Origin of the sequence: Shewanella algicola (genome assembly GCF_014648035.1) — a bacterium.
Taxonomy (GTDB): domain Bacteria; phylum Pseudomonadota; class Gammaproteobacteria; order Enterobacterales; family Shewanellaceae; genus Shewanella; species Shewanella algicola.
The window spans coordinates 1-57,671 of sequence record NZ_BMQI01000015.1 but is presented as its reverse complement, the minus strand read 5'-3'; the positions used below and the strand labels follow the sequence as shown (position 1 = coordinate 57,671).

Below are 57,671 nucleotides of genomic sequence, written 5' to 3'. Positions count from 1 at the left end.
CAGAAAAAGGCATTCCTTTAACGTATCAAATCGCGTTTATCCGCGCTAAAAGGGGCTAACAGTATGTTGTATTTTGTCACCGGAACCGACACCGATAGCGGTAAAACCTTAATCTCCGCCGCATTGTTAGCAAAAGCAACGGGGCATAAATGCGGGTTTAAACCCATTGCTTCAGGTTGTGACGTGACCGAAGATGGCTTGCGCAATAGTGATGCGCTGATGTTAATGGCGCAATCTAATATGGGGCTCGCTTATCAAGAGATTAACCCAATCAGTTTTGAGCCCGCAATTGCGCCTCATATAGCCGCATCGCAGGTCAATACCGCGTTAAGTGCGCAAGGCGTGTTTGATTCAATGCTCAATCCGGCAATGGTCAATGCCGACTTTGCTTTGATTGAAGGGGCTGGTGGCTGGCGTTTACCGTTAGGTAATGGCGAGTACCTATCTGATACGGTTAAATTATTACAGACTACGCTTCAACAAGAGACATCCACTTATGGCAATAGTGTTCAATTAACTCATGCTGTAACGAAAAACACGACACTTGAAGTCATTCTGGTGGTGGGGATGAAACTTGGCTGCTTAAATCATGCGTTGTTAACGCAAGAAGCGCTACTAGCCGATGGGGTGAGTATTGCAGGTTGGGTAGCAAATCAGGTGGATGCCGACATGGCGTTTATTGACGACAACTTGCAAAGTTTGCAGCAGATGATGCAAGCGCCATTATTAGGTTATGTGCCACACCTTGCTAATCCGAGCGCCGAAAATGCAGCAAGATATCTGCAATTACCTCAATAATGAATAAATTAATAAAAAGCTCAGCGCTGTTTTCATCATAATGATTGATTATACCCAATCAACTTGAAGCTCCGTGTTTCAGAGCTTCACCGTGTTTTCAATACTAGGCGGTAATGCGGTAATGTAGGTACCTTATAAGTTAACGTAACAACGTAGTGGAATCTCGGTGAGACTCCCAAAGGGCAAGTTTTACACGCGTTTATGCTGCGTTATTTATTTTGGAAAGGGAATAACCATTACCCGCAATCAATGCCTTGTCTAAACGCGTGTAAATTCTTGCTGAAATCGTGCATCTTCAGGTTGTTTGGGTATACAACGCTGAGCTTTTTAGCGTTCAATAAGACCTTTATCGTTTAACTTGAGATTGGCATGACACGATTACGGCCAAGGCGTTTTGCCTCATACAATAACTTGTCAGTCGCTTCAATTAATTGACCCACATTTTGTTTGGGTTTCCACTCTGCGACACCAAATGAAGCCGTAATCGAGTCAATCACTTTGTCGCTACGACGGTCTTTCACACTGAGTTTTTCCAGTGCTCTACGGATCCCTTCTGCTAGCTGTCTTGCTACTCTCAGTTGGCTACTTGGCACAATAATCGCAAACTCTTCACCACCGAAACGATACAGCTTAATTCCATCGCGACACGCTTCCTGGATTCTTTTTGCAACCGTTTTTAAGACTAAGTCTCCCAGTTGATGACCAAAGGTATCGTTAAAGTTTTTAAAGTGATCTATATCGATGATAATCAAGCATGTGCCTGTTGGCGATAAATCAATTTGTGCTTCAATATCGTGATTAAATGCGCGTCGATTCAATACATTGGTTAAGGCATCAAATAGCATGTCTTTTTCAGATTCAGCTAATCGTGTTTTTAATGTGTCAATTTCAGATTGAGCTTTTTGCAATTGCTCAGTAAAGCTTTCTGTACTTGAACGAATGCTAGAGGACTCTTTTACAATACTTCTAACAACACCAATAACTTGCTCAAGCGAAAACCCTTTGGTTTCCAAATCACTTAATTTTTTAAAGTCTTTGTCTATTTGAGTTTGAAATGTTTCAGTGTCTAAATTGGTGTCTCTGAGAGATTGTGACAATTCACATACCATGGCATCCAAATTTTTACGCATGTCACGTACATCAAGTTCAACAGGATCGGCCACATGTTTTCGATATAACAATTCACTGGTAACAGGAGAGCATGTTTGATTTTGTTTTATTGCGGTATCGAGTTCTTGATTTAATAATGGGTTTTGCTCGCCAACGTATGCATACCAAAGCGCGTAATTGGTTGGTGTAGTTGGGATTTTATACTTGAGCATTAACGGAACCGCTCTTTTTAGATTAGCAGCAGCGGTTTGCAATAACGTGTTAGACATTAAGTGCCTCGTGAGCAGGGCTATGAACAGACATTAAAGTGATGGGGTATAATAAAGCGTATAGTAGGACATTATCATTTAACGGATCACAAAAAAAGCATCCTAGATGCTTATTAGTGCTAAAGCTGGATGCTTAGAACGCGTAAGAGACCGCAAACATAGGGCCTGTGAAACTGTAGGTAATATTGTAATCAAAGGTTCTTAATTCGGTGTCGTTAAGTTTACGTTTTTTTTCAATGGTAATGTCGACATCATAATAATTATAAGCAAACTTTAGTGACCAATTTTCACAAAATTTAGCTTGTACCCCCAAACGTACGTCAAGCAATGAACCGTCTACATCATCATATTCAATGGCAAAATATTGTGTATGGGCATAAAGCTCCCACCCAGAATATAACTCATAGGTAGCATACATCCCAATATTGGGAAGTGGGGCGGTAAAGCTGTCATCAACGATCTCAGGAGTGTCTATAACATTATTGCATAAGCTGGTTAAGTCGGTGCCAGGAATACATGTACCAATCGTGCCTTTAAATGAGGTTTCGATGAACATGGTGTGTAATCCAACAGAAAACCCTACAGAATAATTGGTTCCTTGCCATACATCATAGCCATAGCCAATCCGTAAAATATCGATGTTTAATTCGGTATTTAATTTGGCTCCTACCTCTATGAGATAGTCTTTGCCATCAATATCTTCAAGAATAAAATCTTGGCTGATGGAGTTGTTATCCGCTTGGCGATCTAACGATTTCCAATCAAGGTATAGATTATGGCGTTGGTTAAAGGCGTATTTGAATTCAAAATAAGGTAAGTATTGTTCTTCTGCGAGTAAAAACTCATCTTCAAAATCAATGGGGAAGGTGCCACCGTTTTTAGGGTTGGTGACAATAATGTTTGAATCGGAGTTAGCATAAAATACACCTATATCGAAGGTGTATGTATCGATTTGTGTTGATGCATGGTTATTGTGGTCACTGGCTGCATATGCAGTCGGAGTAAAAAACACCAAAATAACAAAATAAAAAAAAGGTCTAATCATTGAAACTCCGCATTTAATTTTTGTATCACAAGATATGCGTCTTCATATGATGCTGCTACCGTGTTTGAGACTGAATGTATCTATTTGCAACGATAGCCAAGGCGTAGGCCATCAAATTGTGTTGTCATAAACATCAAGCAAAATAAACATGGTAATCTGTTCAGCCAATATACTAGCACTTTGTAACCAAATGTGAAGTAATTGTGTCTAGATATTGCGTTAAATCATAGTTTGTCACAATAGTTTGACCTTAACGGCTTAAAAGTAACTTTTTGCGACTAAACTCAGGAGTAGTGAGGGTGACAGGGTATTGACGGATTGAGTTTTATAGACGATTTTATGACAAAAACAAAAAAGTAGAGCTAAAAGCACTCTACTTTTTAATATGGAATGTTAATTTTATGTTGCCGCTGGTAAACGGTTGTTTTAGACAATGAAACTCGATTTATTCAGATTCGTCGTTGTCGACTGAATCGTCCTCAACATCGTCAAATTCAATTTCAACCTTTGGACTTGTCGGGGTATGGATAGTCCCGACTACAGCATAAAAGGGTTTACCTTTGGCTAGGCGACAATATTTAACCCATAACAACTCCAACGGCGTTGATGGTGTCATTTTTCCTTGTAAAACCTGTACAAATTGGTCTTCATCTACATTACAAGGCAGCTGAGTACCGTCAGCTAAATTTTTCATTGCTTGACCGTGTTGTTCAAGCAGGTCGGCTTCCTTACTAGTAAAATCACCGCAGCGCTTAAATCCTTTTGGGAAATTAGCGTCATCATAGAAGCGTTTAGTAGAGCGGAAACTGTCGCTTGATCCATTGGCGTGAGCTTCAATAGCTTGTTTCGCATTAACAAATGATTGCTGAGACATGGCTAATACCTTCTAGATTATGAGATATAAAGATTTTCAACTGGAGTATTGGCTAGTATTATCATTTTTTAAATCAAAATATTTTGCCCTTAATGGTGAACAATTTTTATGGATACGGATTTATTAAAAACTTTTTTAGAAGTCTCCCGTACGCGCCACTTTGGCAAAGCGGCAGAAAATCTCTATCTCACCCGTAGCGCGGTTAGTTTTCGCATAAAGCAGCTAGAAGGTATTTTGGGCGTTGAGCTATTTGAAAGGTTACGCAACAATATTCAACCTACTCCCGCAGGTGAAAGGATGTTAGGTCATGCTGAGGCAGTACTGAATGCGTGGGAGAGGGCAAAACAAGATATTACTTTAAATCAACAGCACAGTACTCAGTTGACTATTACAGCAGGTCACAACATTTGGGATGCGTATTTACAACCTTATCTACAGCCGCTGCATTTAGGGCTTGATGGCGTGTCATTAAGGACCGAAGTCTTATCTGAGTCTGTGATGACCAGGCAATTGATTGAACGCAGTTTAGATATTGCTATTACCTTTGATCCGCCAAAACTAGACGAAATTGAGTTAGTTAAATTGGCGCAAATTAGGTTGTTTTTAGTCAGCAAGCAAAAAGGGCTTAACATAGAACAAGCATCAAACCAGGCTTACATTAAAGTCGATTGGGGCACGGCGTTTAACATTACCCATGCCCAAGCATTTACCATGTTGCCTGTGCCAATATTGCATACTAGTTCAGCAAGAATGGCGTTGGATTTTTTGCTCAATAATGGGGGATGTGCTTTTTTACCTGAAGTATTGATTGAAGAATACATTGCTAATGGCACATTACATTATGTCGACAATGCAGGGGTAATCACGCGTAATGTGTATGGCGCATATTGGGCCGAGAATGAGAGGCTTGCCAATGTAGAACAAGCCATAGCCATTTTATCAGCAGGATTTGCCAACGCCGTTGATTAACACCTTGTGGCAGTGTGGACGAAAATGGCAATTAAATCGCATTCATCACCAGCGGCACCAGCACAGTTCTCTAAGTGATTGCAAACAGTAATAGGCTAGTAAATCATACTGCCGCAGGGCGATGTCTTTAGCTTGGCCACTTAACGGGTTTATTTTAACGCCTACTCGGTCAATGACAGCCTCAATTGCGGAGTTGATCAGTTCAACGATTAACACAATCATCAATGTCATGACCATTAATAACCGTTCTGTCGTGCCGACATTCATCAGTAATGCAATGGGCAACATTAACAAGGCTAAAACGGCTTCTTGTCTAAATGCCGCTTCATTTTTTTAGGCGGTTTTTAAGCCTTTTATTGAGAACCCGGTGGCTCGGATCACGCGTTTAAGACCATGATTATTTATTGGTTTCATGAAAATTATTTATCTGTATTAATGACAAGCTGATCGTAACATTCACCTTTTGACTTGAAGTTATTTTATACCATTGCGCGTTAGTAAATGATCTCTCAGCGAGAGTTTAAAAGGGCTTAAACAAGGCGTATGACTGAATGAATAGTTGTTCTCTTTCGAAGTCATGCAACGCAGTGTAAGCCCTTTTAAAACTCGCCTGAAAGGAATGTCTCAGCCGCTTTTGCTCTGCATTCTCGCTATTTGAAAGGGAACAACCATTACTACATAGCGACGCCTTAATCAAAAAACGCTGGACGCATTCTGAGTGGTCACTTATTAATGCACAATGGTATTGGTCGGAATGCACGAGTAGTGACCTTGTACTAGGCTTATCTTTGCCATGAGGCACAAGCTATTGCCAAGGATTGACTATGTTACGTTTACCCTGTGTTGTTTTTTTACTTATTTTCACGCTCTGCAGTTTTCCCTGTGTTAGTGAGCGCCTAACGATCCCCGAAATACAACTCGCCAGTCAGTATTCTGATGAATTGATAGTCGCTGATTATTTAGTCAGTGAAAAGCTCGATGGCGTAAGAGGCTATTGGGACGGTCAACAAATGCTGACTCGTAGTGGTCGTAAAATCGATTTACCAGAATGGTTTACTCAACATTTTCCGCGTTATGCCCTAGACGGTGAATTGTGGATGGACCAGGGTTTATTTGAACAAATTTCGGCACTCGTTCGCACCAAACATACTGAAGATGATGAATGGCAGCAGGTGAAATACATGTTGTTCGATTTACCTTCACACAAAGGGACGTTTGAGGCTCGTTATCATGCCATGCAACAACTTGTTGCACAGGTAAACGTAAAGCAGTTACAGGTGATTAAGCAACAAACGATAACCAGTACCGAGGCATTATTTGCCGAGCGAGATAAGGTGGTTGCCGCCGGCGGTGAGGGGCTAATGTTACATTATCGACAAGCGTTTTATACGGTAGGGCGAAGCCCACATATTGTAAAACTTAAGCCTAAATATGATGCTGAGGCGGTGGTTATTGGCCATAGTGCCGGTAAAGGCAAATATCATGGTATGGTGGGGGCGTTAACGGTAAAAAATCAACAAGGGATTATTTTTAAGATTGGCAGTGGTTTAACCGATAAACAAAGACAGGATCCGCCAGTCATTGGCGCTATTATCACTTATCAATATTTGGGGTATACCCAGAAAGGCACGCCACGATTTGCGACATTTTTACGTGAGCGCCCGCCGCAATAAATTTAGGTCGCGATTAACTCAAACAACAATTCGTTTAACATCTCATAACAGGTAAGCGACATGATTGATAATGCATATTTAGCTAAGGTTTCTTCGGTATTATTTGTGTGTATGGGCAATATTTGCCGCTCACCTACGGCTGAGGCCGTATTTAAACAACAAGTTAAGTTGCATGGGTTGTCGTTAAGGGTCGATTCAGCTGGCACTATTGCTTACCACAAAGGTAATCCGCCAGACAGTCGTAGTGTTGCTGCAGGTACCAAGCGAGGCTTAGATTTTTCAGGAATGAAAGCAAGACAAGTGCGAGAAGAAGATTACGAACAGTTTGATCTTATATTGGCAGCTGATAACGATAATGTGCACGATTTACGTGAGCGCTGCCCAGCCCAATATCGTTATAAAATACACTTAATACTCGATTTTACACCTGGTGATGTGACAGAAGTACCCGATCCATATTATGGCGGAGAACGAGGATTTGAACAGGTGATTGATTTGCTTGAAACCAGTCTTGCTGCATTAGCAACCCAACTGGTTTCAGCCAGAGTCGGTTAATCATTGAACTTTGCTTAGCGAAATGATTAACCTTGAATGGGTTAGTCGTTGTGACGTTTACCAGAGCGTTTGAGTTTTTCCTGGGCGATTTTTTGTTGTTTAAGCGCTTCTTTTTCTGCAAGTAGCCGCGCGACTTCAACTTTTTCAATTTCTGCCATTTCTGGGGTTTCTAGGCTTAATAAGCCAATGCGTCCTGAGCGATAATCGTGTAACAACAACTCTGATACTTTGTGGTAATCAATACGACCACCAGGACGAAGTGCACCACGAGAGCCTGCGATAGCTTCAAGCAAACCAATGTCGGTGTAGGGTAATGAACTCAGCTTATAACGTTCAAGCATGGCTTCTGGATAGGCTTTTAAAAAGTATTCAGCGGCAAACATTGCAACATCTTCATATTCCATTGCGGTGTCTTTAATGGCGCCAGTAACGGCTAGGCGGTAGCTACTGGCTTCGTTGTCTACTTTTGGCCACAAAATACCTGGGGTGTCTGAAAGTACAATACCATTACGTAAATTAATCCGTTGTTGGGTTTTAGTCACCGCCGGTTCGTTGCCGGTCTTGGCAATGGTGCGTCCAGCAAGGGTGTTGATGATGGTCGATTTACCCACGTTCGGGATCCCCATAATCATGGTGCGAATGTCTTTTTCCATCACATCACGATGAGGCACTAACTTACGGCAAATATCAGGAATGCTTTTGACCATGCCTGGCTGTAAGGTGGTAATTGCAGAAGCCTTGACGCCTTGCTCACGTTCAAGGTACTCAATCCAACGCTCAGTAACCGCAGGATCGGCTAAATCAGATTTATTCAGTAATTTAATACAAGGTTTATCGCCACGAAGTTGTGACACCATAGGGTTTTCACTGCTGTAGGGAATGCGCGCATCGAGCACTTCAATAACCAAATCGACCTGAGGCATTGCCTCTTCAATCTCTTTGCGTGCTTTATGCATGTGTCCTGGATACCACTGAATTGCCATGATGTTGCCTTATAACCGAATGCCTATTCGATTGATTAACTGAATAAACAATCGAATGTGATCAAAAGCGCTATTGTACCTTGTTAGTTTACTAAAAGCATAAAAAAAGCGCCCTAAGGCGCTTATCAAAAGCTAATGGGTTAGATAACACCTAACTCACGTAGTCTTTCCATCAAGTAGCTGTCAGCGGTATAACGTTCAGACAAGACCACGTCAGGATTAGGATGTAAAAATAATGGCAATGAGATACGCGACTTGGTTTTGTCGGTACCTTCAGGATTAATAACCCGATGAGAGGTTGATGGGAAATAACCGCCTGAGGCTTCCTGGAGCATATCCCCGATATTGATAATAATGCTGCCGAAATCACTTGGCACATCAATCCATTCACCTGTTTTAGTTTTTACTTGTAAGCCAGGTTCATTGGCGGCCGGCAATAAGGTGATTAAGTTAATATCTTCATGAGCAGCTGCGCGAATAGCACCCATTTCTTCATCACCCTTCATTGGTGGGTAATGCAAAATACGCAGTAAGGTTTTTTCACTTTGAGCAATCATATCTGGCAGCGGAATTGAATATTTTGCTGCTACGTCTGCTGGTGTGTATTGCTCAATCCAGCTTAGTAGTTCTGAGGCTAATGCATTAGCGTGCTCATAATACGCTAGGATATTCGCGTGCAGAGAGTCAGGAATTCGGCCCCAAGGATACACATGATAATATTCTTTGATATCTTTGACTGTGTTGCCTTTGGCGGTTTCTGATACCGATGCTGGGAAAAAGCCATCATGAGTTTCAGCTTTAAACAAAAAGTCATGCTTTTTTTCAGATTGAAAGAACGCGTACCATTCTTGGTAAATGTTTTCGACAAGTTGTTTCTGGATAGGGTGGTTAGATAATACCCCAAACCCCGTTTCTCGCAGTGACTCGACAAAACGTTCAGCACTATCAGGTGCTAAGTAATCAATTGTATTTAGTTTCATTATATATTTCTTATTAGTGTGTTGACCCGCGCTAATGGTAACCTTAGTCACACTTTGTCGCAATTATTTGCGCGTGTTCAAATGATGTGGGATGAACTTGTGTCATCTATTACGCGTATTGTTTATTTATGAGGCAAAAAATCAGTGAGATTAGTAATGAATAACTTAACCGAATTTGAAAAATACGTGATTGAGCAAAAAGGCACCGAGCGACCATTTAGTGGTGAGTATGTCGACTACGATGCTCAAGGGGTGTATTGCTGTAAAAAGTGTCTTGCACCTTTATATAAAAGTGAACATAAATTTAATGCGCATTGCGGTTGGCCGGCGTTTGACGATGAAATCGCAGGCGCGGTAAAACGAACTCCCGATGCTGACGGACGCCGAGTTGAGATTACCTGCCATCAATGCGGTGGCCATTTAGGCCATGTGTTTGAAGGAGAGATGTTAACGGACAAAAACATCCGTCACTGTGTTAATTCAGTCTCTATGGTGTTTAAACCCGTGGATGAATTAAACCAAGTTGTTAGTCAAACTCGCACCCAGCAAGCCACTTTTGGGGCTGGATGTTTTTGGTGTGTTGAAGCTATTTTTGCTCAGCTAAACGGTGTGTTGAGTGTTCAGTCTGGTTATTGTGGCGGTGATGCCAGTGATGCTAATTACGATGCTGTATGCTCTGGTAAAACGGCTCATGCCGAAGTTGTACATATCACATTTGACCCGAACATCATAAATTACGAGACATTATTAACGGTACTGTTTGAAAGCCACGATCCGACCACATTAAACCAGCAAGGCAATGACAAAGGGCCACAATATCGTTCAGTAATTTTTGCTCACAATAGTCAGCAAGTCGATGCGGCAAATACGTTTATTGATGACTTAACTGCCCAGCGTATTTGGCCTAATCCGATCGTGACTCAAATAACAGCCTTTGATACTTTTTATGCTGCTGAAAGTTATCATGATGATTACTTCGCTAAACATGGTGAGCAGCCTTATTGTCAGTTAGTGGTTAAACCCAAGTTTGACAAAGTGATGGCGAAGTTTGCAGATAAACGTAAGTAACCTGATCTCGGGATAATAAACGCCTTTCAAACAGTCCTTTACCCTGCTAACTGCGTTGATTCGGCTTACAATAGGCTAGCTATTGTAAGTGTCAATTAGCCTTATTAGCTAACAAATGACAAGCTTGAAAGTGAGTTGGGTTAACTGTTGATTTTAAATAACATCAGTTCATCCCTTATCCCAAGTTCAGGTTAAGTAGTAGTACTTGTCATTAGATGACAAAAAAGGGGCGATTGAATATCAATTGCCCCTTTTTTTATTCAGCGATAATGTTCTGCGTGTGACATCTGCGAAAACAACCTTTAAAAAACCCACAAAAAAGCCATGCTAAGCATGGCTTTTAAAATCAACAAGTGTAATCACTTTTAGTGATATTACTTACCTGGGCGAGCCATACCTGATGATGCACTGTTAGACATCACTGATTTTGGCGCACTGGTTTCAGCTTGTGCTTCATAAGCTCTACCTTGCGGTACTGCTTGTTGTTCACGAACTTCTACTGTTGGTTTAGTCATATCAGACGACACCATTGAACCAAAACGACTGGTTTTAGCAGGCGATTTTGGCGCAGTTTCAACGGGGGTTGTAGTATCAGCTTTCGCTTCAACTTCAACCGAGGCCTCAACAACTGTTTCAGTTTTCACTTGGCGTGCTATTGGTGCAGGCTTTGCCATTGGCGCAGAAGCATTAGATGCAGACTTGTCACGAGCCTCTGACTCAGCAGCAACCGGTTCTGCAGCTTTAGGTGCTTCAACTGCGGTTTCTACAACAGGCTCTGCAGCCTTAGGTGCTTCAACTGCGGTTTCTACAACAGGCTCTGCAGCCTTAGGTGCTTCAACTGCGGTTTCTACAACAGGCTCTGCAGCCTTTGGTGCTTCAACTGCGGTTTCTACAACAGGCTCTGCAGCTTTAGGAGCTTCAACTGCTGTTTCTACAACCGGCTCTGCAGCTTTAGGAGTTTCAACTGCTGTTTCTACAACCGGCTCTGCAGCTTTAGGAGCTTCAACTGCTTGAGTGTCAGCTTTTGCTTCTGACATGTCTTCAGCATTAGCGTCAGGAGCATTGTCTTTAGACTGCTCAGCATTGAGCTGTTTCTCTAACTCATCAACAGAAGTAAATACCGCCTGTTGAGTTGTGTCATTATCATCTCGGCGACGACGTTGACCAGCAGCACGTAGGTGACGTGGGCTGCGACGACTACGACGTTGACCTTCACGGCCTTCGCCTTTTGCGTCATCAGATTCGCTGTCGCTGCTTTCTGTTGAATCGTCATTGACGGCTTCTTGTGCGGTAACGACTGTGTTAGCTGTTTCAGTGGTATCTTTAACCGAATCGTTTAGCGCAGAGGTTGTTTGCTCAGCGTTATCCGATTTGGTTTGTGTTTCCACTTTGACTTCTGCAGTCTCTACAGCGGCAGCATCTTCTGTGACGTCTTTAACGGCTTTTTCAGCCGTGTCTGTCGCTTCAGAGTTTGTAGTTGGCTTAGTCTGTTTGTCTGCTTGCTCACTTCTGTCTTTACGTGGCTGGCGACGACCGCGTGCAGGTCTTGTATCTACTTTTTCTTCAGTGGCTTTAGGTTCAGCTGTTTTAACTTCAGGTGCATCAACTATTGCTGGTTTATCAGTTGCAGTGTTATTGGCTTCGTCTGCGTTAGCCGCTTTAGCGGTAACAACTTCACTTTGCTCGTTTTCAATACGTACTTTGCGACGCATGTTGCGACGTTGACGACGCTCACGAGCGGCTTCTTGCTTAGGAGACTTCTCAGTGCTTGCCTTGGCCTCTGCAGCTTTTGGCTTATTGGTCTGCTGTAGCGCTTTGTCCGTTTTCTCATTACGCGGCTTGTTTTTAGCGTTGTCGTCTTGTGCATTGTTTTTGCTGTTACGATCGTTACGCTTATTACGAGTACGTAGCTCATTAGCGTCTTTCGCTTTATCGCTGTCATTACGTTGACGACGGTTGTCGTTGCGGCTTGAGTTGCGATTGCTGTTTTCGTTGCGGCTGTCATTACGACGAGGACGACGATTATTCGTTTGTGATGCACCTTTTGCTGGCGCAGCAGGCTTCGTCTCTTTCGCTTCGCTGTCATTAGTTGAAAAGAATGCACTAATTGCCGACGCGATTCGAGCAAAAAATCCTGGTTGAGACGGCGTTGCCGCAACAGCTGCTTTAGCTGCAGGAGCCTGAGTTGGGGCCGCTTCAACAGGTGTTGCTTTTTGTGGCGCTGCAAAGCCTTTTAATGCTGGCTCTGGAGAGGCTGCACGTTCAAGTTTGCGTGGTTCGTATAATGTTGATGACGGCTTTTCAACACGCTTGTAGCTAGATTCGCTCACTTCATCATCGTTCTTACGACGAACAACACGGTAATCTGGCGTTTGCATGTGTGCATCTGGAATGATGTACACTTCAACTTCATGACGCTCTTCAGTAATACGGATTGCTTTACGTTTTTCGTTTAACAAGAATGCCGCCACATCAACCGGCACAATGGCTTCGATTTGAGTGGTATTTTCTTTAATGGCTTCTTCTTCCATTAAACGTAAAATAGATAACGCTAGCGATTCGGTACTACGGATCGTGCCCTGACCATGACAGCGTGGGCATAAATGCGCTGCAGATTCTTCTAATGAAGGACGTAGGCGTTGACGTGACATTTCCATTAGGCCAAAACGAGATATACGGCCTAATTGCACACGTGCACGGTCATGATGTACGGCATCACGCATACGGTTTTCAACTTCACGTTGATGACGAACAGGCGTCATGTCGATAAAGTCGATAACCACTAAACCACCTAAATCGCGTAGACGTAATTGACGGGCAATTTCATCAGCAGCTTCAAGGTTGGTGTTTAATGCGGTTTCTTCAATGTCGCCGCCTTTAGTGGCGCGCGCTGAGTTAATATCAATTGATGTCAGAGCTTCAGTAGGGTCAATAACGATTGAGCCACCAGAAGGTAAGCGCACTTCACGTTGGAACGCAGATTCAATTTGCGACTCAATTTGGAAGTGAGTAAATAAAGGCACTTCTGATTCATATTGCTTAACACGCTCTACGAAATCAGGGCGAACTAAACCTATGTGCAGTTTAGCTTCTTCGTATATACGTGGGTGATCGATAAGGATTTCGCCAACATCGCGACGTAAATAATCACGAATTGCACGAACAATGACGTTACTTTCTTGATGAATTAAGAATGGCGCAGCTTTACTTTGTGCGGCTTCTTGAATGGCATCCCAGTGGTGCTGTAGAACTTTTAAGTCCCATTTTAATTCGGTAGATTCTTTACCTACACCTGCGGTACGCACAATTAAGCCCATGCCATTTGGCACTTCAAGCTCAGACATCGCTTCTTTTAATTCGGTACGCTCATCACCTTCAATACGACGAGAAATACCGCCAGCACGTGGGTTATTCGGCATAAGGACTAAGTAAGAACCCGCTAAACTGATAAAGGTTGTTAGTGCAGCACCTTTGTTACCACGCTCTTCTTTATCGATTTGCACGATAACTTCTTGACCTTCCTGCACCACTTCTTTGATGTTAGGACGACCTTGGAAAGAATAACCTTTAGGGAAGTATTCGCGGGCAATTTCTTTCAGCGGTAAGAAACCATGGCGGTCTGCGCCATAATCAACAAACGCCGCTTCAAGTGAGGGTTCTACACGAGTGATTTTACCTTTATAGATATTTGATTTTTTCTGTTCGTGACCAGGACTTTCGATATCTAGATCATACAGTTGTTGCCCATCTACTAGGGCAACACGCAACTCTTCTGATTGAGTTGCATTAATTAACATACGTTTCATGATGACGTGATTCTTCTAAATGAGGTCATCAAACAACACGATCTTTTTGCATTACGGGCCTGAATTAATCGGTATAACCTCACGGTTAGATCCAGGCAATTAGGTGCTCATTGCTGTAAAACGCAGTCGCTGCGTGTCGCATCCTATTTATGGCTTATTTTCTAATATCTACAAAAACAAGGAATTCGTTGAATTACAACCAACCCCATAAATTATGGTATTTAATCCGTTAATGCCCAAGTCGAATCGGTTTGTTTGATAACAAGCTAAAATATTGTTCGAATTTGGGGCGATTTACTGCAGTTAAATTGAAATCTTTACTGAAAACTTACGGTTTAATTGTCGAAACGTTTCTTGTCGTTTTTTATTTAAATACAATTTGCAAATCAATGGTTTGCTACCGATAAAGCTCATTTTTTTAATTGCAGTTTTTTCGCATTTGGTGAAAGTTGTGAACACTTTATCCACTGTTTACTCTCAACCTGAGCGCAAATATAGCAACAAACGCTATTTTCATCAATCAAAAGCCCATATTCTTTCGTGTATTTATTTCAAGTCTACTATGGCAATAGCCAATCATTTGCAAGATAAGGTACACTATTGCGGTTACTACTATATGGCGCATCATGAATACTCAAACCACCCCCCAAGTTGAATACGTAACTATCGACGAAGATCATTTTGAACAACGCATCGATAATTTTTTGCTGACTAAATTAAAAGGCGTACCGAAAAGCATGATCTATCGGATTGTGCGTAAGGGAGAAGTGCGTGTTAATAAAAAGCGCATTAAGCCAGAATACAAATTACAGATTGGTGACATCGTGCGTGTTCCGCCGGTGCGCATCGCCGAGAAAGACCATCGCACTGCACCGTCGGCAAATTTATCTCGAGTATCGCAACTTGAAGATCGAATTATCCACGAAGACAATCATTTAATCGTTATGAACAAACCGGCAGGTATTGCTGTGCATGGCGGCAGTGGTGTGGACTATGGCGTAATTGAAGGTTTACGCTCACTGCGGCCGCAACAAAAGTTTTTAGAGCTAGTTCACCGCTTAGATAAAGATACATCAGGTGTGTTACTTGTTGCTAAAAAACGCAGTGCATTAAAGCATTTACACGAGCAACTGCGCAGTAAAACCATGCAAAAAGATTATTTAGCCTTGGTTCGTGGTGATTGGCAAGCCACCGATAAAGTAATCAAAGCGCCTCTGCTTAAAATTACTCTAAAGTCGGGTGAGCGTATTATGCGGGTTAATAAAGAGGGTAAAGAGTCTGAAACGCGCTACAAAATCATGCAACGCTATCAAGGGTGTACTTTGGTAAAAGCCAGTCCTGTGACTGGGCGTACGCACCAAATTCGTGTTCACTGCCAGTATGCAGGTCATGCGATTGCTTGCGATGATAAATACAGCGAGCAGCAATTTGATGACAGTATGAGAGCATTAGGTTTGGACCGCTTGTTTTTACACGCGGCTGAGCTTAAGTTTACTCATCCTGAAAACAACGAAATCATGCAGGTCAAAGCACCATTAGACGAAGTATTACTCAATACATTGGATAAGCTTAAACGCACTTAAGCAAGATTGTTGTGTGTTGAATGAAGAAAATAAGGCATAACGTGAAGAGTCAAGACAAAGCATTTGATTTAGTCATCTTTGATTGGGATGGCACATTAATGGACACAGTCGGTAAAATTGTCACTTGCATGCAAAGTGTGGCGCAAGAGTTAGCGTTAACAGTGCCTACTGAACAACAAGTGAGAGATGTGATTGGATTGTCTTTGCCGAGCATTATGCCGATTTTGTTTAGCGAGCATCAAAACCATCAACAGATTATTGATTGTTACCGTCGCCATCATGTTGCGAGCGATTATCCAACACCGTTATTTGACGGGGTGGAAGCGTTGATTAAACAATTGCATGAAGCGGGTTATCAATTAGCTATCGCAACAGGCAAAGCACGGGAAGGGTTAGATAAGGTACTTGAATTGACTGGGCTCAATCAGTATTTTCATGCATCACGTTGTGCCAGTGATGCACAAAGTAAACCGCATCCAGAAATGCTCCATGCTTTATTGAGTCATTTTGATGTGACGGCCGATAAAGCCATCATGATTGGTGATTCCATTCATGATTTAACCATGGCCAATAACGCTAATATGGCCAGTATTGGGGTGAGTTACGGCGCTCATGATGAAGCTCGACTACAAAGGCTTCAGCCTTTGGCTATTGTAAATAGCCCTTCTGCAATCCGTGATTACTTGTAATATGATGTTGGGCTTCATGATATTGATTGAAAGCCCTCATTTACACACTGCTTTTTTGTAAAATCTGTTTACTTCCCGCCTACTTATTATTTAAGACTAACTTCTCATCACTGATGACTTGCTTAACACATCTAAACCCTGCTGTTGTAGCAAATCAATTAGCTTAATCAGTGGCAAACCAATCAAGGTATTGGGGTCATCACCTTCTAGGCGGCTAAACAATGCAATTCCGAGTCCTTCACTCTTAAAACTGCCAGCACAATAAAGTGGTTGTTCCACTTCGACGTAATTACGGATCTGTGCTTGGGATAACGTTTTAAAATGAACGATAAAAGGTTCGATGCACGACAACATTTGTTTGGTTGTTTTGTTATATACCGCAAGTCCAGTATAAAACGTAATGGCTTGACCTGATGCCGCCGTAAGCTGGGCTATTGCATTGTCGACCGAATAAGGTTTACCCATGATCTGGCCGTTGATTACCGCAACTTGATCTGAGCCAATAATTAATTCCGTCGTCTCTGTATGGGGTGTTAATTTTGCCCCTGCGAGCGCTTTTTGTTCAGCTAAACGTTGTACTAATGCTGTAGCTGTTTCGTTTTGCAGAGGTGATTCGTCTATATCTGGGTTAACGCAGTCAAATGTGAGCATTAATTTCTGTAATAACTGTAGACGGAATGGTGAGGTCGATGCGAGTACAATATTGAAATTCATAAATTTTATTTCACTGATCCGTGGTCAATAATTGATTATTGTGCAGTTTACTGCATTCATTGGGTTAAATGGAGTATTTTTCACCGAGTAATGCTTGTGTGATGGGGTTTGGTTCGGTAAAATTTGCCAACTTTCAAATTCAATGCCGGATAAAAGAGTACCTAAATAATCAGTGTTAGGTGAGGTTGCCGTATTTTTACGGAAATTTTCTTTGACTCCAGCGTTTTCAAACTATAATATGCGCGCCTTATGCAAACAGTAAAGATACCGGTTTCAATTGATCCTATACGCGCTGCCTCAAGCGGCCTTCGTTATGAAGGTTATGTGCCAGGTAAGCAACTAAAGCGATTAAGCGAGTTATGTGCCGGCGACTGTTCCGACGTAGTTGTGTCGTTGGAATGTGGCGTCGATTTACAGGGGATAGTCTACCTTCGCGGGAAGGCTGTGACGGAGCTCACTCTGCTATGTCAACGTTGCATGACACAATTTACTACCGAGGTTACGGTCGACTTTTGTTTTAGTCCTTGTCGGACTGAGGCAGAAATCGATGAGCTCCCGGATGCGTATGACCCAATTGAGTGTAATGAGATTGGTGAAGTACGTCTGCATCAATTGATTGAAGATGAATTGATAGTCGCTATGCCTATCATCCCTATGCATGAAGATACTGATTGCAGCCAGGGATCGAAAGATGTAGTTGTAGGCGAGATCGACCCCGCTCAAGAGGAGCGTCCAAATCCGTTTGCAGTGTTAGAAAAACTGAAGAGCAAGTAATCGTAGGAGACAGGTCAAATGGCTGTACAACAGAATAAAAAATCACGTTCAAAGCGCGGCATGCGTCGTTCACATGATGCATTGAGCACTGCTCAATTATCTGTAGACGCGACTAGCGGTGAATTACATCTACGTCACAACGTGACTGCTGATGGTTTTTACCGCGGTAAAAAGGTAATCAACAAGTAATTTGTTGACTATCTGATGACAAATCTGACGCTTGCGTTAGATGCGATGGGGGGCGATCACGGTCCCCACGTGACAGTGCCTGCAGCGATGCAGGCATTGAAATTTCATAGCACCCTCAAAATTATTTTGGTTGGTAATCAAACCGAAATACAAAAATATCTACCTGAAACTCCCTCAACTTATCTTGATCGTATCGAAATAATTCACACTACCGAAGTTGTCACAATGTGTGATAGGCCCGTTCATGCTTTGCGTTCTCGTAAAAACAGCTCGATGAGACTTGCGCTTGAATTAGTACGTGACGGAAAAGCGGCCGCCTGTGTGAGTGCTGGGAACACAGGCGCGTTAATGGCAATGGCTAAGGTGTTATTAAAAACCTTACCAGGCATTGATAGACCTGCGTTAGTGTCTTGTTTACCCGCAATGACGGGCAAGCCGGTTTATTTACTCGATTTAGGCGCAAATGTGTCTTGCGATTCAGAAGCCTTATTTCAATTTGCCATTATGGGATCAGTGTTATGTGAAGCTGTCCATAAAAAAGCACGCCCGAAAGTGGCACTATTAAACGTAGGCATTGAAGAAGTAAAAGGTAACGATCAAGTTCAACAAGCAGGTCAGTTGCTTCAACATACTGATCAAATCAATTACATTGGTTTTGTTGAAGGCGATGAAATATATACCGGTAACGTGGATGTGATTGTTTGTGATGGTTTTGTGGGTAATATTACCCTAAAAACTTCTGAAGGCATTGCCAAGTTATTAGTGCACCAATTAAAGCGCGGTTTAAAAGACGGCTTTTTTGTTCGTTTACTCTCCAAACTCATCGCTCCACACATACAAGCTGTTCTCAGTAAGATGAACCCCGACCACTATAATGGTGCAAGTCTGATAGGATTGCGCGGAATAGTAGTAAAGAGTCATGGTAACGCGGATGAAGCTGCATTTTTACAAGCATTAAATTTAGCAGCAACAGAAGCAAAACGTCGTCTTCCTGAAATGATTAAAGATCGTTTGGAGTCGATTCTTTTAGACATCAATAGCTGATCTCATATATGCACACAAAAATTCTCGGAACGGGCAGCTATCTGCCTGTGCAAGTACGTAGCAATCAAGATCTCGAAAAAATGGTTGAAACCAATGACCAATGGATTGTTGATAGAACTGGTATCTCTGAGCGGCGAATCGCTGCTACAGATGAGTCGGTTGCAACCATGGGCCATCAAGCGGCATTAAAAGCACTTGAAATGGCCGGCATTGACGCCAGCGAGCTCGATATGATTGTTTGCGGCACAACCAGTGCAACCAATGCATTCCCGGCAGCTGCCTGTGAAATCCAAGCTTTACTTGGCGTTAAGAATATTCCGGCCTTTGATATTGCAGCTGCGTGTTCAGGCTTTGTATATGCATTGTCAGTTGCAGACCAATTTGTGAAAAACGGTGCAGCTAAAAAAGTATTAGTCATAGGCGCAGATGTGTTGTCGCGCATGTGCGATCCAGCAGATCGAACAACCGTTATTCTATTTGGTGATGGTGCTGGCGCAGCCGTGATTGGCGCAAGCGATAGCCCAGGTATTATTGCAACTCATATTTATGCCGACGGCAGCCAGGGCGACTTATTAAAGTGCGCTTTTCCTCCTCGCTCGGGTGAAGGTTCAGAAGCCGTTAGTTTCATGACCATGAAAGGCAATGACGTATTTAAAGTTGCGGTGACACAACTATCGAATGTGGTTACTGAAACCTTACGCCTCAATAATGTCGATAAATCTGAAATTGATTGGTTAGTGCCGCATCAAGCCAACTTCCGCATTATTAATGCCACCGCGAAAAAACTCAGCATGAGTTTAGATAAAGTGGTACTCACCCTTGCTAAGCACGGTAATACCTCTGCAGCTTCAGTGCCTATCGCGCTTGATGAAGCCGTACGAGATGGTCGTATTCAACGCGGACACCTATTATTACTCGAAGCCTTTGGTGGCGGTTTTGCCTGGGGCAGTGCGTTAATTCGTTTTTAATTATTCATTTATTTATACAGGTAAGCGTTTATGGAAAATGTTGCTTTTGTATTTCCAGGTCAGGGTTCTCAGGCCTTAGGAATGTTAGCTGAACTCGCACAATCTCACGAGATTATTGGGCAAACTTTTGCCGAGGCGAGTGATGCATTAGGCTACAATTTATGGGATCTTGTGGCAAATGGCCCAGTAGAAACCTTAAATGAAACAGACAAAACTCAACCAGCGTTATTAACTGCAAGTGTTGCTATTTGGCGCGCTTATCAAGCATCAAACAAACCGATGCCTTCATTACTTGCAGGTCACAGCTTAGGTGAATACTCAGCGTTAGTGTGTGCTGGTGTGATTGAGTTTACTGATGCGGTTAAATTAGTTGAATTGCGCGGTAAATTAATGCAACAAGCCGTTCCTGCGGGCTCTGGTGCGATGTTTGCTATTATTGGTCTTGCGGATGATGCTATTGCTGTTGCATGTGAAGAAGCTGCTGAAGGTGCCGTTGTGAGCCCTGTAAATTACAACAGCCCTGGACAAGTCGTGATTGCCGGTGAAAAAGCCGCAGTAGAGCGCGCAGCCGCTGCGTGTAAAGCCGCAGGCGCTAAAATGGCTGTTGCCTTGCCTGTTAGTGTGCCGTCTCACTGTGCGTTAATGAAGCCCGCAGCTGATGAATTAGCTAAAGCGTTACTTAACGTGACGTTTTCTGCGCCAACGATTAATGTGGTTAATAACGTTGATGTGGCAATGCCCACAGAAGGCGAGGCGATTAAAGACGCATTAGTACGTCAATTATATTGTCCTGTGCGCTGGAGTGAGACGGTTGAGTTCATGGCGACACAAGGTGTTACAAATTTAGTTGAGTGCGGTCCAGGTAAAGTGTTAACGGGTTTAACAAAAAGAATTAATAAATCGATATCCGCTCAAGCAGTCAATGATGTTGCTTCATTTGCAGCATTAACCGAATAAAGGAGTTTTTATGAGCTTTAGCATCAGTTTAGACGGTAAGGTAGCGCTTGTTACCGGTGCGAGTCGTGGCATTGGCCGTGCAATTGCTGAATCGCTACAACAAGCTGGCGCAGTTGTTATTGGTACCGCAACCAGTGAAAAAGGCGCTGCAGCAATTCAGCAATACCTAGGTGACAAAGGCTTTGGGATGGTGTTAAATGTCACTGATACTCAATCGGTTGCCGATTTATATAGCCAGATCAAAGAAAAAACGGGTGAGGTTGATATTCTCATCAACAATGCGGGTATTACCCGCGACAATTTAATGATGCGAATGAAAGACGATGAATGGCAAGACATTATCGACACAAACTTGACGTCGTTATTTAAATTGTCTAAACCAGTAATGCGATCTATGATGAAAAAACGTTTCGGACGTATTATCAGCATCGGTTCAGTAGTAGGTACAATGGGTAATGCTGGTCAAGTAAATTACTCGGCAGCAAAAGCGGGTTTGATTGGATTTACAAAATCTCTTGCAAGAGAGGTTGCATCTCGTCAAATAACAGTGAATGCTATTGCACCTGGATTTATTCAGACTGATATGACAGATGAGCTGACACCGGAGCAGCAACAAGCTATTATGTCGCAAGTTCCGATGGAACGTTTAGGGCAAGCACAAGAAATTGCCAATGCAGTATTGTTTTTGGCCTCAGATTCAGCCGCTTACATCACAGGCGAGACATTGCATGTGAATGGCGGTATGTACATGGTTTAAGGGCGATAGGTAGGTAACTACCTTCATTTGAGTCAGGGTTAGTGATAATTCAATGTTAATTTTTGTGGTTAGACCACAAAATCTATGCTTGCATTGTTATCTAATTCGAATAAACTACTCTCAATCTTACGCAAGTGCGTAATTTGAATAGGAAAGAAAACTAATGAGCAACATCGAAGAACGTGTAAAGAAAATCATCATCGAACAACTTGGCGTTAAAGAAGAAGACGTTAAATCAGCTGCTTCTTTTGTAGACGATTTAGGCGCTGATTCTCTAGACACGGTTGAATTGGTTATGGCTCTAGAAGAAGAGTTTGATACCGAGATCCCTGACGAAGAAGCTGAAAAGATCACTACTGTTCAAGCAGCGATCGATTACGTTTCTAAGAATCAGTAATCAAGAATTCACATTAACAGGCGGCATTTATGCCGCCTGTTTTTGTTTAAAGCATTTGTAAACGCTCGTTCCATTTAATTGCACTAGAATACCCCCCCTTATATCTCTTTTTAGCGTTATCGCAATAATGGCATCGTGGCAGATTTTATTTAAAGGTGAATATCATGTCTAAACGTCGTGTCGTCATCACAGGTCTTGGACTTGTGACTCCAGTAGGTAATGATGTCGAGTCTTCTTGGAATGCCTTATTGGCAGGCCAAAGTGGTATTGCGCCAATCACTAAGTTTGATGCCAGCGAATTTGGCACCCGTTTCAGTGGTTCGGTAAAAGATTTTAACGTCGAACAATATTTATCAAAAAAAGATGCGCGTAAAATGGATTTGTTTATCCAATACGGCATGGCTGCTGGCATTCAAGCCGTTAAAGACTCTGGTCTTGATATGAGCCAAGAAAACCCATCGCGAGTAGGCACAGCAATTGGTGCTGGTATGGGTGGCATGTGGTTAATTGAACAAGGCCATTCAGCATTACTTAATGGTGGACCACGTAAAGTGTCACCATTTTTTGTGCCAAGTACCATCATTAACATGATTGCTGGGCATTTATCGATTATGTATGGCATGACTGGCCCTAATTTTGCTGTGACCACTGCTTGTACTACCGGTGTGCATAATATTGGTTTTGCTGCCCGCACAATTGCTTACGGCGATGCCGATGTGATGGTTGCTGGCGGTGCAGAAGATGTGACCAGCCCATTAGGTGTAGCCGGTTTTAGTGCTGCTAAAGCATTGTCGACACGCAATGATGATCCCACTGCGGCAAGTCGTCCATGGGACAAAGACCGTGACGGCTTTGTGATTGGCGATGGCGCGGGTGTGATTGTGATGGAAGAGTACGAACGTGCTAAAGCGCGTGGTGCCAAAATTTATGGCGAATTAGTTGGCTTTGGCATGAGTGGCGATGCATTTCACATGACATCACCTCCAAGTGATGGCGCAGGTGCTGCCGCTGCAATGGTTAACGCCATTAATGATGCTAAAATTGAAAAAGAGCAAGTGGGTTATATTAATGCCCATGGCACTTCAACGAATGCCGGTGATAAAGCAGAGGCTGCAGCGGTTAAAGCGGTCTTTGGTCCTCACGCTTATGATTTGTTAGTGAGTTCAACCAAATCAATGACCGGACATTTACTGGGCGCGGCAGGTGCCATTGAAGCCATCATTACCTTGCTTGCACTGCGCGACCAACATGTGCCGCCAACAATTAACCTAGATAACCCTGATGAAGGGTGCGATTTAGACTTTGTTGCGCACACCTCTCGTCGTCATCAATTTGATTACGCCTTATGTAACTCATTTGGATTTGGTGGCACAAATGGCTCGTTGTTGTTCAAAAAAGCTGATTAATGTACATGATTTAAAAAAAGCGCCTAGTGCGCTTTTTTTGTAAAAGTACTCAGTGTATCGTTGTCGATTTGAATGACGTGCGGTACACCATCGAATGAATTGGAGGCTTTATGGCCGGTAAAGATAGACAGCTTACATTGCGTTTTTTGGCCGAACCTGCAGATGTTAATTTCGGCGGTAAGGTGCACGGTGGTGCGGTGATGAAATGGATCGATTTAGCGGCTTATGCCGCTGCAGCAGGATGGAGTGGTAAGTATTGTATTACTGTTTATGCTGGCGGCATTCGTTTTGTTAAACCCATTCATGTCGGTAATATTGTTGAAGTGACGGGTAAAGTGATTTATACCGGTACAACATCAATGCATATTGGCATTGATGTTAAAGCAGGCGATCCAAAAGATTCAGATCGTCATTTAACCACGCATTGTATTGTTATTATGGTTGCTGTTGACGATGAAGGTCATCCAACATCGGTTCCTGAATGGATACCGGCAACGACAGATGATGTTCGCTTACGCGATAGTGCATTACGCTTGATGGATATGCGCAAGCGTATTGGCGCAGAAATGGAAGCTCACGTTAAACCTTCAGTTGAATAAATAAGGAAAACATCATGGCCAAAGTCGCATTTATTGGTTTAGGCGTTATGGGGTACCCGATGGCGGGGCATTTAGTTAACAGTGGCCATGAGGTCACCGTCTACAATCGTACCGCCGCAAAAGCCGCTAAGTGGGTTGAGCAATATGGTGGTCAATCTGCCGCTACACCAAAAGATGCAGCGAAAGGCCAGGATATTGTGTTTACCTGTGTCGGTAATGATGATGACCTTCGCCAAGTGGTGTTGGGTGAGAAAGGTGTGATTCACGGCATGCATGCAGGTTCAGTGTTGGTCGATCACACGACAGCTTCTGCGGATGTTGCTCGTGAGATAGCTGCGCATATTAAACCGTTTAATATTGCTTTTTTAGATGCGCCTGTGTCTGGAGGTCAAGCCGGGGCTGAAAATGGTGTGTTAACCGTCATGATGGGTGGCGATCCTGTCGACTTTGATGCCATTAAACCTGTGATTACTGCATATAGCCGCTGTGCTGAATTGTTAGGGCCGGTGGGCTCAGGGCAATTAACCAAAATGGTTAATCAAATTTGTATTGCTGGTGTGGTTCAGGGGTTAGCTGAAGGGCTTCACTTTGCCAAAAGTGCCGGTTTAGATGGCCTTAAAGTGATTGAAGTTATCAGTAAAGGTGCAGCGCAAAGTTGGCAAATGGAAAACCGCTATCAAACCATGTGGCAAGGTAAATACGATTTTGGTTTTGCGATTGATTGGATGCGTAAAGATTTAGGTATTGCATTAGATGAAGCGCGCCGAAATGGCAGTCATTTACCCGTTACAGCATTAGTTGATCAATTTTACTCGGAAGTACAAGCAATGAAAGGTAACCGTTGGGATACCTCGAGCTTACTGGCACGTCTTGAAAAGACACGCGATTAATATCACCTTTAATTGCAACCATTGCTTTAGCCCCAATATGTTGGGGCTTTTTATTGTGTTATATCAATAAGCATTAAACCGACATGTTTTACGCATCACCGTTGTGTTTGATAGTAGCGTTAACAGTTCAAAATTGCAGTTAACTTGAATTTATTGACTAAAAACCATCGAGTTACATGATGTAGCGCACATATTCTAGTAGATAACACTGCTATTATTACTTAATCTAAATTAATTTTGCTTAAAGTTAATTGGTTAACTACTTTTATATAGTCTATTGATTTTGATTGATGTGATCTATAAAGAGTTGGGCTTTTTTAAGTGAAGTATCGTGCTGCTGTGTTTGTTCCGCATCGGTTAAAAAGAATGCGAATATACACACATAATGGAGGAATATAAGATGAGCAATAAACTACTTAGTGCGTTGTTTGCCGCTGGATTTGCTGTAATGATGTCTTCAGCATCATTCGCTGCTGATGAAACTCTTGCTGAGTTTCACGTTGAAATGGGTGGCTGTGAAAACTGTCACGCTGACGGCGAGCCATCAGCTGATGGAGAATTTGAGTTCGAACAATGTCAAAGTTGTCACGGCTCTCTTGAGGAAATGGACGCTACTCACCAAGCGCATGACGGCATGCTAATGTGTGCTGATTGTCACGCGCCTCATGAAATTACTGTAGGTGAAAAACCAACTTGTGATACATGTCATGATGATGGTCGTACTGCAGAATAAGCTGTTCGAATAAATTCAAAATACCGACATTCGTGTCGGTATTTTTGTTTCTGCCTCATCTTAAAATCCCCCTTGCAGATGATTTGTATACCTCTTTCGAGGTATACAAAGTCTATTGTTTTCAAGTAGATACGCACTTCAATTGTGCCACCTTGCACTTTTGTTGCGCAAATGTTGGGGCAAACCCAATATTATATTTTCTAATTCTACATTAAATCAGTAAGTTAATTTTTTGGCACAGCTTTCGCAGTACTAACATCAATAAATGATGAATGCGAAAGGGTCAAAGTATGTCAGCTATCCAATCAACTTGTGCTTATTGTGGTGTAGGATGCGGGGTTAGTGTGTCCTCTACTCAAGCTGATTGGGAAAAAGTTGAACGCGCAAATTTAACGCTTACAGGTGACATTAACCATCCTGCCAACCATGGACATTTATGTGCTAAAGGTGAGCGACTTCTCGATAGTTTAGCCCAACCTAATGTGCTTCGGTATCCGATGTTACGCTCTGGGAAGCCGATAAATTGGGATGACGCAAGCAGCTTAATTGCCGATAAGTTTGCCAATACCATTGCCGAATTTGGCCCAGATTCAGTCGCACTGTACCTTTCTGGTCAGTTACTCACCGAAGATTATTATGTCGCAAACAAATTTGCTAAAGGCTATTTAAAAACCGCTAACGTTGACACTAATTCACGCCTTTGTATGTCATCTGCGGTGAGTGCGATGCAGGGCTGCTTTGGTGAGGATGTGGTGCCAGGTTGTTACGATGATATTGAGCACGCAGACGTTATAGTATTGATTGGTGCAAATACAGCCTGGACCCACCCAGTATTGTTTCAACGCATTTTAGCGGCCAAAAAGGCTAATCATAGCCAGTTAGTGGTTATCGACCCCATTGCAACAGCAACAGCCAAACAAGCGGATATTCATTTAGCCATTAAACCAGGTGCAGATTTAGCCTTGTTTCATGGCTTGCTCGGCTTTTTAGCCGACAGTAACAGTGTCAATCATGACTTTATTGCTGCTCACACTCAGGGTTATAACGAGATTATTGAAAGCGCCCAGCAATTAAGTTGCAATCTAGCTAGCCTTGCTAAACAAGTTGGCGTGTCTTTAGCTGCATTAACTCAATTTTATCAGCTGTTTATTAATGACAATAAAGTGCTTACTGCTTCATGCCAAGGCGTTAATCAGTCGGTCATTGGTACTGAAATAACCCAAGCGATTATTCATTGTCATCTTGCGCTAGGCCACATCGGCCAGGCGGGATGCGGTTTTTTCTCACTGACAGGGCAACCCAATGCAATGGGTGGTCGTGAGGTGGGAGGCTTAGCAACACAATTGGCGTGTCATATGGGATTTTCTACGCCAGAACAACAATTATTAGCAAACTTCTGGCAAGTAGATGCCGTAGCAGACAAAAAAGGCTTAGCCGCTGTTGATATGTTTGATGCGCTTGCTGAAGGTACAATAAAAGCCATTTGGATCATGGGGACTAATCCTGTGGTGTCATTGCCAAACACTAATAAGATTGCTCAAGCATTGGCTGATTGCCCCTTTGTGGTGGTGTCAGAAATCACTCCAGATTCAGATACCGCAAAACTGGCAGATGTATTACTACCTGCACAAGGGTGGTCGGAAAAGTGTGGCACAGTAACCAATAGTGAACGCACAATAAGCCGCCAACGTGGTTTTATCGTGCCTAAAGGCCAAAGTAAACCTGATTGGTGGGCGATAAGCCAAGTTGCACAAAAAATGGGTTTTCAGGGATTTGAATTTAAAACTAATGCCAGTGTGTTTAATGAATTTGCCTGTTTATCTGCTCAAGTTAAGCAAACCTTTGCCGGTAAAGTATTCGACATCAGTGGATTAGCGAATTTAACCCAGCAAGAGTATGACAATCTAGCTCCGACACAATGGCCCATCGCTTCAGCAGAGCATATCGGCCAAACCGGTTTACGTTTATTTAGCCAAGGTGTGTTTGCCACGCCAAGCGCTAAAGCGCAATTTATCGTACCTAAGGGTCTCAATGCAGCAGAAACAACTGACACAGCAGAAACGACCGTATTACTCAATAGTGGCCGCAGTCGCGATCAATGGCATACCATGACGCGTACTGGTCATATTGCCAGCTTACGCGCGAGTATCCCAGAACCAATAATCCAGCTTCACCCAAACAAACTCGCCTCGTTATCATTAACAGAAGGTGATTTAGTCCGTATTGACGCTATCAATGATATGCAAGCCAATCGTTCTGCACAAAATTCTACAGCACAAAAAAATGCTGAGCAGAATAAGGCAACAGCCAGAGTCGTCGCCGATGAAGATATGGCTGAGAATATCGCTTTTATGTCAATGCATTGGTCGGCCCAGTTTTCATTGGGTAAAGGAGTTAACCAGGCAATTGATAACCGCGTCGACCCTTTATCACAACAACCTGGATTTAAATGTCAACCAGTGATCTTAACGCGCATCGAACTGGCATTGCAGGGCGTGGTATTTGGGTTGCATGATCCCGCCGCAGATGGCCTATGCTGGCAAGTTGCACAAACCTTGTCTAGCGGAGTTTGTCATCATGTGGGCTTTAGTTACTCTGAAAAAAGCTTTACATATCAGGCAACGCCCCACTCATTGTCATGGTCATTTACCTACGATAATCAATGTTTTTATATTCAATGTAACATGGTTAAAAACAATGTTACCGCGCTTAAAATTCTGTCTTCAAGCCAAATCGGATTGGCTCTAGAGCCGCTAAATGGATTTATTGGTAAACAACTAGATTCTGCATTTATAAAGCAGTTACACCAACAAATTCAAGCGGGTAATAGTCCACTCGTCTGTGCGTGTACTGGGGTGACTGAAGCACAAATCGCAGATGAGATTAACGCGCAATTTGATCAACAAATGTTTAATGACGGCCTGAAAAAACTGAGTTTTGTCAACGCCTTGGATAATACGCAATCCACTCTGGGCTGTGGTCGTCAATGTGGCAGCTGCAATAGTGAAGTTAAGCAATGTGCGCAATCGCACTGGCAACAGGCTTTATCGTATAGCGGGTATCAATACCCTAATGTAACAGAAGAGGATGTCGCCTAATGAATACCCTTGATGGATTAATCCAAAGTGTTAAGCCTATTGACGGCGACTCTGTTACCGCGTTACACCCTGGTGAAGTTGCCATTGTAGGTGCCGGATGTGGCCAGCTCGATTTAATGACGATTAAAGCAGCGCGCATTGTCGCCCAGGCTGATGTATTAGTGTACGACAGCTTAGTGAGCAGTGACATTTTGACTTTAGTCAGTAGTCACTGTCAGCGTCATTTTGTCGGCAAACGTTGCGGCCAGCCAAGCATTAAACAAGACGACATTAACGCATTATTACTTAAGCTTGCTAAACAAGGCCATAAAGTGGTGCGCCTAAAAGGTGGTGACCCGCATATTTTTGGCCGCGGAGCTGAAGAGGCGCTTTATTTAGCTGAGCACAATGTAAGATCGCAATTTATTGCTGGCGTTACAGCGGCGCTTGGGAGTGCATCAAGCAGCGGGATCCCGCTGACATTTCGCGGTATGGCGCGCAGCGTCACTTTAATTACTGGTACCAAAATGACCAATGCCGACAACGCTGGTGCTCCAACGCAATGGCAAGCATTGTTAGCCGCCCAATCGACCCTTGTGTTTTATATGGGCAAAGAGCAAGCCAATCGCATTGCAACTGGGTTGCTCGAAGCGAATTGTCAGGGCTCGCTGCCGGTGGCATTTGTCACTAACGGTGGCCGCACAAATCAAATCATCACGTATGCAACGGTATCTACAATGGCACAAGCAGCAATGTCCATACATGATGCGGGGCCAACATTAATTATTATCGGTGAGGTGGTCAGCGTCGGACAACAATTAGCGATGTTATTAACAGATATTGATGACACAAATCAGTATGAGGCCATGTATGCCTAAAATAGGTGAATTAACCTTAACCTCAGTGGCAGAATTTGACTTTAAATTACTGATCAAAGCCTTAGGTAAAGGCGAAAAAGGCTCGCGCAGTTTAACGTTCGCCGAGGCAAGCTTGCTGATACAGGGTTTTGCGCAGGCGAAAGTGACGCCAGTGCAAATGGCCAGTGCGATGATGTTAATGCGAGTCCGTGGCGAAACGGTGGCAGAAGTTGCAGGTGTTGTCGCTGGGTTACGTCACACCATTGATATGGGGTGGAGCCAATTAAACGTTGAAATTGACTGGCCAGTATATGCCGGTAAACGTGAGCAATTACCCTGGTTATTACTGGTGGCAAAATTACTGGCTAATCATGGTGTGCGAGTCTTACTGCACGGAGATAGCCAAGCGTTACCGCATCGTCGACATGTTGAGTCATGTATTGATGCACTTGATATTATGCGATGTGAAGATCCATTAACCGCTAAATCTGAATTAGACCGTTCAGGCATAGTGTATGTGCGAGCCGGTGATATAGCGCCAGTGCTCGATGAATGTCGTCAATTACACCAAGAGCTCGGATTACGCAGTTTAATTCAAACCGCTGTTCGTTGTATTAATCCGGCTAATGCGCCACTGAGCTTACGCAGTTATTTTCATCCAGGCATCGATAAAATTCATCAAGGCGTGAGCCAAACGCTATTTGAACAACACAGTTATCAACCGGGTGTGGTGGCCATTTTTAAAGGCTTGCAAGGCGAAACCGAGCTGAATCCACGCGTAGAAACTTCAATCAGAATTGTTAATGGTTTGCAAAGTGATATCGCGATGTCAAAAGTCGGTATCGCCACCTTATTAACGGCTTTTTCTGGTGCAAAAGTCGGCCAGGCAGAGCTATCGGAGCAGGCGCTTGCACTGTTGTGGCGCGAGATGACGCCTTTTGACAGTGACGCGATGAAGGCATTGATGTCATGTTCGATGATTGAACAAGCCTTGAGCAGCGTACAAGCGACTTTGATGGCTATTTTATATTTATTACATTACAAATCAGAAGATTACAGCTCTGATTTAACAACAGAGCAATTAAAAAAATTGAGTCTACAGTATTGGTCTACACGATTAATCGTCACAGATAAAACTGATTCAATGGTTAATAAGGAGTGGTTATGCGCAGTTTAATTTTTTGTGACACTAGCTTTTCGGCGGTACCGGTTGCAGATTGCGATATCGCACAATATCAAGCCTGTTTAACCGTCTTTGGCCCTGTCACTGTATTAACTTCAGTTACCAAAATTGAACAGCGTTTGCAGCAACAACATTTTGATACTTTACTGGTGCTAACGGATTCTTTACAAGGTCATATTTTGGGGCTAATCCAACGTATTTTAGCCAGTAAGCCCTTGGTGATAATTGTTAACGCTAAAACATGGCAACAAACCGAACTGACTCATTTACTTGACTGTGGACGCATCACATTTATACCTGAAATGTTAACAGTTAACCGGTTAACCAGCGTGGTGAGTTTAGCGCAAGCCCGTTTCAGTGCAGCAAGCAAAACGATTGCCGAATTCAAAAAACTAGATGAAGAAATTCGCGGCATAAAATTGCTTAGCCAAGCAAAGTTAATTGTAATGCAACAAGGTTTTGATGAAACAAAAGCCCATCAAATTATTCAGCAACAAGCAATGCAAAAAGGCGTCACATTGGCGCAAATGTCAGCACAAATTATTGCTGTTGTGAGTCGTACTACACTATCAACAACCCACTCAACAACCCAAGTAAAACAAGATTATCCAGCAGTGAGCAAAAGTGGTGCGCCTCATTATGGTGCGGTTGCGTCTAAGGTGGACATGTCAGTCATACATCGCAAAGGTGGTTGAGTTATTTTTGTATATTAATCAGTTTATTATGTTTTATCTGTTGTTGGCATGGAGCCTGCAATAGCTTATTAAGATACTGAGTGAGGATAAGGGTTAACAGCCGTATATTCTTAAGCAGTGAAATTTAAAATGTGGATTGTAATTGGCATTGGCGCCAACTCTTTAAGTGGAGTTGGCGCCTTTTGTTTTTTTACAGGACAAGGTGTGAAGGAGCAGGAAATGACAGTCTCAAAACCCAAGTTAATGGTTGTTGGTAATGGCATGGTGGGTCATCACTTTATTGAGCATGTGTGTAGTTTAGGGCTTAATAAAATATTTGATGTACATGTGTTTGGTGAAGAACCTCGTCCTGCATATGACCGGGTACAGTTATCTAAATATTTTGAGACTGGCAGTGCTGATCCGTTAATGCTAACCAGTGCGCAGGATTATCAAGATTGGGGGATTACCCTACATTTAAATACGCTGATCACTGCGATTGATACGGCGAATAAAACCCTCACCAGTGCAAAAGGGCAAAGTTACGTATACGAACAATTGGTGTTGGCAACGGGGTCATTTCCTTTTGTGCCGCCGATTAACGGCAACGAACGCGATCAATGCTTGGTTTATCGTACCATTGAAGACTTACAGGCCATTCAAGCTGCTGCAGCAAACAGTAAAGTGGGAGTCGTTGTGGGTGGTGGATTGCTGGGACTAGAAGCCGCCAATGCGATGAAACAACTGGGTGTTAAAACCCATGTTGTTGAGTTTGCGCCACAATTGATGCCCGTTCAGCTAAATGATAAAGCCGGTGAATTGCTGTGCAGTAAAATCGAAGAATTAGGTGTCAGTGTTCATACATCTAAAGCCACCACAGCCATTATTGATGGCGAAGCCGCATTGCACCGCATGACATTCAATGATGAGTCGTTTCTTGAAACTGACATGATTGTTTTTTCAGCCGGTATTCGCCCACAAGATCAGCTTGCCAGAGTGTCAAATATCAGCATCGGCGAACGAGGGGGGATTGAAATTGATAATTGGTGTTTAACCTCTGCACCGGATGTCTATGCCATTGGTGAATGTGCGTTATGGCAACAAAAAATCTTTGGTTTAGTGGCGCCGGGGTATCAAATGGCTCGAGTTGCTGCGTCTCATATTGCATCAAGCGTGTCTGATACCAAAGCCCAAACATTTACTGGTGCAGACATGAGCACCAAATTAAAGCTACTGGGTGTCGATGTAGCCGCGATTGGCGTAAGCAGAGGTTTTGACAATGCCCAATTTGTTGAACTGTCTGATAATCAGGCCGGCATTTACAAAAAACTCTGGTTAGATGAAAGCGGCACGTTATTAAAGGGAGCGGTGCTGATTGGCGACAATAGTGATTACAGCCGCCTACTTGATTTGTACTTATCGCAGGATGAAATTGCAGGCTCGGCAGTTGAGTTATTACTTGCAGGTGCTGAAGATGAGGCTGATTTAAAAGACACTTCTATTGTGTGTTCTTGTCACCAAGTGACGAAAGGCGACATTGTTGATGCGGTTAAAGCGGGCAGCCACAAAATGGCAGAAATTAAGTCCTGTACTCGTGCAGCATCTGGATGTGGTGGTTGTGCGCCTGTCGTGCAAAAAATTATTGATCAGACTTTGCAAGCTGAAGGTGTGGATTTTAATGCCGGGATTTGCGCCCACTTTGAGCACGACAGACAAGCCTTGTACCACCTATGCCAAGTGGAAGGTATTAATGATTTTGACTCGTTAATGCGTCAACACGGCAAGCCTTCTGCAAGTGGCCACACTTATGGTTGCGATATTTGCAAACCCGCAGCAGCCTCTATTTTTGCCAGCTTACAAAACCAATATGTATTAAACCAAGATAGCGGCCATGTGCAGCTGCAAGACACCAATGATGCGTATTTAGGTAATATCCAAAAAGACGGCACTTATTCTATTGTGCCACGGGTTGCCGGTGGCGAAATTACTCCTGCCAAGTTAATCGCAATGGGACAAATTGCTCAAGATTATGATTTGTATACCAAGATCACAGGTGGTCAACGTATCGATATGTTTGGCGCAACCTTGTCACAATTACCTGAAATTTGGAACAAGCTCATTGATGCAGGCTTTGAAACGGGACACGCCTATGGCAAATCTCTGCGTACCGTTAAGTCTTGTGTTGGCAGTACCTGGTGTCGATATGGCGTGCAAGATGCGGTGGGTTTTGCCATCGATTTAGAAAATCGTTACAAGGGCTTACGCAGCCCGCATAAATTGAAGTTTGCCGTATCGGGTTGTACCCGTGAATGCGCCGAAGCACAAAGTAAAGATATCGGCATTATTGCAACTGACAAAGGTTGGAACTTATATGTGGCAGGTAATGGCGGCATGCGTCCACGTCACGGTGACTTATTTGCTACCGATTTATCGACCGAAACGCTGTATCAATACATCGACCGCATTTTGATGTTTTACGTCAAAACCGCAGACAAACTGCAGCGCACCTCAACCTGGATGGATTCATTAGAAGGCGGCTTAGCATATTTAAAGTCGGTTGTGATTGATGATGCGCTAGGGATCAATTCAACCCTAGAACAACAAATGGATTTAATTGCTGCAACCTATCAATGTGAATGGAAAACCAGCCTCGAACAACCGGCATTTTTAGCACGCTTTAATGAATTTGTTAACCCAAGTGAGGCACCAGCTGTTGATGCTAATGCTTATCAACGCATACGCGAACAGCGCTTTCCTAACATTAAAGATGCAGGTGCAGGCAACATTGCGATTAAACAGATTACTGAGCAGCAAACCACTGAGCAAAAAGCAAAAGCAGATGAGGTATTAGCATGAGTTGGATTAATGTGTGTGAAGAAACAAGCTTACCTATAGGTACTGGTGTTGCAGCCTGGGTTGCCGGAAAGGCAGTGGCTATTTTTAACTTAGGTAAAGATGGTTTGTTTGCCATCGATAATGTTGACCCCGCCACAGGCGTGGGCTTATTAGCCCGCGGATTAATTTGTGAAATGGACGGTGATCTCTGTGTCGCTTCGCCATTGTATAAACAACATTATCGCTTAACGACCGGTGTATGTATTGAAGACAGTACTCTAATAGCCAGTCCATTTGATATTAAAACTGAACAGGGACATGTCCTTGTATTAGCCAAAGCATAAGGAGTATTGCTATGAGTGCTGAAAAATTTAAGCTGTTTTCTTTTAGCGGCAAAATGAAGGTTATGCATTTAAGCTGGATGGCCTTTTTTATCACCTTCGTTGTGTGGTTTAACGCCGCCCCCTTAGTGAGTGTGATAGCCGACAGTTTAGGGCTGACCACCGCACAAATTAAAACCTTGTTGATCCTCAATGTGGCATTAACGATTCCGGCGCGAATCATCATTGGGATGGTGACCGATAAATATGGTCCACGTATTACGTATTCTGCACTACTGGCGATTTGTTCAATCCCGTGTTTTATGTTTGCCGTTGCCGATTCATTTGAGCAGCTCGCATTAGCCCGTTTTTTAATTGGTTTTATTGGTGCCGGCTTTGTGATTGGTATACGTATGGTCAGTGAATGGTTTCCTGCCAAAGAGTTAGGCACTGCTGAGGGGATTTACGGTGGATGGGGTAACTTTGGTTCTGCCGCGGCGGCCTTTTCATTACCTGCAATCGCATTGGCTTTTGGCGGCCCTGATGGCTGGCGTTATGCTATTGGGCTAACAGGCTTAATGAGTTTAGCATTTGCCTTTGTATATTATTTTAATGTTACCGACACACCAAAAGGTTCAACATACTTTAAGCCCAAAAAAGGTGGCGGATTAGAGGTGACCAGCAAAAGTGATTTAGTGTTACTCATAGTGATGAAAGTGCCCATGTACGCGACCTTAGCGCTATTGGGTTGGAAGCTGTCGCCAGCGGGTGTCAGCATGTTTACCCAAGATGCTACGAACTTGATTTACGCGGGTTTATTGTTTGTATTCTTAATCGATTTTTATCAAACCTATCAAGTTAATAAGCATCTGTTTTCTGTGGAAGTACCAGAGTTTGAGCGCTACGAGTTTAAACAGGTAGCAGTATTAAATGTACTGTACTTTACCACGTTTGGTTCTGAGTTAGCTGTGGTGTCTATGCTGCCGCTATTTTTTGCTGAAACCTTTGCATTAGGTATGGCGCAAGCAGGTATGGTGGCATCAAGCTATGCCTTTATGAACCTGATGTCTCGCCCAGGCGGTGGCTGGTTAAGTGACAGGTTTGGTCGTAAAACCACGCTATTGATTTTAACTGCAGGCTTAGCAATTGGGTATTTATCCGTCGCTCAAATAGACTCAAGCTGGTCACTTCCCCTTGCGGTAGTTGTGGTGATGGCATGTTCTTTCTTTGTTCAAGGCGGTGAGGGCGCAGTATTTGCGGCCGTGCCACTCATTAAGCGCCGTTTGACCGGGCAAATTGCCGGTATGACAGGCGCGTACGGAAATGTTGGCGCAGTGTTTTTCTTAACGGTATATTCAATGGTATCGACGCAAACGTTCTTCTATGTGATTGCTGTGAGTGCCGTATTTGGTTTTATTACCTTATTCTTTATGAATGAGCCTAAAGGTCATATCGCCGAAGTGAATGAAGACGGCGAAGTCACCTTAATAAGCGTCAGTTAGACGAACGGTATGAGTGGGATCGTTATTACAGCAGGAAACCTATGCCTCTTAAGTTAGATACACATGCAAGCCCAGTGATAGATCACACGCTGCCTTTTGCAACCAGCTTGCAATTGGTAGTGGGGCAAGCCTCTGAAAAAGGTCGTAAATCGCAAAACGAAGATGCGATAGGCATACGCATCCCGAGTGGTGTATCACTCATGACCAAAGGCATTGTCAGCGTCATTAGTGATGGTGTCAGTACGGCAGAGGGTGGCGCACAAGCTTCAGCTATTAGTGTGAGTAATTTTTTAGCGGATTATTACTCAACACCTGATAGTTGGAGTGTACAAACCTCAAGCGCCAAAGTATTAACCGCATTAAACCGTTGGCTGTATGGGCTAGGGCAAGATTATCGCGATGCTCGGCGTGGATTTGTATGTACCTTTAGTGCATTGGTGTTTAAGTCGTGCACTGTGCACATGCTACATGTGGGTGATTCACGCATCTATCGTTTTCGTCGTGGCGAGTTAACTCAATTAAGCCATGATCACAGCACAAAAATAAACGCATCGCATCAATATTTAACTCGCGCATTAGGCATGGATGTCAAACTAGATGTTGATTATAAAGCATTAACCGTTGAGCAAGACGATCTTTACTTGCTGACTACCGATGGCATACACGACCAATTTACCGAGTTTGAATTACGGCAAAAGATAAGCTGTTTTTATCAATTACATCCGCAATTAAGCGATGATTTATGTGAGCAGTTTTGCCGTAAATTGATAACAAAAGCATTTGAACTTGGCAGTAAAGATAATTTGAGTGCGCAATTGTTGTGTGTACATCAATTACCGAAACAAGCCATTGATGATGTGTACCATCATTTATCGCAGCGTCCATTTCCCCCTCCGCTGAGTGTTGGGATGAAGCTCGATGGATATAAAGTCACTCATATTATTCATCAATCGCAACGCAGCCAGGTGTATCGGGTTGAGAATGACCAGCAACACACTTTTTGCATGAAAACACCTTCGGTCAATTACATTGATGATGCGGCTTATATTGAACGTTTTATGTTAGAAAGCTGGATTGGTCAGCGTATAAACAGTACTCATGTCGTGAAGGTGGCAGAGCAACATCAACCTAAATCGGCATTGTATTACTTAACCGAATTTCTTCCAGGAGTGAGCTTAGCGCAATGGTTGGTTCAGCATAAAAAAGCCCCGGTAGAAGAGGTTCTATTACTGTTAAAACAAATCGAATTAGGCGTAAGGGCATTTCATCGCCGAGAAACGCTGCATCAAGATTTAAAACCCGATAATATTTTTATTACCCGTGATAGTGTGGTGAAAATTATCGATTTTGGCTCTTGTTATATCAAAGGTGTTGCTGAAATTAGCACCCCACTGACACGCGATCATATTTTGGGAACTGCAGATTATACCGCTCCAGAGGTGATTTTGGGTTATCAGGCTGATGGACGAGCTGATTTATTTTCATTAGCGGTGATTGCCTATGAAATGTTAGCCGGTGAGTTACCTTTTAACGGTAAATTGGCTAAATGTAATACCAGACAAGCTTTTTTACGCCTAGAGTATGTTAATGCTCATACACTTAATCCCATGGTGCCCACTTGGATTGATGATGCTTTAAAAAAAGCCTTAAACATTGAACCTAATCTTCGCCAAGCTGACACGTGCGAGCTTATCCACCAATTAACCACACCAAGCGCTCATCAACGCCCGCAACATTTTGTCCCTCTTATTAGCCGTAACCCAGTCAGGTTTTGGCAAGTCACCTCGATAGTTCTATTCTTGGCATTAGTGACCAGCTTATTGGTTTAATACAATCTCCTATAAGCCAAGATTAAATTCATTTTCTTTGCCTTTAAAACTCATAATTATTAATAGCTTACATTGTTCATCTGTTTGTGCTGACTATTTTTTGGTCGTAGTAAAAAGGTAGGGGGTACCTAAGCTTTTAGTCAGAATGTCTATTATCGTTTAATACTGTGGAGTGACGTTTTATTGCCATTGAAGTGTCATAGTTTTGACACTGTCAAAGGAAAGAGGTTTTGAAAAACTATTGTTTATAGTGATTCCAAAACACAAGGGGTTTAAGCATGACCTTCAAAAAGCGTACAAAGCAAATTCATTTTACGGTTAAGGCAGCCATAGTTGCGTTAACAGTGTGCGCTTCATCCTTTCCAAGTTTGAGCCAAGATATAAGTGAAATTGATGAATTAATGGTTGTTGGCAATACTGCAAACATTAATCAATCTGGTGATGCGCTCTTGCTTAGCTTAACGCAACAAGGTGTAAATAATCATTATATCTCGACTCAATCAGGTTTTAATAATCAAATTCTCGCGCTACAGCAGGGTACAAATAATTATGCCATTGCTAATCAATCGGGAAGTGATATTGAAGCTCATATTCTTCAAGCCGGTTTTAATAATGTTCTGTTACTTAATCAATTTGGTTCAAGTTTGATGGTTGATGTTGATCAAATTGGAGCGGATAACCTAGCTGTTGTAAATCAAACCGGTAATGAAAATGCGATTTGGATCCAGCAGTACGGTTCCGGAAATGCTGTAGGCGTGACCCAATGGGGTGTATCACAACATGTTGTTGTGACCCAGGGAAACTTATCTAACTAAGAGTAAAGGGAAATACGAAGATGAAATATTCTAAATTAGCGTTATTAGTCTCGGCTGCATTATTGGTTTCAGCAGGGGCTTATGCAAGTGATGACAATGTAGCAACTGTCGATCAAAATGGTACAGATAATACTGCCAATGTCACGCAACAACTAAATAGTGACAATAATGATGCAACGATTAGTCAAGACGGTACAACAAATACGGCTTCTGTAACCCAAGCTGATACTTCAAATACTGAAGCATTTGTTACTCAACGTGGTGATTTGAATCAGGGACATATCTATCAACATAATACCACTCAAACCGCTACAGCTACTATTGATACCGATGGTAATAATAATACCGCAAATATTGAGCAACAATTTTATAATGGTGACAATGCTTCTGCCTTAGTGATGCAAATTGGCGATAGTAACATTGCTAACATTATGCAAGATAACGGTGATGGAGCAAATTCTACCATTTATCAAAATGGTAGCGGTGACACCGCAGAGGTTGTTAACGCTTGGTCTGATTATGCTAATGCCACTATTACTCAAAATGTAGGTACAGGTAATAATGCATATATTAGTCAAGATGCATCTGACTCAGCAGTTGCTGAGATCACTCAGACAGGGGCTGGTAACGACGGTGATATTGTGCAAAATACCGAAAATTATGGTGGCGCAGGTAGCGACACTACGTTTGCAGTATTAACTCAAACCAATGATGGTAACCGAGGCTATATTTCACAAACGGCCCTAGCCAGTAACGCGACAATAAACCAAAATGGTAACATGAACGAAGCCGAAGTTTATCAAAGTGATGTAAATAACACTGCTAATGTTCAACAACTTGGAAATGATGATGATGCTTTTGTATTTCAAACAGGCCAAGATGGAAATGTAGCTGTTAATCAAATGGGTAATACTGGAAGTTTAGCGACGGTAAATCAAGGTGGCGTTAATAATAATGCGATGATTGACCAAGTTGGCACGAGCTTAACTGCCACAGTAAACCAATCAGATTTTGATAACGTAGCCGACGTCGACCAATCAGATATGGGTAGTACTGTCATTGTTAATCAAAGTGGCTCTGTTTCTGGCTTCGGTAACCTAGCAACAGTGGTACAAGATGGTAATGCTGATTATGCCACAATAGATCAAGTTGGTATTAATAACACCGCTTCAGTGAATCAACATTCTGCAGCAACTAGCTCTTGGGGCCAAAGCTTCAGTAATACTGTCGATATTGATCAAAATGGTGAGAGTAACACTGGAGAAGCACATTCTTATTCAGGTGCCAATAGCACAATCACAATAGATCAAGATGGCACCTCTAACAATGCTTGGGCTGCAACTTACGGCGATAGTGATACATCTTCTATTAAGCAAGATGGTTCGAGTAATACAGCATATGCACAAAGTTGGTTTGATGGCAGTACAGCAAATGTTACGCAAGATGGTATATCAAACACAGCTTATGCTTATGCAGGATCTGATGCTTCAAATGTTGATATTTATCAAGAAGGCGAATTAAATGATGCGACTGGTTTCACATATGGTTCTGGAGACGATATTAACATTAGCCAAATAGGTATTGAAAACAAAGCTTACGCGACGGCGAGCACCTATGGCGCTGGTCATGGTAGCAATACTATTAATATTACTCAAACAAATATGAACAATACAGCAACTGTAGGTTTATTAGGAAATGGTAATACAGTCACTATTATTCAAGGAATGTAGTACTAAAGTATACCAAAGGGTGCGCAAGCACCCTTTTGGCTAATTGTCATGCAAAAGTCGTCTTGCTAAGCTGAATACATCACTTGCTGTTTATTTCAACTTGGTTAAAACAAATCACATGGAGTGTAATTATGTTTAAAGTCGTAAATTGGATGATTGTATCTCGTTCTCAAATGTTGATCGATTTACTAGAATGTCGCTGGCCACAGGAGTTTTTAGTTAAACTCACCAATGCACACCCTTGCGAAATGGGCAAGCTACTTTCAACATCACCCAATTCCATGGTCATTTTTGATTTAGCCACTGTTGATGTTCAACAAGCTTATCAGTTACAGCGCATCGTTGAGCGCGAACATTGCGGAGTAAGAACCGTATTTTTAAATTTTCCAAAACAAGTTGATGCAAAGTTTCTTATTCATCCATCTACCACAGCAGGTGTTTTTTACGTTGATGCCAGCTTAAAGGACATTGGTATTGGATTAAATGAAGTATTAAAAGGCAGAAGCGCTATTCCTCAAACACTGTATCAATCAATGATGAATGTAGACAATGATGATGACAGTGATCAACTGACTATTCGTGAACGAGAAGTGTTACATGCATTATTAACAGGACGTACCAACCTTGATATTGCAAACCAATTATTTGTCAGTGAATCCACTATTAAAACACATCTCTATAGAGCATTTCGTAAGATTGGCGTATCAAGTAGAGGGCAGGCTATTGCATGGGCGCAAACACATATGCATGAGGTTAGTGTGTGAAACTCTCAACAGTGTTATTAGCTTATTTATTGTTAAGTTCGGTGACGTTCGTTGCTGATGCGAGAGCTACTGAACAGCAAAATATAGAAGTGAATAACATAGAGGTGAATGTTGAAGAGTTTAATAAAGCAGACATTCCTCCATTAACAGATAGCGTCAAACTTGAGTCAAGTAAATCTAAAGCGCAAGAAAGTGCATTACAAAATACAAAAGAAGAAAAAGTTAGCATCAATGATGCTAAGCCAAAAAGAGAAGATGATTTAATTGATGGTTTAATTTTAAACAGAGCAATGACACGGTTGGGTCATCGTTTTTATCGAGAATTTGTTAGTGCTTACCGTGATATTAATGGTTTGAATAATCACAATGGATTGACCGTGGTCGAGCAAGCAACAGCAAGAAATGGTAGTAAAATTTTAGTATTACATAATAGGAAGCCAATATTTATTACTTTTGTTTCTCCAGCATCAAGAAGTTTGGATGCACAAGCCGATATGGCAGCTAAAAGAGTGAATGATTTGCTGCTGCAATATCAACAACAGTCTAAATGGAGTGCGTTTTCAGATCCTGATCTTGCCTCCGACGAGTTTTAGCAGGGAAAGCATATGAAAAAAATAATAGCTCTAATGTCGGTCTCATTTTTCAGTTTACCAATGTTTGCGACCGAATTAGTTTACACCCCAGTTAACCCTTCTTTCGGAGGGAGTTATCTTAATGGAAGTTATTTACTTTCCAATGCGGCCGCTCAAAATAAATATCAGGGAGGGTCTTCTTATGTCGCTCCTACAGCACTTGATCGACTTGCTAGTTCATTACAATCTCGGTTGATGAGTCAATTGTTTAATGATGCCGCTAATGGTGCCGAGGGCTACTTAAAAACCGATGATTTTGAAATTAATGTTGTTAACGAAGATGGGTCATTATTAGTCCATATTACCGATTTATTGACCGGTGAAACGACCATTATTGAAGTTGGCGGCATTGTCGGTTCTTCAACTGGGGGCTAATCATGAAAAAACTACTACTTAGTTTTATCTTGGTGTCGATGACGGCATGCACCTCAATAAAAAGTGAATTTGATGGCATAGAGGCATCAACCAGTTTAATGCCTAAAAGTGAAACCTATTATGATTTAGTGAGCTTACCTTCGCCACAAGGAAGTATGGTTGCTGCCGTTTACGATTTTCGCGATCAAACAGGTCAATATAAACCCATTCCTTCTAGTAACTTTTCGACAGCGGTGCCGCAATCGGGTACTGCATTTTTAGCTCAGGCGTTGAATGACTCAGCTTGGTTTATACCTGTCGAAAGGGAAGGGCTACAAAATTTATTGACGGAACGAAAAATTGTTCGTGCTGGATTAAACGGTGATTCAAGCAAATTACCACAACTAAGCAGTGCACAAATTTTAATGGAAGGTGGCATTGTTGCGTACGATACTAATATTAAAACCGGTGGCGCTGGTGCTCGGTATCTTGGGATTGGCGCATCCGGACAATATCGTGTAGATAGTATTACTGTTAATTTACGTGCCGTTGATATTCGAACTGGGCGATTACTCAGTAGTGTCACTACAACAAAATCAGTGATTTCAAAAGAGATTACAGCAGGTGTATTTAAGTTTATTGACGCCCAAGAATTACTAGAAGCGGAAGCAGGATATACTTCTAACGAACCGGTAAGCTTATGCATTGCAGCTGCGATTGAAAGTGCGGTTGTGCATATGATTGCTGATGGTATTTGGAAACGCGCATGGAACTTACGAGATCCAGCATCTGGAGTTAATAATCCGGTATTACAAAAATATTGGCTCGAGGCTCATTCAGCAAATCGAGTCAAAGAGCGTATTTCTCAAAGTTAACTACAGTTCTAACGAAATAATAAATGGGTATCAGTTGATACCCATTTTTGTGTCTGTTTGCCGTGATTAATTCAACCAAAGTACCGTTTTACTGGCATCGCTAATGGTTAATGAAATGGTGTCAGCAACAGCTTCGCGCACTGGCAACTGGCCTTGCATTAATTCATCGCGTCTAAACCAATGTAAATTAAGTTGTTGTCCTACGCTATAGCTTTGCAGTTGTTGCTCAAACTGGGCGTTGACTTGTAAATTATCAGCGGCAATCAGCAAATCTCCGGCGCTGAGGCCCGCTTGATGTGCAGGGCTGTTTTGGCTAACGGTTAACACTTTTAGGCCAAGTGATTCAGGCTTTGTTTTAGCGCCAAAGGCGATTTTATAGCCTTTAGCATCTCCGCCACCTAAATCTGCTGTACCTTCACTGGCACGCACTGTCATGCTAACACCGACCTGTTCAAGCAAGTTGCTTAGCGGTATGTCTTGGGTGTTGTCTAAATAAGCAAAAATATCATCACACGAGCGATTAAGCAGTTTTTCAACAATCTGTTGGTGGCTCATGTTATTGGTGCCAATTTGTGGTTGGCCATATTGTTGCCATAACGCGCGCATCACATCATCAAGGCTATGTTTGCCCTGGGTTTCTATGCGGATTGTTAGGTCTAAATACAACGCAAATAGTGCGCCTTTGGTGTAATAACTGACAATGGCGTTAGCCGCATTTTCATCTTGCTTGTAAAACTTGGTCCATGCATTGAAGCTCGATTGCTTAAGGGTTTGCTTAAAACGTCCTTCGCCGCGATACACTCGCGTCATGATTTGGCTAAGTAGGGTTAAATAGCCTTTTTCATCAATACACTTAGATTTAAAGGTAATTAAATCATCATAGTATGAGGTAATCCCTTCGTATGCCCATAACTGCTCAGTGTATGACTCTTGCGATAAATCAAATGGGGTAAACTCGGCCGGCTTAATCCGTTTGACGTTCCATGAATGGAAGTATTCGTGGCTGCAAAGTGACAAATAGGTGCGATAGCCTTTATCTACCGGCGCATCGAGTGACAAAGGTAGGTCATTGCGCGAGCACATTAAGGCGGTTGAGGCTTTATGTTCGAGTCCGCCAAAGCCGTTATCTAATACTGTGGTCATAAACACATAACGCTTAAACGGCGCTGGCGTGCCAAATAAGTTAATTTGATACTCGCAAATGGCTGTTAAATCCTTTGCCAGGCGAGCCATATTGGCGCGGTGTTTACCACTTAATACGATATCGTGTGGCACTCCAGCAGCATAAAAGGTTTCTATGCTGAGCTCGCCCATTTCAACGGGATGATCGATTAAGTCATCGTAGTTTGGCGCGTTAAAATCGCCAAAACCAAATTGTTCGCCAGCGGTTCTGTTCATGCTGGTGGCTAAAGTCCAGTGGCTTAACTCGGCTAAGGCGGGTTTAGCAATGGTGACCTGGTGCGGGTGTAACTCAAGCCCTTTAGCGGCTAAAAACACGCTACTGCCATTAAAGAAACCGTGGTTTGTATCAAGGTGGGCGGTACGTACCGATAGATCCCAGGCGTAAATTTGATAGCACAATACGATGTCGCTACCCTGGTTATTTACCTGCCAGGTTTGTTTATCTAACTGGGTGACAGTTAGTGCTTGTTGATTTTCTGTGGCATCAATTTCAATAATGTTTTTGGCAAAATCACGGATCATATAACTGCCAGGTAACCAAGCGGGTAAACAAAATACCTGTGATGGTGAGGCTTGGGTGACAGTGAGAGTGACTTCAAATAAGTGCGCTTTAGGATCGATCGCATGGATATGATAATGCATAAAGAATTCCAAATAGTAGAAGCGTTACAATCAAAAGGATTGAGCTATAATCGACAATGCTGCCAAAAATGACTCGGTTAAGCAAACGAATCCCATTTTCTGTAAAAGATAGCTGATTAATTGAGTTTTTTCTGGAGTCAGAGATCAAAGACTTGTTACTATTATCACTAGCAAAATGCTGTCATTCATTAAGGATCCTAAAATGGCCGAAGAAACCATATTCAGTAAAATTATTCGTCGTGAAATTCCAGCAGATATTTTATATCAAGATGAACTTGTCACTGCATTTCGCGATATCGCTCCTCAAGCACCCACTCATATTTTAATTATTCCTAACCATTTAATCGCCACGGCAAATGATGTTAAAGCATCTGATGAAAAAGCCTTAGGCCGAATGATGACCGTAGCGGCTAAATTAGCCGATGAAGCAGGTATTGCAGACGATGGTTATCGGTTAATTATGAACTGCAATAAACATGGTGGCCAAGAGGTGTATCATATTCATATGCATCTTTTAGGCGGTAAGCCATTAGGCCCAATGCTGAGCCGCGACTAATGAAAATTAACAGTGATTTTTTTCCGTTAACTGAAGTGGCTACGCGCTTTGTAAACCAGCTTGCTCAGTGTCGCCGCTTAGGGTTAAGTGTAAAAGAAGCCAGTGAACATCATGTATTAATTGAGTTGCCATACAGCCAAGACATTATTGGTTACCCTGATACGGGTGTGATCCATGGTGGGGTGATTACCACCCTCATCGACACCGCTTGCGGCACGGCAGTGGTGTGCGCCATTTTAAAAAAATATCAATCGCTTGAGTTGTCGCCAACATTAGACTTACGGGTCGATTACATGAAGCCAGCAGAGCCGCACAAACCGGTCTATGCCTTTGCAGAATGTTATCGTTTATCGTCAAGTGTTGCCTTTACCCGCGCGATTGCTTATCAAGAAAGTATTGATGAGCCGATTGCCCATGCGGTCGGTTCATTTATGCGTATTAGCCCTGAAATGGTTGGCGAAGAGTTTCGTCAGGCGTTAATGGGTAATTTGCCGGAGAGTCAGCATGACTGAGCCCACAACCCCAGAGGCATCAAGTGAGTTGGATGTTCAAGATGTGGTAAAGCGTGCCATTGAGTTAAATGATTACAGTTATTTGCTCGAAAAAGTGCCGTACTCACAATTTATTGGTATGTCTGTAGCCCGTTTTGGCGACGAAATGGTGTTTAGATTGCCCGCAAAAGATGACAATATCGGTAATCCTATTTTACCGGCTATTCATGGCGGGGTGATTGCAGGCTTTATGGAAATGTCGGCCATTGTGCAATTAATGGTGTTTATGCAAGCTAAAAAGGTGCCTAAAATTGTTGATTTTTCAATTGACTATTTACGTGCTGGCTTACATCAAGACTCGTTTGCAGAATGTAAAATTACCCGTCAAGGGCGCCGAGTGGCCAATGTCAGTATTAATTGTTGGCAAACTAACCGAAAACAATTGATCGCCACAGCTAGGGCCCACTTTTTGTTAGATTAAATCAGGCTATATGCCAAGTAACATTTAAGGAAAAGATTATGAAACTCGCATCGATTATCGTATTCACATCAACGTTGTTACTTGGCGCTTGTGCTCACAACACCGCGGGTATTGCCGTTGACTCTAATGGACAAGTTCGCGTTGATAGCAGCTCTTTTGCCAGTGATGTCAATGTCACCGATATTGCTTCCATTATGGTGGGCGACTTAGTTAAAGCCTCGGCGTTAATTCAAAGCAAGTCGAGTTATGACCAACGCGTGCAATACAAATTTACCTGGTTTGATGCCAACGGCTATACCATTGAAAATGAGGCAACGAGTTGGAAGTCGGTCAAATTACATGGCATGCAACAACTGCAAGTCAGTGCGGTAGCGCCTAATACTCAAGTCAGTCATTTTGAGATATATGTGCGCGAAACATACTCAGATTAATCGCTGCTGATAAGTGATAACGCAATACAGAGCAAGGCTTTGTTTGCTTAAATGCAACGAAACATACGGCTTGATATCAACAGGCTATTTTTGTGTTATCAAATTGTATGACGGATCGTGTAATCAGATTTTAGATAGTTTATACTCGTGGCCGCCAAGGGGTGTTCAGTAATGCTGAACTGAGATGTCGTTAAGACAAACCCTTAGAACCTGATCCGGCTTATACCGGCGTAGGAATGGGCCACACTATCTCTAAGTGCACCTCTTATTCGCTACTCTTGCCGGATCTCAAAATAACTATTTGAGGTCCTATGTTCACGAAAAATTCTACTGGGTTATCCCATACACCAATTGCCTTAGCGGTTATCGCTGCATTGAGTTCGCCTATTGTTATGGCTAAAACTGCTGATGTTGAGCAGGTCACGCCAGAATATGAAAAAATGGAAGTCATTGTTGTTAATGCTGATTTTAGTAATATCAGCCTTGATAAAATGCCATCAAGCGTCACGGTCATTGATGCGCAGCAATTAGAAGATGAAGGCTCACAACATTTTGAAGATGTGCTAAATTCTATCGCCAATTTTAACTGGTCAGGTGGCAGTTCACGTCCTAAGTATTTCCAAATTCGTGGTGTCGGCGAGCAAGAGCAATACCAAGGCGCGCCAAACTCATCAGTTGGCTTTGTGGTCGATGACATTGATTTATCAGGGCTTGGTATGGTGTCGAGCATGTATGATATGCAGCAAGTTGAAGTACTGCGTGGGCCACAAGGGACACAATACGGCGCCAATGCATTAGCTGGGTTAATTTATTTAAAAAGTAATGACCCGACAGACACTTTTGAGCACGGCGTTAAAGTCAGTGTGGGCGACGATGACCTACGCACTTTTTCAGGTTTTAGCTCAGGGCCACTAAACGACTCCGGTAAATTGCTGTATCGCGTCTCTGTTGAGCAACATAATCAAAATGGTTACCGAGATAATCTGTATCTAAATAGTGACGACACTAATCAACGTGACGAGCTAAGCGCCCGCGCTAAATTACGCTGGTATGCCACAGACGATTTACAAATTGATTTGACCTTATTACATGCTAACTTCGACAATGGTTATGATGCCTGGACATTAGACAACAACAGCAGTAATACCTTAACCGACCAACCGGGTATTGATGCGCAAGAAACCACTGGTGCTGGGCTTAAGTTTATTTATACTGGCGCGAAGGGATTTGACCTTACCTCGCTAACATCAATAGCACAAACAGACCATCACCATGCTTATGACGGTGACTGGGCCAACCCCGATTACTGGGCTAGCAAAGAATGTACAGAGTATGACGATGATTACAATGTCACAGGCAGCGAGCCATGCGTATACGATTACACTTGGGATAAAGAGGGCGATCGCCAAACGCTAACCCAAGAGTTTCGTTTATCGTCAAAAGATGCCGGGCGGATTTTTGCTGGCAGCACTGATTGGTTAGTTGGGGTGTATATGATGAACCTCAATGAAGATAACGACTTGTATTCAGAGTACAACACATGGCCAGATGAAGTGCTTAAGTCAAGTTATGAAGCTACAAATTATGCCGTTTTTGCTCAGTTAGACAGCCAATTAGGTCATGATTATTTGTTGTCTACCGGTTTGCGATTTGAACGCCGCGACAGTGAATACCGCGACAGTAATAACGATAATTTTGACCCGTCAGAAAACATGTGGGGTGGGCATATTGCGCTCTCTAAAGCCATTAATAATAACCATAACGCGTACGCACGCATTGCGCGAGGCTATAAAGCGGGTGGCTTTAATATGACGTTGCCGACAGAGTTGGCCAACAAAAAAGAGTTTGATACTGAGATTTTGTATAACTATGAAATCGGCATCAAATCAACATGGTTAGACGGTCAAATAGATTCTACGTTAGCCATATTCTTTATGGACCGTGAAGATCAGCAAGTGTCTGCGTCTTTACAAGACCCTGACAACCCACAACGATTTATTTTATTTACTGAAAATGCCGGTAGTTCGCAAAATTACGGTGCTGAGCTGGATGCTAAATGGTACTTAACCGAAAATATCGAGTTTTATGGCAGCGTAGGCTGGCTTGAGACCGAATATGGCCAATATGAATACAGTGATAAATACGGCTCGGTTGTGGACTTATCTGGCCGTGAATTAGCCCATTCACCGCAGTTTACCTACAGTGCCGGTATGACCTATGTTGCCGACTCAGGCTGGTTTGCTAACATCAATGCCAGTGGTAAAAGTGATTTTTATTACTCAGACAGCAATGAGTCAACATCAGATGCATACACCATTTATAATGCCCGCCTAGGTTACGAAACCGCAACATGGTCGGCTTATTTATGGGGCAGAAACTTATTTGATAAAGAATACGGTGTGCGCGGCTTCTATTTTGGTAACGAACCTGACCTAGATTGGGCCGACAAGCAATACATTCGCTATGGTGACCCACGCCAACTTGGTATTACGCTTGATTATAAATTTATGTAAGTTCAACCGCGGCATCACTCGGTGCCGCATACCTTTTAGGAAATGAACAATGAAATTAACTGCTGAAATTAGTATGTATCCATTCAACGAAAACTACCTTGACCCAATCAAGTGGTTTATTGGCCGTGTTGATAGCTATAACAATATTGAACGTGTCACCAACGCTATGGCAACACAAGTGTGTGGTGAATACGTTGATGTTATGTCAATGCTAGCCATTGAAATGCAAGCCGCTCACGAAAAGTGGGGCAAAGCCGTGTTTGTGTGCAAGTTTATTGGTGGCGAACTTAACCTAAGTCATAGCGAATAGCAGCCATGAATGACGTGATGTTAGCCATTCAACAAGCCTTTAACGAAGCGTCGGTCATGACATTTTGGGAGGCTATCGCGGTCATGCTTGCGTTGGCTTACCTTATTTTGGCAATGCGGACTAACATTTGGTGTTGGTCGGCCGCGTTTCTGAGCACTGCAATTTATACGGTATTGTTTTGGAATGTATCGCTACTCATGGAGTCGGTGCTCAATATTTATTACATGGGCATGGCCGTTTATGGCTATTGGCTGTGGTTGCATGTGCCGTCAGTGCAACAATCTCAACAACACAATGTCAGTTCTCAGCTTAACATCACCAGTTGGACTCTAAAGACTCATACCATCGTTATCGCGGTGACATCTTTAGTGTCTATTGTGGTGGGTTATGGTATGGCGAATTACACAGCTGCAGCATTTCCCTACATTGACGCCGCAACCACTTGTTTTGCGGTAATGACGACGTATTTAGTTGCCAAAAAGGTGCTCGAAAACTGGCTGTATTGGGTGGTCATCGATGTAGTCTCCATCTACCTTTATTTCCAAAAAGGGCTGATGTTGACCTCAGGTTTGTTTATTTTATATGTCGCAATGGCCATTGCCGGTTACATGATGTGGCGTAAAAAATATCAACACTCGGTTGTTGAACAAGATAAACTTTCTCAACAGGCGATTAGTGTATAATCACAGCATTATCAGATTGTTATAGCGGTAAAGTTTATGTCATCACCCTTACTCACGTTACCTTATGAGTTAATTAATATGTTGCAGCAGGCAATACCCGCAGCAACATATCACTCATTATTAACCCAATGCACTGCCGTTACCTTATTAAATACGGGCTTAAGTAATCAAAACTATTTGTTATCTTTCCCCTCGGGTGACAAGGTGTTGCGGGTCAATCAACGTCATAGTCATTGGTGTAATAGGGCGCTTGAGGTTGAATGTTGGCGATCTGCTATCGCGGCAAATATCGCGCCGAAACTCGAGTGGGTGAGTGACGACAAGCAATTTTATTTAAGTGAGTTTATCACTCAACCGCAAGGCGATTGGAGCCTGTTCTCATCCATGTTTGGCCATTCATCTACTCGTCCAATGACAGCGATGACTCATCTTAATGTGGATGCGGTTACTTTACTGGCGCAATTGTTTGCCTCGCTGAGTCAATTACCTGTACCGTCTAGGAGCATCACCGTTAGCGCGCAATGGCAACAGTATGCCGAACAACTTGCACAATACAGTACAGAGCAAACTCAGCTGCATTGGCAACAAGCATGGCAACAACTGCAACGATTAAATGCCCGCGTAAGGCATTGGTTATCACAACTAGAGTCGTGCGTGTTATTGCCTATGTTCTGTCATCGTGATTTAACACCACACAATTTACTCTTAAGCTCTTCGTTGAGCTTGCAAAATAATCCTGGCCATATTGGCCAAGCCAAATTGTATTGTATTGATTACGAGTATGCCGTTGCTAGCCACCCGTTATTTGATTTAGCCAGTGCCATAGCAACACATCAGTTAACAAATGAGCAAGTAAATCAATTGACCCACAAGGTTATTGTGCAATATTGTCAGATGGCGAGCTTAACAGACGTGGCAGCAGCCAAGGCGGCATTACCTGCTGCAATCAATTGCTTTTGGTTGTTTTCGGCGATGTGGGCGTTATTAATGGCGGCGCAAGATACTGAACAATCAACCCAATACATAGACTATTTTAATGATTATTTGGGCTATATTTCTGTTTAAGGTTCACTCTGCTATTAACTGGATTAGATTTTATTGAGGGATTCAATGTGACCAAAAAGCTGCTTTTAGTACTGCTGTGTTCGCTGTTTTTTGTGGGGTGTTCAACAAAAGTCAGTTACTTCTTCTTAGACTGGGCCATCGAATGGGAAGTCGAAGAATATGTTGATTTAAATAGTGCTCAACAAGATAAATTCGACGAGGTAATAGAACACTTTTTAGTGTGGCATAGAGAGGAAGAGCTACCACGCTATCGCGACCAGTTGCAGTTATTGTCAGCACAGGCCAAACAAAACACTTTAACGCCTGAGCTTTGGCAGCAACAAGTGACAATGGCTAAGTCTCATTGGTATCGTATCTTCAATTTTGTTATGCCAGAACTTTTGCCTATTATTGCCAGTTTTGATGATGACCAGGTACAACAAGTGCTTATTCAGCTTAAAAAAGAGCAGCAAGAGTTAGTTGATGAATATGCCGGTAAAGATCAGGCTGAGCTGGTAAAAGACTCAAATAAACGAATTGAAAAACAACTTAAAGAATGGACTGGCAACGTTAGCGAAGTACAAAAAAATATTATTCATCAAGCCACGACTGAGCGACTCGCCACACTTGATATGTGGTTAGAATATCGACATGAATGGCAGCGCCAATTTGAACAAGCTTTGCTACGTCGCAGTGAAACCGAATACTTTAGCACGCAAATGACTCGTTTAATGACCGCACCCGACGAACTTAAATCGCTCGTTTACCGCGACAAAGTTAATGAAAATACCCATAAGTTTGGCTCAATGCTTATTGCACTAAATCAAACATTTACTGATAAGCAACGCCAACACTTTGATAAAAAACTCACCGAGCTTGTTGACGATCTCACCGAGCTACACCTAGATAAATAACCCCAGTTTGAAATATTTTGCTGATTTAGCGGGTCTCTTAAGGCACGAGACAATCAAAATGGGATATATATGCAGGCGTTAATTGGGCTTTATCAAAAATTTCTACAAGTGGTTAAGCATTCAGAAGGCATAGCCGCTTTGGCGTTAAGGCTTTACCTTGCGCCGGTATTAATGCAAGCAGGCTATAATAAACTGTCTCATTTTGACGACACCGCTGCCTGGTTTGGTAACCCAGATTGGGGTTTAGGTTTACCCATGCCAGAGCTGATGACAGCATTAGCGGCAGGTACCGAGCTAATTGGCGGAGCATTATTACTGGTAGGTTTAGCCACTCGATTAGTCGCATTACCTATGATGATCACCATGCTAGTGGCAGCCTTTGCGGTGCATTTACCCAATGGTTGGCTTGCCATTGCCGATGCCAGTTCATGGCTTGCCAATGAAAACGTGATGGCATCTGCAGAAAAGTTAGCCGCGGCTAAATCTATATTACAACAACATGGTAATTACGAATGGCTGACCAGCTCAGGTAATTTTGTGATTTTAAATAATGGTATCGAATTCGCCATGACTTACTTATTTATGCTACTTGCCTTGCTGGTTATTGGCGGTGGACGCTACACCAGTGTCGACTATTTTATTAGCCGTCGCTTATTAAAGTAGTGCTGTTCACTCAGCAGATGAAACCCTCTTAATTAATCCCACCAAATTGGTGGGATTTTTGATAATATCAGCAACATAATTTATTCAGCAGGATAGTACCTTGGACGCTAAACAACTGTTATTGACTCGCCAATCAACACCACGCCTTGTGGCCCCAGCGCCTAACGATGAACAATTGACCTTTATACTCGATGCCGCAGCTAGAGTACCCGATCACGGCGCACTAACACCGTGGGAATTTATCATTGCCGTTGACGATGGCCTTGCTAAGTTAGCTGATATTTTTGTTGCAGCAGCAAAAGCACAAGGTGCAGATGACGCCATGATAACCAAAGCCGGTAATATGCCATATCGTGCGCCTATGGTGATAACCGTTGTGGCTAAAACGCAACAGCATGACAAAGTACCAGCCATAGAGCAGCACATTGCAGCAGGTTGCGCTACCATGGCCATGCAACAAGCCGCATTCGCTTTAGGTATTGGTGCTGTATGGCGTAGTGGTGATTTTGCCTTTAACGCTGATGTGAATGCCGCATTAGGATTAACTGAAGGTGATCAAATTGTGGGCTTCTTATATGTCGGCACCCCAGCAGTCGTCGCACCCACTAAACCGCTTAAAAGTGGCCAGCAATTTGCGCGTTATTTGTAAGCAACGTAAGGTTATAACCTTTCGGGGTTATGACCTTCGGTCATCTTCATGTTGATGCATGGCCTGTGGCCACTAACGTCGTGGCGCTTCACCGTTACCAGAGCAAAGGGTAAAATATTTGCACCCCTTGGAAACCCACAGTGCCCTAGACGAAAAATGATGAAAAACACATAATTTTCGATGGGGAACTATCCAGCTTTAACCTCATCTGTAACCGACTTACAAATGTCTGATAAATATCTAGTGTCAGCCATTTCTCCCACCTTTATGTAGTGTGTACTGTGTATAAAAAAGGGCTATCCACTTAGCACCACCAACCACTATATATTGTGGTTATCGATTTTTAATTGATTTGTACGTTATCGGCTTAGAACGCACTGCTTGCTCAAGCAATCTGTAGAATAATAATCCCCGTGAATCTGACTTTCTTCTGTTGAAGCGAAATGTAAACTCATCTAAATAATAATCAAGTTGCTTAGCCTTTACCGCACCTTGATACGTACCTAAAAGCCATCTTTTACATAATGATGAGACTCGATGAACCCCAGCCATTGTTTCATGTGCAGGTACAGATGAACCTAAATGCACTATCCGATTGTGCTTATATCCTTTTTTGTCTATTTGTTTGTATGCTTGAGAACCATCACTACAAATTGTGCTACCAGGTTCTATTACATCTTGAATGAATTGATGGATATGTTCTTTAGTTGCACTTTCTACTTGCCTTAAACGTATTCGCCCAAATCCAGAGGGTGATAGCAGCTCAACAGCCACCAAAACTACAGCTTTACGCTTACCTTGTTGATTTTTAATAGATGATTTTGGAATGACACCACCTATTAATGTTTCGTCAACCTCTACGATGCCGGACAGTTTATCTCTTTCAGGATCAACCATGGCATATCTTAACTTGTGCATTAAAGACCAAGCAGTTTGATAACTCCCAAGGCCTAATAGCCTTTGGATCCCAAGAGCGCTGACCCCATTCTTTTGATTTGTAATAAACCAGACAGCTGCAAACCAACTTTTCATGGGGGTTCTTGTTTTGTCAAAAAGTGTACTTGATGTTACTGAACACTGAGAACGGCAAGCATGACATTTTAACTTGCCATTACTTAACTGATAAGGTGATTGATAGCTCGAACAGCTTGGGCAAATGAATCCGTTTGGCCAACGAAGTGCATAAAGGTAGCTGGTGCAAGATTGTTCATCATGAAACCAATCAACAAATTCGTCCCAATTTGTAGGGTAATCGACGCCAGCTTTTAATAGATACGATGAAGTTTTCATTACTACATATTGACACTGGTGGCGCTAAATGGATAGCCCTTGTATAAAACCAGTTGTAATGTTTTTTGGCGTGTTTTTAGTTTAATCGGCTAATAAGTAAACTAAAGTACTACTATTAATAAATCGATAGTTCTGTAATACATTGAAATTGATGTGTTTTTAGTTTTTGTCGAATATTGAGTCCACTTTTAACGCGCAAGCCCGCTTTTATTTGTCAGTGAAGTTAAATAAAACGGCTTTACATCAATAAGATACTAAATGTAGGATGATATTAATCAATAAGTTAAAGGGCCGACATTATCGGGCGAGCCCTTCAATAAGCTGTTAAAAGTCATTAGAGGTAAGCATGGAAGTTGAAGTCACTGAAGAATATGAAGAGCTAGCTACTGAGTGGCAATATCAGGTTATATTGCTTCTAAAGGAGAAACTTAAAAAGAATGGAATTACCGATGACGTAGCAAAAGAAATTATTGGGGACTTCACCTTTGATCTCTCGATGTTACACGATCAAGGCGAAATTAAGGTTGATGGTAAATCTTTCAATCCTAGAATTAGCTTTGATGACTTCTCGGGTAAATTGATTACGTCTGATGAAGAAACAAATTTACATGAATACGCTTTTGGAAGTACTAGCGAAGCATTCGGCGACTAAACAACTTTTAACAAGGCGCTCAAGCTTTGGACGCAGTAAACTGCGCCGCTTAGCTTGGCGTTATGTTTAAAACCATCAATATCGTACGGTGAACTTGAATGGAAGATCAGCTCGACAAACAAATAGATATGATTTTAAAAGCTGAGCTTATATACATCGAAAAGAATGCCCTATCGATTCTTCAGCCTCAGTCAGATGAGGCCAAAGAACTTCACGTGCTGTATTGTTCTTCCATAGAAAATGATCAGTACCACAATCATAATATTGGCTCACTAAGTCTTGGGGAAATCGAAAAATACTCTCTAAAAGAAGTAGATATCCCAACATTTAACCAATTTGTGTATAAGAGGTTAACTGAGCATGGATACAATAAAAGTAGATTCAATCAGATAATATTAAACACTCGTGACCGGTTTCAAGAAACAGATCAATATGATCCTCGTTATGATAAATTTGCTAATGATCTAAGGTCGGTGTGTGAGTCTGGATATGCAATAGCTGAAAAGCTAGTATCAAATGAGTTAAGTTTGGCAAGTAATGAGCTAGCGGAGCTTAAGCAACGGTTCTCTCGTTATTGGCCTGAAATAAGCAACCCGTTTGAGGCAAAGCCAGGTTTTTTTGGGTTTTCGATTGATTTATTCAAATTGCTAAAAATATTTAGAGACTATGTGTCTTCAAAAAAAACATAACAAAACGGTCAATGGCGCCTACGGCTGGACAACTTTAAGCGCTGCTTCGCAGCAAAGTTGCCCATTACCTCAGCGTTATAGCCTCATCAAGATCGAAGCAATGGAGAGAATATGTTAGGAGAAAAGCTTCTAATTAAGCTTTGGGAAACTTTAGCTAAGGACGGCATAGGATCTTTGGCTTCTCCGTGGCAAATTAAAAGAGAAGGAAAAGCTCATGCCGAAGTAAGGCGGGACGAAATGCTAATGCTTGCTCAGGCCGAAGTAGAAGCTGAACAAATTAAGCTTGGTAAAAAGAAACTACTAGATGATGGGCGATTAATAGAACTTGGTGGCCCTAAAAATGAAGAAGATCACTCTGTTGATTACCTTGGAAGACTAGAGCCAACTATTAGCCTCGATAGTTTTTCTGAGAAAATCGAGCAACAAAGAAAAGCTGAAGAAATACAGCAAGAAATCAATATAAACAAAACAATTGGTTTGGCGGAGGAAGAGCTACTCCGTTCTCAACAAGAACCATCTGAGAAAGAAGTTGATTCAGACTGGCTATCAAGATGGCGGGATCATGCTAAATCCACAAATAGTGAAGAGCTTCGTCAGATCTGGGCTCGGACTTTAGCAGGTGAAGTAAAATCTCCTGGTTCATATTCATTAAGAACTCTTGAGTTTATAAAGAACTTATCTCAAGAAGAAGCCATGGCAATATCAAAACTAGGTCAATTCGCTGTTGGTCGGTCAATCTTTAAGTGCCCTCAGCTTGAAAAGCAAGGAATAGATTTTAACTTCCTTCTTCAAATGGATGATCTGGGTATTGTTAATGGAGTTCAAGGTGGTCAGGTGAGCGGCCTAAAGCTAACGTTCAATAGCAGAGAGGCTGACAAATTTTCAAATGTATTGGTAAACCGAAACCAGATACTACTAATTGAAGCGGAAGATCCTAATAAAAAGTTAGCACTTGGCTGTTATCAAATATCAAAAATTGGAGCTGAAGTACTTTCTCTTGGTGACTTTAATGCAAACGAAAATTACATGAGAGAACTAGGTGAAGAAATCAAAAAGAAAGGCTTTGACGTTAAGATTGCGCTCTGGGTTCAAACTCATGCAGAATATGGTAATTACTTCAATGCTCAGCCAATATAAAGCTATAACACATATGAGCCTTCCGTCAGTCAATAGGCGAGCTTAACTTATTTGACGCTTTTGCAGT

At 42.5% G+C, this 57,671-nt stretch carries 56 protein-coding genes, 1 pseudogene and 1 riboswitch (1 of these 58 running past the window's edge); of the genes and pseudogenes, 47 read left to right on the top strand and 10 right to left on the bottom strand.

Going from position 1 to position 57,671, the window contains the following annotated elements; all coding sequences use genetic code 11:
- Positions 1-59 carry the 3' end of a methyltransferase domain-containing protein gene (locus tag IEY42_RS08460; protein WP_229779980.1) on the top strand. 700 nt of this gene lie to the left of the window's left edge, so the window shows 59 of its 759 coding nt (coding positions 701-759); its start codon lies beyond the left edge, outside the window; the stop codon is at positions 57-59.
- A gap of 7 nt (positions 60-66) precedes the next feature.
- Positions 67-798, top strand: a complete 732-nt coding sequence (gene bioD / locus IEY42_RS08455; protein ID WP_373292808.1) for a dethiobiotin synthase — start codon at positions 67-69, stop codon at positions 796-798.
- 353 nt (positions 799-1,151) lie between these two features.
- Here the strand turns inward: bioD and IEY42_RS08450 are convergent, their stop codons facing one another.
- From IEY42_RS08450 to IEY42_RS08440, 3 genes are all read right to left on the bottom strand, one after another.
- The gene (locus IEY42_RS08450) at positions 1,152-2,177 is read right to left on the bottom strand and encodes a GGDEF domain-containing protein (protein WP_188924849.1); all 1,026 of its coding nucleotides are present in this window, start codon (positions 2,175-2,177) and stop codon (positions 1,152-1,154) included.
- Positions 2,178-2,310: 133 nt separating this feature from the next.
- Entirely contained in the window at positions 2,311-3,222 is a 912-nt protein-coding gene (locus IEY42_RS08445; RefSeq protein ID WP_188924848.1) for a DUF481 domain-containing protein, read from the bottom strand.
- 445 nt (positions 3,223-3,667) lie between these two features.
- Positions 3,668-4,096, bottom strand: coding sequence for a MaoP family protein (locus tag IEY42_RS08440; protein ID WP_188924847.1), 429 nt, complete (start codon positions 4,094-4,096; stop codon positions 3,668-3,670).
- Positions 4,097-4,204: 108 nt separating this feature from the next.
- On the opposite strand from IEY42_RS08440, the gene hdfR reads away from it, so the two are divergent.
- On the top strand, positions 4,205-5,065 hold the full coding sequence (gene hdfR / locus IEY42_RS08435) for an HTH-type transcriptional regulator HdfR (protein ID WP_188924846.1): 861 nt from the start codon (positions 4,205-4,207) through the stop codon (positions 5,063-5,065).
- 45 nt (positions 5,066-5,110) lie between these two features.
- Here hdfR and IEY42_RS08430 read toward each other — a convergent pair.
- A pseudogene (locus IEY42_RS08430) lies at positions 5,111-5,479 on the bottom strand (diacylglycerol kinase).
- 410 nt (positions 5,480-5,889) lie between these two features.
- Here IEY42_RS08430 and IEY42_RS08425 point away from each other — a divergent pair.
- On the top strand, positions 5,890-6,738 hold the full coding sequence (locus IEY42_RS08425; protein WP_188924845.1) for a DNA ligase: 849 nt from the start codon (positions 5,890-5,892) through the stop codon (positions 6,736-6,738).
- Between the two features lie 60 nt (positions 6,739-6,798).
- Entirely contained in the window at positions 6,799-7,293 is a 495-nt protein-coding gene (locus tag IEY42_RS08420) for a low molecular weight protein-tyrosine-phosphatase (protein ID WP_188924844.1), read from the top strand.
- A gap of 41 nt (positions 7,294-7,334) precedes the next feature.
- Here the strand turns inward: IEY42_RS08420 and ylqF are convergent, their stop codons facing one another.
- Together ylqF and IEY42_RS08410 are read right to left on the bottom strand one after the other, a co-directional pair.
- Positions 7,335-8,276, bottom strand: a complete 942-nt coding sequence (gene ylqF, locus IEY42_RS08415) for a ribosome biogenesis GTPase YlqF (RefSeq protein ID WP_188924843.1) — start codon at positions 8,274-8,276, stop codon at positions 7,335-7,337.
- A gap of 140 nt (positions 8,277-8,416) precedes the next feature.
- A complete protein-coding gene (locus tag IEY42_RS08410) occupies positions 8,417-9,256 on the bottom strand; it encodes an isopenicillin N synthase family dioxygenase (RefSeq protein ID WP_188924842.1) in 840 nt (279 codons plus the stop codon).
- 156 nt (positions 9,257-9,412) lie between these two features.
- On the opposite strand from IEY42_RS08410, the gene IEY42_RS08405 reads away from it, so the two are divergent.
- Entirely contained in the window at positions 9,413-10,324 is a 912-nt protein-coding gene (locus tag IEY42_RS08405) for a bifunctional methionine sulfoxide reductase B/A protein (RefSeq protein ID WP_188924841.1), read from the top strand.
- 374 nt (positions 10,325-10,698) lie between these two features.
- Here the strand turns inward: IEY42_RS08405 and rne are convergent, their stop codons facing one another.
- Positions 10,699-14,130 carry a ribonuclease E gene (gene rne / locus IEY42_RS08400; RefSeq protein ID WP_188924840.1) on the bottom strand — a complete coding sequence of 1,144 codons (3,432 nt, stop codon included), beginning with the start codon at positions 14,128-14,130 and terminating at the stop codon, positions 10,699-10,701.
- A gap of 626 nt (positions 14,131-14,756) precedes the next feature.
- Here rne and rluC point away from each other — a divergent pair.
- Both rluC and IEY42_RS08390 read left to right on the top strand, forming a co-directional pair.
- Positions 14,757-15,713, top strand: coding sequence for a 23S rRNA pseudouridine(955/2504/2580) synthase RluC (rluC, locus tag IEY42_RS08395; RefSeq protein ID WP_188924839.1), 957 nt, complete (start codon positions 14,757-14,759; stop codon positions 15,711-15,713).
- A 41-nt stretch (positions 15,714-15,754) separates the two neighbouring features.
- Positions 15,755-16,402 carry an HAD family hydrolase gene (locus tag IEY42_RS08390; RefSeq protein WP_373292805.1) on the top strand — a complete coding sequence of 216 codons (648 nt, stop codon included), beginning with the start codon at positions 15,755-15,757 and terminating at the stop codon, positions 16,400-16,402.
- Positions 16,403-16,498: 96 nt separating this feature from the next.
- Here the strand turns inward: IEY42_RS08390 and IEY42_RS08385 are convergent, their stop codons facing one another.
- Positions 16,499-17,116, bottom strand: a complete 618-nt coding sequence (locus tag IEY42_RS08385) for a Maf family protein (RefSeq protein WP_188924837.1) — start codon at positions 17,114-17,116, stop codon at positions 16,499-16,501.
- A 249-nt stretch (positions 17,117-17,365) separates the two neighbouring features.
- Here IEY42_RS08385 and yceD point away from each other — a divergent pair, with 249 nt between their 5' ends.
- The 25 genes from yceD (at position 17,366) to IEY42_RS08260 (ending at position 43,277) form a co-directional block, all read left to right on the top strand.
- On the top strand, positions 17,366-17,890 hold the full coding sequence (yceD, locus tag IEY42_RS08380; protein WP_188920372.1) for a 23S rRNA accumulation protein YceD: 525 nt from the start codon (positions 17,366-17,368) through the stop codon (positions 17,888-17,890).
- A gap of 18 nt (positions 17,891-17,908) precedes the next feature.
- Positions 17,909-18,079 carry a 50S ribosomal protein L32 gene (rpmF, locus tag IEY42_RS08375; RefSeq protein WP_011496728.1) on the top strand — a complete coding sequence of 57 codons (171 nt, stop codon included), beginning with the start codon at positions 17,909-17,911 and terminating at the stop codon, positions 18,077-18,079.
- Positions 18,080-18,094: 15 nt separating this feature from the next.
- Entirely contained in the window at positions 18,095-19,123 is a 1,029-nt protein-coding gene (plsX, locus tag IEY42_RS08370) for a phosphate acyltransferase PlsX (RefSeq protein ID WP_188920374.1), read from the top strand.
- 8 nt (positions 19,124-19,131) lie between these two features.
- Complete coding sequence (locus IEY42_RS08365; protein ID WP_188924836.1) at positions 19,132-20,091, top strand: beta-ketoacyl-ACP synthase III; 960 nt, start codon at positions 19,132-19,134, stop codon at positions 20,089-20,091.
- 30 nt (positions 20,092-20,121) lie between these two features.
- A complete protein-coding gene (gene fabD, locus IEY42_RS08360) occupies positions 20,122-21,048 on the top strand; it encodes an ACP S-malonyltransferase (RefSeq protein ID WP_188924835.1) in 927 nt (308 codons plus the stop codon).
- A 10-nt stretch (positions 21,049-21,058) separates the two neighbouring features.
- A complete protein-coding gene (fabG, locus tag IEY42_RS08355; protein WP_188920380.1) occupies positions 21,059-21,805 on the top strand; it encodes a 3-oxoacyl-ACP reductase FabG in 747 nt (248 codons plus the stop codon).
- 163 nt (positions 21,806-21,968) lie between these two features.
- A complete protein-coding gene (acpP, locus tag IEY42_RS08350) occupies positions 21,969-22,202 on the top strand; it encodes an acyl carrier protein (protein WP_011496723.1) in 234 nt (77 codons plus the stop codon).
- A 164-nt stretch (positions 22,203-22,366) separates the two neighbouring features.
- The gene (gene fabF, locus IEY42_RS08345) at positions 22,367-23,608 is read left to right on the top strand and encodes a beta-ketoacyl-ACP synthase II (protein WP_188924834.1); all 1,242 of its coding nucleotides are present in this window, start codon (positions 22,367-22,369) and stop codon (positions 23,606-23,608) included.
- A gap of 110 nt (positions 23,609-23,718) precedes the next feature.
- On the top strand, positions 23,719-24,207 hold the full coding sequence (locus IEY42_RS08340; protein WP_188924833.1) for an acyl-CoA thioesterase: 489 nt from the start codon (positions 23,719-23,721) through the stop codon (positions 24,205-24,207).
- A 14-nt stretch (positions 24,208-24,221) separates the two neighbouring features.
- Positions 24,222-25,097 (top strand): NAD(P)-dependent oxidoreductase, encoded by an 876-nt coding sequence (locus IEY42_RS08335; RefSeq protein ID WP_188924832.1) that lies wholly within the window; start codon positions 24,222-24,224, stop codon positions 25,095-25,097.
- A gap of 400 nt (positions 25,098-25,497) precedes the next feature.
- Positions 25,498-25,830: a tetraheme c-type cytochrome CctA gene (gene cctA, locus IEY42_RS08330; protein WP_188924831.1), complete on the top strand. Its 333-nt coding sequence runs from the start codon at positions 25,498-25,500 to the stop codon at positions 25,828-25,830.
- Between the two features lie 290 nt (positions 25,831-26,120).
- Positions 26,121-28,928, top strand: a complete 2,808-nt coding sequence (locus IEY42_RS08325; protein ID WP_188924830.1) for a nitrate reductase — start codon at positions 26,121-26,123, stop codon at positions 28,926-28,928.
- Positions 28,928-29,785 carry a uroporphyrinogen-III C-methyltransferase gene (cobA, locus tag IEY42_RS08320; protein ID WP_188924829.1) on the top strand — a complete coding sequence of 286 codons (858 nt, stop codon included), beginning with the start codon at positions 28,928-28,930 and terminating at the stop codon, positions 29,783-29,785. Before IEY42_RS08325 ends, cobA begins: the two co-directional genes overlap by 1 nt.
- Entirely contained in the window at positions 29,778-30,941 is a 1,164-nt protein-coding gene (locus tag IEY42_RS08315) for a glycosyl transferase (RefSeq protein ID WP_188924828.1), read from the top strand. The genes cobA and IEY42_RS08315 overlap by 8 nt, the downstream gene beginning before the upstream one ends.
- Entirely contained in the window at positions 30,929-31,642 is a 714-nt protein-coding gene (locus tag IEY42_RS08310; RefSeq protein WP_188924827.1) for an ANTAR domain-containing response regulator, read from the top strand. The genes IEY42_RS08315 and IEY42_RS08310 overlap by 13 nt, the downstream gene beginning before the upstream one ends.
- Before the next feature lie 219 nt (positions 31,643-31,861).
- Entirely contained in the window at positions 31,862-34,477 is a 2,616-nt protein-coding gene (gene nirB / locus IEY42_RS08305) for a nitrite reductase large subunit NirB (RefSeq protein WP_188924826.1), read from the top strand.
- Positions 34,474-34,800 carry a nitrite reductase small subunit NirD gene (gene nirD, locus IEY42_RS08300; protein ID WP_188924825.1) on the top strand — a complete coding sequence of 109 codons (327 nt, stop codon included), beginning with the start codon at positions 34,474-34,476 and terminating at the stop codon, positions 34,798-34,800. The genes nirB and nirD overlap by 4 nt, the downstream gene beginning before the upstream one ends.
- Before the next feature lie 11 nt (positions 34,801-34,811).
- The gene (locus IEY42_RS08295; RefSeq protein ID WP_188924824.1) at positions 34,812-36,278 is read left to right on the top strand and encodes a NarK family nitrate/nitrite MFS transporter; all 1,467 of its coding nucleotides are present in this window, start codon (positions 34,812-34,814) and stop codon (positions 36,276-36,278) included.
- Between the two features lie 41 nt (positions 36,279-36,319).
- Positions 36,320-38,107, top strand: a complete 1,788-nt coding sequence (locus IEY42_RS08290; RefSeq protein WP_188924823.1) for a bifunctional protein-serine/threonine kinase/phosphatase — start codon at positions 36,320-36,322, stop codon at positions 38,105-38,107.
- Between the two features lie 278 nt (positions 38,108-38,385).
- Positions 38,386-38,922 (top strand): curlin, encoded by a 537-nt coding sequence (locus tag IEY42_RS08285; protein ID WP_188924822.1) that lies wholly within the window; start codon positions 38,386-38,388, stop codon positions 38,920-38,922.
- A gap of 20 nt (positions 38,923-38,942) precedes the next feature.
- Entirely contained in the window at positions 38,943-40,652 is a 1,710-nt protein-coding gene (locus IEY42_RS08280) for a beta strand repeat-containing protein (RefSeq protein WP_188924821.1), read from the top strand.
- Positions 40,653-40,783: 131 nt separating this feature from the next.
- Positions 40,784-41,416: a LuxR C-terminal-related transcriptional regulator gene (locus IEY42_RS08275; RefSeq protein WP_188924820.1), complete on the top strand. Its 633-nt coding sequence runs from the start codon at positions 40,784-40,786 to the stop codon at positions 41,414-41,416.
- Positions 41,413-42,009: a curli production assembly/transport protein CsgE gene (locus IEY42_RS22360; protein ID WP_229779978.1), complete on the top strand. Its 597-nt coding sequence runs from the start codon at positions 41,413-41,415 to the stop codon at positions 42,007-42,009. Before IEY42_RS08275 ends, IEY42_RS22360 begins: the two co-directional genes overlap by 4 nt.
- Positions 42,010-42,021: 12 nt before the next feature.
- Complete coding sequence (locus tag IEY42_RS08265; RefSeq protein WP_188924819.1) at positions 42,022-42,423, top strand: curli assembly protein CsgF; 402 nt, start codon at positions 42,022-42,024, stop codon at positions 42,421-42,423.
- 2 nt (positions 42,424-42,425) lie between these two features.
- Positions 42,426-43,277: a CsgG/HfaB family protein gene (locus IEY42_RS08260; protein WP_188924818.1), complete on the top strand. Its 852-nt coding sequence runs from the start codon at positions 42,426-42,428 to the stop codon at positions 43,275-43,277.
- A gap of 66 nt (positions 43,278-43,343) precedes the next feature.
- On the opposite strand, the gene IEY42_RS08255 is transcribed toward IEY42_RS08260, so the two are convergent.
- Positions 43,344-45,101, bottom strand: coding sequence for a M61 family metallopeptidase (locus tag IEY42_RS08255; protein WP_188924817.1), 1,758 nt, complete (start codon positions 45,099-45,101; stop codon positions 43,344-43,346).
- Between the two features lie 202 nt (positions 45,102-45,303).
- Between IEY42_RS08255 and hinT the strand changes: the two genes are divergently transcribed.
- From hinT to IEY42_RS08200, 11 genes are all read left to right on the top strand, one after another.
- Entirely contained in the window at positions 45,304-45,657 is a 354-nt protein-coding gene (hinT, locus tag IEY42_RS08250; RefSeq protein WP_188920417.1) for a purine nucleoside phosphoramidase, read from the top strand.
- Positions 45,657-46,169: a PaaI family thioesterase gene (locus tag IEY42_RS08245; RefSeq protein ID WP_160056246.1), complete on the top strand. Its 513-nt coding sequence runs from the start codon at positions 45,657-45,659 to the stop codon at positions 46,167-46,169. The genes hinT and IEY42_RS08245 overlap by 1 nt, the downstream gene beginning before the upstream one ends.
- Positions 46,162-46,629 carry a PaaI family thioesterase gene (locus IEY42_RS08240; protein WP_188924816.1) on the top strand — a complete coding sequence of 156 codons (468 nt, stop codon included), beginning with the start codon at positions 46,162-46,164 and terminating at the stop codon, positions 46,627-46,629. Before IEY42_RS08245 ends, IEY42_RS08240 begins: the two co-directional genes overlap by 8 nt.
- Positions 46,630-46,667: 38 nt before the next feature.
- Positions 46,668-47,060 (top strand): YcfL family putative periplasmic lipoprotein, encoded by a 393-nt coding sequence (locus IEY42_RS08235; protein ID WP_275974598.1) that lies wholly within the window; start codon positions 46,668-46,670, stop codon positions 47,058-47,060.
- 147 nt (positions 47,061-47,207) lie between these two features.
- Positions 47,208-47,314: riboswitch (TPP riboswitch) on the top strand.
- A 57-nt stretch (positions 47,315-47,371) separates the two neighbouring features.
- On the top strand, positions 47,372-49,573 hold the full coding sequence (locus tag IEY42_RS08230; RefSeq protein ID WP_188924815.1) for a TonB-dependent receptor: 2,202 nt from the start codon (positions 47,372-47,374) through the stop codon (positions 49,571-49,573).
- 49 nt (positions 49,574-49,622) lie between these two features.
- Positions 49,623-49,883 (top strand): hypothetical protein, encoded by a 261-nt coding sequence (locus IEY42_RS08225; RefSeq protein ID WP_188924814.1) that lies wholly within the window; start codon positions 49,623-49,625, stop codon positions 49,881-49,883.
- 5 nt (positions 49,884-49,888) lie between these two features.
- Positions 49,889-50,566, top strand: coding sequence for a nicotinamide riboside transporter PnuC (gene pnuC / locus IEY42_RS08220; RefSeq protein WP_188924813.1), 678 nt, complete (start codon positions 49,889-49,891; stop codon positions 50,564-50,566).
- A 36-nt stretch (positions 50,567-50,602) separates the two neighbouring features.
- Positions 50,603-51,631, top strand: coding sequence for a phosphotransferase (locus tag IEY42_RS08215; RefSeq protein ID WP_188924812.1), 1,029 nt, complete (start codon positions 50,603-50,605; stop codon positions 51,629-51,631).
- Between the two features lie 47 nt (positions 51,632-51,678).
- Positions 51,679-52,524 (top strand): DUF6279 family lipoprotein, encoded by an 846-nt coding sequence (locus tag IEY42_RS08210; protein ID WP_188924811.1) that lies wholly within the window; start codon positions 51,679-51,681, stop codon positions 52,522-52,524.
- A gap of 69 nt (positions 52,525-52,593) precedes the next feature.
- Positions 52,594-53,187 (top strand): HvfX family Cu-binding RiPP maturation protein, encoded by a 594-nt coding sequence (locus IEY42_RS08205; RefSeq protein ID WP_188924810.1) that lies wholly within the window; start codon positions 52,594-52,596, stop codon positions 53,185-53,187.
- A 100-nt stretch (positions 53,188-53,287) separates the two neighbouring features.
- Positions 53,288-53,836, top strand: a complete 549-nt coding sequence (locus IEY42_RS08200) for an NAD(P)H nitroreductase (protein WP_188924809.1) — start codon at positions 53,288-53,290, stop codon at positions 53,834-53,836.
- 333 nt (positions 53,837-54,169) lie between these two features.
- Here IEY42_RS08200 and IEY42_RS08195 read toward each other — a convergent pair whose 3' ends face one another.
- Positions 54,170-55,126, bottom strand: a complete 957-nt coding sequence (locus IEY42_RS08195) for an IS1595-like element ISSod11 family transposase (protein ID WP_188924808.1) — start codon at positions 55,124-55,126, stop codon at positions 54,170-54,172.
- A gap of 346 nt (positions 55,127-55,472) precedes the next feature.
- On the opposite strand from IEY42_RS08195, the gene IEY42_RS08190 reads away from it, so the two are divergent.
- The 3 genes from IEY42_RS08190 to IEY42_RS08180 all read left to right on the top strand — a co-directional run bounded on the left by IEY42_RS08190 (position 55,473) and on the right by IEY42_RS08180 (position 57,604).
- Entirely contained in the window at positions 55,473-55,778 is a 306-nt protein-coding gene (locus IEY42_RS08190; protein ID WP_137223003.1) for a hypothetical protein, read from the top strand.
- Between the two features lie 98 nt (positions 55,779-55,876).
- On the top strand, positions 55,877-56,467 hold the full coding sequence (locus tag IEY42_RS08185) for a hypothetical protein (protein ID WP_188924807.1): 591 nt from the start codon (positions 55,877-55,879) through the stop codon (positions 56,465-56,467).
- Between the two features lie 111 nt (positions 56,468-56,578).
- Entirely contained in the window at positions 56,579-57,604 is a 1,026-nt protein-coding gene (locus IEY42_RS08180) for a DUF2806 domain-containing protein (protein ID WP_188924806.1), read from the top strand.
- The last annotated feature ends 67 nt before the right edge of the window (positions 57,605-57,671 follow it).

Coding starts and splice junctions, on each gene's coding strand:
- hinT (WP_188920417.1), top strand. CDS start 45,304: ATGGCCGAAGAAACCATATTCAGTAAAATTATTCGTCGTGAAATTCCA.
- IEY42_RS08255 (WP_188924817.1), bottom strand. CDS start 45,101: ATGCATTATCATATCCATGCGATCGATCCTAAAGCGCACTTATTTGAA.
- IEY42_RS08365 (WP_188924836.1), top strand. CDS start 19,132: ATGCACACAAAAATTCTCGGAACGGGCAGCTATCTGCCTGTGCAAGTA.
- IEY42_RS08335 (WP_188924832.1), top strand. CDS start 24,222: ATGGCCAAAGTCGCATTTATTGGTTTAGGCGTTATGGGGTACCCGATG.
- IEY42_RS08185 (WP_188924807.1), top strand. CDS start 55,877: ATGGAAGATCAGCTCGACAAACAAATAGATATGATTTTAAAAGCTGAG.
- nirD (WP_188924825.1), top strand. CDS start 34,474: ATGAGTTGGATTAATGTGTGTGAAGAAACAAGCTTACCTATAGGTACT.
- IEY42_RS08260 (WP_188924818.1), top strand. CDS start 42,426: ATGAAAAAACTACTACTTAGTTTTATCTTGGTGTCGATGACGGCATGC.
- IEY42_RS08385 (WP_188924837.1), bottom strand. CDS start 17,116: ATGAATTTCAATATTGTACTCGCATCGACCTCACCATTCCGTCTACAG.
- IEY42_RS08405 (WP_188924841.1), top strand. CDS start 9,413: ATGAATAACTTAACCGAATTTGAAAAATACGTGATTGAGCAAAAAGGC.
- cobA (WP_188924829.1), top strand. CDS start 28,928: ATGAATACCCTTGATGGATTAATCCAAAGTGTTAAGCCTATTGACGGC.
- fabG (WP_188920380.1), top strand. CDS start 21,059: ATGAGCTTTAGCATCAGTTTAGACGGTAAGGTAGCGCTTGTTACCGGT.
- yceD (WP_188920372.1), top strand. CDS start 17,366: ATGCAAACAGTAAAGATACCGGTTTCAATTGATCCTATACGCGCTGCC.
- IEY42_RS08290 (WP_188924823.1), top strand. CDS start 36,320: ATGCCTCTTAAGTTAGATACACATGCAAGCCCAGTGATAGATCACACG.
- IEY42_RS08245 (WP_160056246.1), top strand. CDS start 45,657: ATGAAAATTAACAGTGATTTTTTTCCGTTAACTGAAGTGGCTACGCGC.
- ylqF (WP_188924843.1), bottom strand. CDS start 8,276: ATGGCAATTCAGTGGTATCCAGGACACATGCATAAAGCACGCAAAGAG.
- IEY42_RS08195 (WP_188924808.1), bottom strand. CDS start 55,126: ATGAAAACTTCATCGTATCTATTAAAAGCTGGCGTCGATTACCCTACA.
- IEY42_RS08280 (WP_188924821.1), top strand. CDS start 38,943: ATGAAATATTCTAAATTAGCGTTATTAGTCTCGGCTGCATTATTGGTT.
- IEY42_RS08340 (WP_188924833.1), top strand. CDS start 23,719: ATGGCCGGTAAAGATAGACAGCTTACATTGCGTTTTTTGGCCGAACCT.
- IEY42_RS08425 (WP_188924845.1), top strand. CDS start 5,890: ATGTTACGTTTACCCTGTGTTGTTTTTTTACTTATTTTCACGCTCTGC.
- IEY42_RS08240 (WP_188924816.1), top strand. CDS start 46,162: ATGACTGAGCCCACAACCCCAGAGGCATCAAGTGAGTTGGATGTTCAA.
- rne (WP_188924840.1), bottom strand. CDS start 14,130: ATGAAACGTATGTTAATTAATGCAACTCAATCAGAAGAGTTGCGTGTT.
- acpP (WP_011496723.1), top strand. CDS start 21,969: ATGAGCAACATCGAAGAACGTGTAAAGAAAATCATCATCGAACAACTT.
- IEY42_RS08410 (WP_188924842.1), bottom strand. CDS start 9,256: ATGAAACTAAATACAATTGATTACTTAGCACCTGATAGTGCTGAACGT.
- IEY42_RS08315 (WP_188924828.1), top strand. CDS start 29,778: ATGCCTAAAATAGGTGAATTAACCTTAACCTCAGTGGCAGAATTTGAC.
- IEY42_RS08445 (WP_188924848.1), bottom strand. CDS start 3,222: ATGATTAGACCTTTTTTTTATTTTGTTATTTTGGTGTTTTTTACTCCG.
- rpmF (WP_011496728.1), top strand. CDS start 17,909: ATGGCTGTACAACAGAATAAAAAATCACGTTCAAAGCGCGGCATGCGT.
- IEY42_RS08215 (WP_188924812.1), top strand. CDS start 50,603: ATGTCATCACCCTTACTCACGTTACCTTATGAGTTAATTAATATGTTG.
- IEY42_RS08180 (WP_188924806.1), top strand. CDS start 56,579: ATGTTAGGAGAAAAGCTTCTAATTAAGCTTTGGGAAACTTTAGCTAAG.
- IEY42_RS08235 (WP_275974598.1), top strand. CDS start 46,668: ATGAAACTCGCATCGATTATCGTATTCACATCAACGTTGTTACTTGGC.
- IEY42_RS08225 (WP_188924814.1), top strand. CDS start 49,623: ATGAAATTAACTGCTGAAATTAGTATGTATCCATTCAACGAAAACTAC.
- nirB (WP_188924826.1), top strand. CDS start 31,862: ATGACAGTCTCAAAACCCAAGTTAATGGTTGTTGGTAATGGCATGGTG.
- IEY42_RS08285 (WP_188924822.1), top strand. CDS start 38,386: ATGACCTTCAAAAAGCGTACAAAGCAAATTCATTTTACGGTTAAGGCA.
- hdfR (WP_188924846.1), top strand. CDS start 4,205: ATGGATACGGATTTATTAAAAACTTTTTTAGAAGTCTCCCGTACGCGC.
- rluC (WP_188924839.1), top strand. CDS start 14,757: ATGAATACTCAAACCACCCCCCAAGTTGAATACGTAACTATCGACGAA.
- IEY42_RS08310 (WP_188924827.1), top strand. CDS start 30,929: ATGCGCAGTTTAATTTTTTGTGACACTAGCTTTTCGGCGGTACCGGTT.
- plsX (WP_188920374.1), top strand. CDS start 18,095: ATGACAAATCTGACGCTTGCGTTAGATGCGATGGGGGGCGATCACGGT.
- cctA (WP_188924831.1), top strand. CDS start 25,498: ATGAGCAATAAACTACTTAGTGCGTTGTTTGCCGCTGGATTTGCTGTA.
- IEY42_RS08230 (WP_188924815.1), top strand. CDS start 47,372: ATGTTCACGAAAAATTCTACTGGGTTATCCCATACACCAATTGCCTTA.
- IEY42_RS08325 (WP_188924830.1), top strand. CDS start 26,121: ATGTCAGCTATCCAATCAACTTGTGCTTATTGTGGTGTAGGATGCGGG.
- IEY42_RS08265 (WP_188924819.1), top strand. CDS start 42,022: ATGAAAAAAATAATAGCTCTAATGTCGGTCTCATTTTTCAGTTTACCA.
- IEY42_RS08275 (WP_188924820.1), top strand. CDS start 40,784: ATGTTTAAAGTCGTAAATTGGATGATTGTATCTCGTTCTCAAATGTTG.
- IEY42_RS08295 (WP_188924824.1), top strand. CDS start 34,812: ATGAGTGCTGAAAAATTTAAGCTGTTTTCTTTTAGCGGCAAAATGAAG.
- IEY42_RS08440 (WP_188924847.1), bottom strand. CDS start 4,096: ATGTCTCAGCAATCATTTGTTAATGCGAAACAAGCTATTGAAGCTCAC.
- fabF (WP_188924834.1), top strand. CDS start 22,367: ATGTCTAAACGTCGTGTCGTCATCACAGGTCTTGGACTTGTGACTCCA.
- IEY42_RS08190 (WP_137223003.1), top strand. CDS start 55,473: ATGGAAGTTGAAGTCACTGAAGAATATGAAGAGCTAGCTACTGAGTGG.
- fabD (WP_188924835.1), top strand. CDS start 20,122: ATGGAAAATGTTGCTTTTGTATTTCCAGGTCAGGGTTCTCAGGCCTTA.
- IEY42_RS08450 (WP_188924849.1), bottom strand. CDS start 2,177: ATGTCTAACACGTTATTGCAAACCGCTGCTGCTAATCTAAAAAGAGCG.
- IEY42_RS08205 (WP_188924810.1), top strand. CDS start 52,594: ATGCAGGCGTTAATTGGGCTTTATCAAAAATTTCTACAAGTGGTTAAG.
- IEY42_RS08420 (WP_188924844.1), top strand. CDS start 6,799: ATGATTGATAATGCATATTTAGCTAAGGTTTCTTCGGTATTATTTGTG.
- pnuC (WP_188924813.1), top strand. CDS start 49,889: ATGAATGACGTGATGTTAGCCATTCAACAAGCCTTTAACGAAGCGTCG.